Here is a 53,095-nt window from a genome sequence, read left to right as displayed (position 1 = left end):
TCCGCGAAGGCGGCCGTACCGTCGGCGCCGGCGTCGTGTCGAAGATCATCGAGTAATCGGTGATCCCGAGACACGCCTGGTTGCTCCAGGAGATTTTCCCCCGGAAAATCTGCCAAGTGCAACAAGGGCGACAAACAGAAACGGCCGCTCCCCCGGAGCGGCCTTTTTCATGTCCACAAACGATCCGATAACCGAGACTATTCGACGAATAATCTCGAACCAAGCCGAGGGCCAAGGCAGCGAACGACCAGCGGTCTGCTTCATATGTGGGAAAAATCGGGAGAATAGTGGTAGCGTGAGGCGGACTTGAACCGCCGACCCCAGCATTATGAGTGCTGTGCTCTAACCAACTGAGCTATCACGCCGCAACCACGCGCGGTGACTACCTAAGGCCCGCGGCGGTGTCAAACGGATTCCGGCCCTTTGTCGCCGTTTTTTTGCGGCCTCAAACGGGGGAGGGGGCGCTGCCCCTATCGCCGCGCGGGGCGACTCCCCTGGAGCGCTTCGGGCGGAATGAAAAGGGGCTCAAGCCTCTTTGTGGATCTCGACGCTGTGGGGATAGGGGATCGAGATGCCGCCGGCATCGAAGGCTTCCTTGACCCGGCGCGTCAGTTCGAATTTCAGCTCCCAGTAGTCCTCGGCCCGACACCATATCCGCGCGGTCAGATCGACCGAACTGTCGCCCAGATTGGTGACCCGAACCCAGGGGGCGGGATCGGCCAGAACACGGTTGTCTGCCCGGGCGGTTCTTTCGACAATCTCCATCGCTTTTCCCGCATCGTCGCCATAGTCGATGCCGAAGACCAGATCGACGCGGCGGGTGTCGTGGGCGGAGTAGTTAGTGATGATGCTGCCCCAGGCCTGACCGTTGGGTACGATGATCTGCACATTGTCCGGTGTCACCAACTCGGTGGTGAAGAGGTTGAGATCACGCACGGTTCCCGAGGTTCCGCCGATATCGACGAATTGACCGAGCTTGTAGGGCCGGAACACCACCAGCATTACCCCCGCTGCCAGGTCGCTGAGTGTGCCTTGAAGTGCCAGACCGATGGCGAGCGAGGCGGCGCCCAATACGGCGACGATGCTGGTTGCCTCGATCCCGAAGATGCCCAGAACGGCGACCAGAACCATGGCGAGGATCGCCCATCTCACGAGGCTGGCAGTGAAGTTGCCGAGTGTCGGGTCGATTTGCGGGGTCGCGTTGATGCGCCGGCGGACCAGGCCGGCGATCATACCGGCAACGGTCCAACCCAGGATCAGCACAACCAGCGCCTTGCCGGCGCTGACGATGAGCGGCCAGATGACCTCGGCCTGGTTCAGATAGTCCTGCATGGTCTTGTTAGCTCCTGTTGATGCGGGTTGCCTTGAATGAATGAACCGCCCCTGGCATTCCGGAGCGGTCGAAACGACAAGCGGGTTGCTCAGCGTTTCAGCGAGTCGCGGATTTCCAGCAGCACGTCGAGTTCCGACGGGCCTGCGGGCGCGGCCGGCTCGGCGGCGGCCTCTTCCCTTGCGGCGGACTCCTTGGCGCGATTAACCGCCTTTACCAGCATGAACACCACCCAGGCGATGATCAGGAAGTTGAACACCGCCATGATGAAGGCCCCATAGGCAAAGACAGAAGCGCCGGCCTCGCGGGCGGCGGCCAGCGAGTCAAATGTGGTGCCATCGCCGCCCAGAACGACGAAATTGTTGGTAAAGTCGACGCCACCGGTAAACAGGCCGACGATGGGATTGATCAGGTCGTCGACCAGCGATTTAACGATCGCGGTAAAGGCTGCGCCGATAATGATCCCCACCGCCATGTCCATCACGTTTCCCTTGGCAATGAAGGTCTTGAACTCTTTTAGCATGGTCAGTTCCGTGTCTGAGTTTGTGCCGTTGTTGTGTTGCCAGGCTTCGTGGCCGGCCCGGCATAGGGTCAGAAATAACAGGGTGCGGTGTATCCGCACGGGGAAAAATAACGCGGAAATACGTGTTTTTGCAGCAATATGTGCGTGACCCGGCTTTCAGACGCCGGTTTAGGCCTGTTCGCTGCTACACAGCCAGTTGGACAGGGGCGCACAATGCGACCTCTTCTTTCGCCCGGCAGGGAGCATAGGTTGTGTCCGACACCGCAACCGGAGACACGCCATGTTCGATCTTGCCGAATTCCCGATCAGCCGCCGCTGGCCCGCCGCAAACCCCGATATCCTGCAACTCTATTCCTTTCCCACACCAAATGGGGTCAAGGTTTCGATCCTGCTCGAGGAACTGGGCCTGCCTTATGAGGCACATACCGTGACGCTGTCGGACGCGGATGTAAAAAGCCCCGAGTTCCTGTCTCTGAACCCCAACAACAAGATCCCGGCGATCATCGACCCGGACGGGCCGGATGGGCAGCCGCTGGCGTTGTTCGAAAGCGGGGCGATCCTGCTGTATCTGGCGGAGAAGTCCGGGCGCTTCATCGGGGAGACCGCCGCTGACAAGGCGCGCGTCGTTCAGTGGCTGATGTTCCAGATGGGCGGGGTCGGTCCGATGTTCGGGCAGCTTGGGTTTTTCTACAAATTCGCCGGGGCCGAGATCGAGGATCCGCGCCCGCGTGATCGCTATATCGCCGAGGCGCGGCGGATTCTGGCGGTGCTGGACGGGCAGCTGGCGACCCGGGACTGGATCGCGGGCGACTACTCGATCGCCGATATCGCCATTGCACCCTGGCTGCGTGGGCTCGATTATTACGGCGCGCGCGAGGTTCTGGGCTGGGACGGGTTCCCGAATGTTGTCGCCTATCTTGACCGGTTCCTGGCCCGGCCTGCGGTGCAGCGCGGGCTGACGATCCCGGCGCGGGCCTGATCTTCAGCCGGGCAAGGCCCCGGTCAGCACATAGCGCAGGAGGGAGACCACCTGCGCCGGCTCCTCAGCCACCGCAAGGGCAGCGGCGTGCACCTCTTTCAGGGCGTGCTGATGTTCGGGCAGGCTGAGGACGATGATCGACTTGCCCAGTGCCGCGGCATAGCCCGCGTCGAAGGCGGCGTTCCACTGCTTGTACTTGTCGCCAAAGCGGACCACGACAACATCCGCATCGGATATGCCCTTGCGGGTGCGGATCGCGTTCACCATGGCGCCCTTGTGGTCGTGCCAGTACTTGTCAGGTTCGGCGCCCAGGATCGCCACGCCACAATCGTCGCTGGCGGCATGGTCGGTGACCGGGCCCGAGAAACTCACATCCAAACCCTGTGCTCCGGTCACGATCTGTTCGCGCCAGTCGGTGTGAATCTCTCCGGACAGATAGACGTTCAGGGTCATGCCGCTCTCCTTGCCTTGTTCCGGGTGGAGCCTAAGGCGCGGGAGGGCGGGGAGCAACCCGACGCTTCAGCGACGGCGGGCAACGAGGAAGCGGCGCGGGTCCTTGGCGGGAAAGCTCTCTTGCTCGACCAGGTCAAAGCCCGCGCGGGTGATGGCGCGTTCCAGTTGCGCCTCTGTCGAAAAGGTAACCGGGGGTGCCTTGCCCAGCAGTTGCATCACCGGCAGGGCCAGGCGGATCAGGGTGAGCTTCAGGCTGTTGCGGCTCTTGCTCAAGCAGAAAGTCTTGGAGATGAACAGCCCGCCAGGTTTTAGTCGGTCATGGATCGCGGCCAGGCTGGCATCGAGATCATCGACCAGATGCAGCAGGTTGAAGGCCAGTACCGCATCGAACGTCCCTTCGGGCGGGGTCTCGGCCCGGGCTTCTACAAACTCGACGTTCTCCACCCCCTGTTCCGCCGCCTTGCGCCGCCCCACGGCCAGCATTGCAGGCGCTATGTCGGTGGCGACGATCCCAGCCACCTTCGGCGCCAGCCGCAAGGCGGTGGTGCCGGTGCCGCAGCCCAGTTCCAGAACCCGGTCGCCGGGCTTCAGGTGGGCGGCGGTGCGTTCGAGTGTATAGTCATAGGATGCCATGTCCGCGATCGGGGTGCGGGCGTATTTCTCGGCGATCCGGTTCCAGAATGTGACGCTGTCAACCATGGGTGTCTCCTTTTGGCGGCAGAATAGATATGCGCAGAGCCATTAGTAATTGCCGAAATTCGCAGTTTGCTTATACAGAAATGCATGAACGATCTGACCAGGCTGGACTGGAACCACATCCGCGCGTTTCTGAAAACCGCCGAGGCGGGATCGCTGTCGGCGGCAGCGCGGCGATTGAACCTGACACAGCCGACGCTCAGCCGCCAGGTCGCGGCGCTGGAGCAGGATCTGGGCGTCTTGCTGTTCGAGCGGATCGGGCGGGCGCTGGTGCTGACCGAGGCGGGGGCCGACCTGCTGGAGCATACGCGCGCCATGGGGGCGGCGGCGGAGCGGGTGGCGCTGGCAGCTTCGGGCCAGGCGCAATCCATCGAGGGGCGCGTCCGGATCACCGCCAGCGACGTGATGTCGGCCTATGTGCTGCCCGAGGCGCTGCGCCGCATCCGCGCGCAGGCGCCCCGGCTGGAGATCGAGGTGATTGCCGCCAACGATATCCGCGACCTGATGCGGCGCGAGGCGGATATCGCGATCCGCCATGTGCGCCCCGAACAGCCCGATCTGATCGCCCGATTGGTGCGCGAAGCGACGGCGCATTTCTACGCAGCCTCCGCCTATCTCGACCGGCGCGGGCGTCCGGTGACCAAGGCTGATCTGGCGACGCATGACTTCATCGCCTTTGGCGATGTCACCGAGATGCTCGGCCATCTGACACCGCTGGGATTGCCGTTGACCCGCGCCAACTTTCGCCTCGGCTCGCAAAGCGGGGTGGTGGCCTGGGATTACGTGCGGCAGGGGTTCGGTATCGCGCCGATGGGCGATGATGTGGCCGCGTTGACCGAAGGTGTGGAGCGGTTATTGCCAGAGATGGAGCCGCTGCTGTTCCCGGTCTGGCTGACTGCGCATCGCGAGGTGCATACCAGCCGGCGCATCCGTCTGGTGTTCGACATATTGGCCGATTTCCTGGCCGCTTGAAATGCAAAAGGGCACGCCGGGAGGCGCGCCCTTGTACCGTGTGACGAGAGCCGGATCAGCCGCGCAGGGTGCCGCCGGTGGCCTTGGCGACCTTTTCGACGATCCTGGCGCTGACGGCCTCGATATCCTTTTCCTTGAGCGTGGTCTCGGTCGGTTGCAGGCGCACGGTGATGGCGAGCGATTTCTTGCCCTCGCCCAGCGAACCGCCGATGAACTCGTCAAAGACGCGCACATCTTCGATCAGCGCCTTGTCGGCCCCGGCGGCGGCATTGACCAGTGTCAGCGCCTCGACCCCCGCATCGACCACAAAGGCGAAATCGCGTTCGACCGCTTGCAGGTCGCGCAGCGCCAGCGCCTCGCGCGTGGTGCCCGATTTGCGGGGCAGCGGCACCTCTTCGGGCCAGAGCACAAAGGCCACCGCCGGCCCTTTGACATCCATTGCCTGGAGCACGCGGGGATGCAGCTCGCCAAAGATACCCAGCACCTTTTTCGGGCCAAGGCAGATGCGGCCATGGCGGCCCGGATGCCACCAGCCCTCGGCCCCGCGCAGGATCTGCACCTTGGCGGGCGCGCCCATGGCGGCCAGCACCGCTTCGGCATCGGCCTTGGCGTCATAGACATCGACCGGGCGGGAGGCGCCATGCACGTCCTTGGGTCCGGTACGGCCGACCAAGAGGCCCGCGATCTGCGCCCGTTGCTCGCCCGGCTCGCCGCCGTGGAACACCGGCCCTGCCTCGAACAGGGCCAGATCGGCAAAGCCGCGTGCCTGGTTGCGGGCGGCAGCCGCCAGCAGACCCGGCAGCAGGTCGGGGCGCATATGGCTCATTTCCGACGAGATCGGGTTTTCCAGCATGGTGGCGTCGGTGCCACCGCCGAACAGGGCCGCGGCGGCCTGGTCGATGAAGGTGTAGCTGACGCATTCGTTGTAACCCAGCGAGGCCGCCGTGCGGCGGGCCATCGACAGGCGGCGCTGTTGCGGGGTCATCACCGGTTTCGGCACGCCAGAGGTCAGACGTGGCAGGGGTTTGCCCACCAGCTTGGTCAGCGAGGCGATGCGGGCCACTTCCTCGACCAGATCGGCCTCGCCCTGCACATCGGGGCGCCAGCTGGGCACATGCGCCATGTTGCCTTCGAGCCGGAAGCCGAGGCGCGTCAGCGTCTGGCGCTGCTCGCTTTCGGGGATGTCCATGCCGACCAGCGACCGCACGCGTTCGGCGTCCAGCTTATAAGCGCGGGAATGGTCGGGAACCGCGCCCGCGATCACCACGTTCGAGGCCTCGCCGCCGCAGATATCGAGGATCATCTGGGTCGCGTGTTCCAGCCCTTCGAGCGTGTATTCCGGATCGACCCCGCGCTCGAAACGATAGCGTGCGTCCGAGTTGATTTTCAGCGCGCGGCCCGCAAGTGCGATCTGCACATTGTCCCAATAGGCGCTTTCGAGGAAGACATTCACCGTCTCTTCGGTGCAGCCGGTGGCCTCGCCGCCCATGATACCGGCGATGCTCTCGGGGCCTTCGTCGTCCGAGATCACCATCATACCGGGCTGGAAGGTGTATTCCTTCTCGTCCAGCGCCTTGAGCGTTTCGCCCCCTGCCGCGCGGTGGATGCGCAGGTTGCCCTTGACCTTGTCGGCGTCAAAGACGTGCAACGGGCGGTTGTGGTCATAGGTCATGTAGTTGGTGATATCCACCAGCGCCGAGATCGGGCGCAGGCCGATGGCGCGCAGCTGGTCCTGCAACCATTGCGGGCTGGGGCCATTGCGCACGTCGCGGATCAGGCGGCCGGTGAACAGCGGGCAGCCATCGCGCGTATCCTCGTCGATGGTCACCTTGATCGGGCAGTCGAAATCGCCCGGCACCGGCGCATAGGCGCGGGTTTTCAGCGTTCCGATACCGCGCGCGGCCAGGTCGCGGGCGATCCCCGCCACGCCCAGCGCATCGGGACGGTTGGGGGTGATCGCGATCTCGATCACCGGATCGACCTTGGCCGGGTCGTTCTCGGCCAGCCAGTCGATGAACAGCTCGCCCACCTCGCCCGAGGGCAGTTCGATGATGCCGTCATGTTCCTCGGACAGTTCCAGCTCGCGTTCGGAACACATCATGCCGTGGCTTTCGACGCCCCGGATGTTGCCGACCGACAGGGTCACGTCGATACCCGGCACATAATCGCCCGGTTTTGCCAAAACCACGGTGATGCCTTTGCGCGCATTGGGGGCGCCACAGACGATCTGTTTCTCGCCCTCGTCGGTTTCCACCACGCAGACGCGCAGGCGGTCGGCATCGGGGTGTTGGCTGGCTGATTTGACATGGGCCAGAGTGAACCCGGCCAGACGCGCGGCGGGGTTCTCGATGCCTTCGACTTCGAGCCCTAGATCGGTCAGCGCCTCGGCGATCTCGTCCACGCTGGCGGTGGTGTCGAGGTGGTCCTTCAGCCAGGAGAGGGTGAATTTCATGTCGTCGTCCTGTCCTTGATGCGGGTCAGCCCGTCGCCGGTTCCGGTACGCTGCTGCCAAGGTTCGTTTTGGTCAGACCGGCTTTAGCGGATTAGGTCAGGATGGAAAAGAGTGGACCGCATATGTGCGGGCTGTCAGCTTGCGTTGCGCAGCCGTTCCAGCACCCGCAACGAGGCATAGCCGTCAGGCGCCAGGCCCTGATCCAGCTGATAGTCGCGCACCGCGTTGATGGTCAACGGTCCGATCTTGCCGTCGATCTTTTGCGTATCGAACCCGGCGGCGGTCAGGCGCTCTTGCAACTCGATCCGCTCGTCCAGGGTCAGCGCCCGGTCAGCGCGCGGCCAGTTGCCCCGGATCGGCCCTCCACCCGCGATGCGGTCGGCCAGATGGCCGACCCCGATCACATAGGCATCGGCGGTGTTATAGGTCTCGATCACCGCGAAATTGTCAAAGATCATGAAGGCCGCGCCGCTGTGTCCGGCGGGCAGCAATATGCTGGCGGGGCCATGGTCGGGCACTGCATGGCCCTGAACGTCGCGCACGCCCAGAGCGGCCCAGTCCGACGGCAACCGCGTCAACTCGCGCCGGGCGCTGGTCAGGTCGAACCCCTTGGGCAGCTGCACCTCGACCCCCCAGGGCTGGCCGGTCACCCAGCCATTGGCCTTGAGATAGGCGGCGGTCGAGGCCAGCGCGTCGCTGGGGTCGTCGGACCAGATGTCGCGGCGCCCGTCGCCGGTGAAATCCACCGCGTGCTCCTGATACGAGGTCGGCATGAACTGGGTATGGCCCATGGCGCCCGCCCAGCTGCCGCGCAGGTCGCGCAGCCGTGCGTCGCCGCTGTCAAGGATGCGAAGGGCGGCGATCAGCTGGTCTTCGAAGAACGCGGCGCGGCGGGTGTCAAAGGCCAGCGAAGCCAGCGAACGCAGGGTGCTGTCGCCCCCACGCACCGCGCCATAGGCACTTTCCAGCCCCCAGATGGCGGCGACCACATGGCGGTCGACGCCCCATTGCGCCTCGACCCGGGTCAGCAGGTCGGCGTGGCGCGCGACGGCCTTGCGGCCATTGGCGATGCGGGCCTCGGACACGGCGGTGTCGAGATAGTCCCAGATCGTCTTGGTGAATTCCGCCTGGTTGCGGTCACGCCGGACCACTTCGGCGTCATAGCTGAGGCCGGGCAGGGCGGCATCCAGCGTGGCCGGGGTGATGCCGAGGGTCAGCGCACGGTTCCGAAACCCGGCCAACCAGGTTTGAAACTGCGCTTCGAGATCCTGAGAGGCAGGCGTGAGTGTAAACGGCCGCAATACCGGACGCAGCGATTGCGCCACCGCGGGAATCAGCGTGGCGGGGGTCTCTGCCAGAACGCTGCCGCCCAGGCAAATCGCCAGACATGTCAGATACCGGATCATGGGTCGCGCCCTGTTTTGCTGCTCGGCCCCAGAGTAGCGCGAAAGCGGCGGTGGACAAAGCACTCACACCTGTTGCGCGCGGATCTGTGCCAGCGCATCGCGCAGCATCGGCACCCGGCGCGGGCGAAAGCTCTGCCCGGTAACCACCAGATCGCGCATCCGATCAAGCCGGAACACCCGCACATCCATCCGCAACAGGCACCAGGCGATCAGCACGCTGGAACGATCCATATAGACGATGGACAGCGGATAGACAGTCCGCGAGGTGGCCGCGCCATGCATGTCGGTATAGTCGAAACTGACCGCCATTTCGTCCCAGGCGGCGGCGCGCAGCTGGGCCACCGGGATTGTTGGCGGCTGGGGGCGGTCAAACCGGGTCGCGGTCAGCACCGCATGGGACAGGCGGTGCGACTGGCGCGGCGGCAGGCGGCCCTGAAGCTTGCGCAGCGCGGCGCTGGCGGCCTGGCTCAGTGCCGGGTCGCCGATCAGTTCCGCCTCGCGCAGACCCAGAACCAGCGCCTCCAACTCGTCATCGGTAAAGCCGAGCGGGGGCAGGGTGGCGTCTTCGATCAGGGTAAAGCCAAACCCTGCCTCGCCGTCGATCACGGCGCCAAGACCGCGCAGCGCGTCGATGTCGCGATGAATGGTGCGCGGCGAGACACCCAGATCCTGCGCCAGCGCCGTCGAGGTATGCGGCGCGGGGCCCGAGCGCAGGGCCTGCATCAGTTGGAACAATCTTGCAGTTTTCGACATGGTGCAGGGTAACCCGGGCCTGATGACAGGAATTGACATCATGCTGCCCTATCCAGTCGGCAGTTGAAACCAAGGACCGGACAGATGCTGACCCTGATGATGTTTCCCAAGGCCTTCGGGCTTTATTCTGCCAGCCCGTTCTGCGTGAAAGCGGCCTATCTAATGCAGTTGGCCGGACAGCCTTGGCGGCGGCAGGACCTGAACGATCCGCGCCAGATGCCCCACCGCAAACTGCCGGTCCTGCGGACCCCGGAACGTCTGGTGCCCGACAGTGAGGGTATCCGGGCCTGGCTCGAGGCGCAGGGCGCGGATTTCGACCGGGGCCTCTCAGATGCGCAACGCGCCCATGCCTGCGCGCTGGTCCACATGGCCGAAGATCACCTCTATCCCTTTCTGGTTCTGGACCGTTGGGAGAATGATGCAGTCTGGCTCGTCATACGCGAAACGTTCTTTGCCGATATCCCGCGCCTGTTGCGCAAGCCGGTCACCAAACGGATCCGGGCGCAGGTGCTGCGCGGGCTCGACTTTCAGGGCGCCGCCCGGTTCTCTGATGTCGAAAGGCGGGATCGGGTCGAGCGGAGCTTGGAGGCGCTGACCGCGCTCTTGTGGCAGAAACCTTATCTGTTTGGCGAGTATCCGACCACCGCAGACCTGTCGGTGGCGCCGATGCTGGCCGCGATGCGGGCAACACCCGTTGCCACGCCTTTGCAGCGTCGCATTGCCGAGGATCGTATTCTGTCCGAGTATATCGACAGGATGGACGAGACCCTGCTCCTGACATGACCGACCCAATGGATTCAACGGTTGTTTCGGTTTGCGGCCTGTCCGACCGTACAGCGCGGGTCTGGTCAACCTGCGCGCGCTGGCTGGCCATCTGTTGCGCCGACCCCGGATCACTGCTCGAAACGAACGGCGCGCCCCATGCCTGGAGGAACATGAGGCGCGCACTGGGTGCGACAACCGAGGGAGGTCCGGTTTATCGCGAATGACCCACGCGCCCATCAAACCGCAGGGGCGCGCGGATCTGAGTTTAGTTGACCGACTTTGCCTCGATCCGTTCGGGCATGTCGGCAGGTTGCGCCGACGCGATCTCGATCCGACGCGGTTTCAGCGCCTCGGGAATCTCGCGTTTCAGGTCGATATGCAGCATGCCGTTTTCGTGGCTGGCGCCAGTGACGCGCACGTGATCGGCCAGCGTAAAGCGGCGCTCGAACGCGCGGGTGGCGATGCCGCGATGCAGATAGGTCCGCTCGGCCTCGTCTGCAGCCTTGCGGGCGGAAACCACCAGGGCATTTTCCTTGACCTCGACCGACAGGTCGCTATCGGCGAAACCGGCCACGGCGATCGAGATGCGATAGGCGTCTGCGGCGGTTTTCTCGATGTTATATGGCGGATAGCTGGGCTGCCCCACGTCGCTGGACATGACCCTGTCCATCAGATCCGCGATCTGGTCGAAACCGATGCTGGCGCGGTGCAGCGGGGCGAAATCGAAACTGCGCATATGTCGTAATCCTCTTTTTCGAGCGATTGATGTCAAAGCCCTCCGTCACGGACGGGCGGTTGCAGGCCCGGACCCCGCATTGCGGCGGCCCGGTCAAACTGAAATGGGAAAGCGCAGAACTGTTTTCAAGAGCCGCCGGGGCGCAGGAACTTGGCCCCCAAGGCACCCGACGACAGGCCGCCGCCCACTTGCAGACGGCGGATGTTCGCTGTTGGCGCCGGAGCATTGGCGCGCAGCTTCTGTTTCAGGGCGGCGACGGTATCGGCCAGCTCCATGCCATAGCCGATAGAGCGGCCCTCGATCACGGCACCGGCGGAAACCAGCGACAGCACCCGGCCCCGGCTGCCTTCGCGCGCAAGGATGGCGGCGCCGGACGAGCCAAAGGTCACGTCGCAATCAAAGGCGATGAGGCCCTGTTGTCGCCAGAGCATCTGGCAGGCGCGCTGGCGCGATATCGCCTCGGCCCGACCACGCCCGTAGGACGAGACGCTGATTTCGCTGCCGGTCACGTCGCCCGAATGGAGGGCGAAGGGGTCAGCCAGCGCGGTCGGCACCGGATTGTCCAGCCGCATCAGCGCCACATCGACCCGTATACGCTCGGCCGAGACAGCGCCCGCGGGCTGGAACTCGGAAGGTGTCACGATCTGCACGACGCGGCGGTCGGCCACCGAGGTGCCATCGCGGAACCCGGCGCGAAAGGTGATCTCGCCCGCGCGGTAATGCGCGCCGGTGCGCCCGTCAAAGGCGCAATGGGCGGCGGTCAGAACCAGATCGGGGGCGATCAGGGTACCGGTGCAAAAGCCCTGTTCGGCTATATCAAGGCGTCCGACCGCCTCCCACCCGAACAGGTCGTCGCGGTCGGTCAGGCGGCGGAGCCCGGAATTCTGTGCCAGGGCAGGCAGGGCCAGCAGGGCCGAGAGTGCAAGGGCGCACAGTGCCTTCATGGTTTGACAAACTTGGCGCCCGATGCGCTGCCCCGATTGCTGACGGACAGGCGGTTGACGCGCGGTACCGTCGGATTGGCAGCCCGTTTGCGACTGTCCAGCTCTCCCATCAGATAGGTCAGGGTGTCATCGAGCGAGGTGCCAAGCGCCACGCGCGCGCCATCGACCTCGGCCTTGGCCGAAACCACCGAGACGATGCGCGGCGTGCTGTCCGACACGCTGAAGACCGGCGAGCCAGAGGCGCCGAAATCCACATCGCAGGTCATGACCAGCACGCCCTGCTGCCGGGCCATGACGGCGCAGGCCCTTTGCAGCGAGGGTGCCTCGGCCCGGTCATGGGCATAGGAGACCACCTGAACCGCATCGCCCCGCATCGGGTGGCTGCCGGTCTCAAACGGGATGACGGTGGTGTTGCGGATCGGCTGGCTCAGCTTCAAGAGCGCCAGGTCGTTGCGTACCCGGTCGGCGGTGACCGTCCCCTCGTAGAGATAGTCGGGGTGATGAACCGCCCGCGCAACCCGGCGATAGGCCGAGGCGCGCCCGCGCCGCCAACCTGCCAGGAACTCGATCCGGGCCGGGTCGATCCGCTGTCCGGTGGTTTTGTCGTAAAGACAATGGGCGGCGGTCAGCACCAGATCGGGTGCGATCAGGGCACCGGTACAGAACCCGGTCCCGTCGATATCCAGCCGCCCGACTGCAAGCCAGCTGCGCCCGGCATCGGTGGTCTCTAGGCTGGTCAGCCCGCTGTCCTGCGCGCCCGCGATGGTCGCCGCGGTGGCAAGAACGAATGCCAGTATGGATTTGCGCACGCGGTCCTCCGCACCTGTTGTCGGGGACAGAGGTAGGGGGCGCATTGGGCGAAAATGGGGCGCGGTCGGGGCTTCTTGGCGAACCTATGCCATGCAGCGGCTTGCGCCAAAGCGGCAGGCTTGGCAGGGTCGCGTCAGTTGTCGCGCGGCTGACGCACCGACATAACGAGGGTTCCGAATTGTCTCTGCATCTATCGGTCGAGCAATGACATTATCTGCTACACGGTCGTGGCTGGTGCTGGCAGGGCTCGCGCTGGGCGTGACGGTGACCAATGGGTTTGCCCGTTTTGCCTATGGTCTGTTGCTGCCGGCGATGAAATCGGAAATGCAGTGGAACTATGCGCAGGCGGGCTGGCTGAATACGGCCAATGCGTTGGGCTATATCGCGGGTGCGGCGCTGACCATGGCGACGATCCGGAGCATGGGCCCGGTGCGCCTGTTCATCACTGGGCTGATTGCCACAACGCTGGCGCTGCTGGCTACCGGAGCGAATGCCGAGCTGTGGTGGCAGACCTCATGGCGCTTTCTGGCCGGGTTCTTTGGCGCGATGTCCTTTTCCACCGCCGGAACGCTGACGGCCGGGTTGTTTCGCGACGATCCGCGGCGCAATGCGCTGGCCATTGCGATCCTGTTCGGGTCGGGCGGGGGCTTGGGCATCGTGCTGGCCGGCGCCGCGCTGCCGCTGTTTCTGGAGGCCTATGGCCCGGCGGCCTGGCCTATCGCCTGGTACCTGATCGGTGGGGCCAGCCTGACCTTCCTGCCGCTGGCCCTGTGGGCGGCGGTGCAACAACGCGCACCTGTCCAGTCGCAGGCCGGGCATGCCCCCTTACCGCTGCGCCGGATGTTGCCGGAACTGGCGGGTTATGCCGGGTTCGGTCTGGGCTACATCGTCTATCTGACCTTTCTGTCCGCTTGGATGACCGAGCAGGCGGCCAGCGCGCCCTTCATTGCGCTGGTCTGGGTGATCCTGGGGCTATGCATCTCGGTCTCGCCGCTGGTGTGGCGGCCGGTGCTGGCACGCCATGCCTCGGGCTTGCCGCTGGCGATGATCCTGACCGGCATCGCCGTCGGCTCGGCGCTACCGGTGGTGTTGCCCAATGGCCCGGCCCTGCTGGTCTCGGCGGTGGTCTTTGGCTTGTCGGTCTTCATGGCACCGGGCGCGGTGACCAATTTCGCGCGCCAGAACCTGCCGCCGGAAAGCTGGGGCCGGGCGATCAGCCTGTTCACGGTGGTGTTTGCAGTGGCCCAGACCTTGGGCCCCTATGGCGCGGGACTGGTCGGCGATCTGGTCGGCGATATCGGCATCAGCCTGCTGGTCGCCGCCGGCCTGTTGCTGGCCGGGGCGGCGATTGCGTCGCGGCAGCGGCCGCTCTAACGCAGGATCGGCACCTCTGGTGCGCGTTTGCCCGGTGCCGTCATCGCCGGAGGCTGCGGCCCGCCCGTGGCCCAATCCAAGAGTTCGACCGTGTGCATGATCGGCAGTTCGGTTCCCGACCCGATCTGCATCAAACAGCCGATATTGCCCGCCGCGATCAGGTCGGGTTTCTTGGCCTCAAGCGTGCGGATCTTGCGCGCCTTTAGCTTGCCCGAGATCTCGGGTTGCATCAGGTTATAGGTCCCGGCCGAGCCGCAGCAGAGATGACTGTCGGCGGGTTCCACCACCGTAAAGCCCGCGCGTTTCAGCAGGTCCTTGGGATAGGTCTTGATCTTTTGCCCATGTTGCAGCGAGCAGGCGGCGTGATAGGCCACCGTCAGCCCCTTGTCGGCGCCTTCGGGCAGGTCGAGCTGCATCAACAGCTCGCTTATGTCCATGGCGATGGCCGACACGCGGGCGGCCTCGGCCGCCAGCGGTTCGTTGCGGAACATGTGGCCGTAATCCTTGACCGTGGTGCCGCAGCCGCTGGTATTGATCACGATGGCATCGAGCCCTGCGCCATCCATCTCGCGCACCCAGGCGCGGATGTTCTTGGCCGCTGTAGCGTGACTCTCGCTCGTGCGCCCCATGTGATGGGTCAGCGCGCCGCAGCAGCCCGCGCCTTCGGCCACCACGACCTCGCAGCCCAGGCGTGTCAGCAGGCGGATGGTGGCATCGTTGATATCGGTATTCAGCGCCTTTTGCGCGCAGCCGGTCATCAGGGCGACCCGCTTCTTGCGCGTGCCAGCCGGGGCAAAGCTCTGCGGATCGTCGTTGCGGCTGACGGGTGGGATATGTTTCGGCGCCATGTCGAGCATCGCGCGCAGCCGCGCATCGGGCATCAGCCCACGGAACGGACGGCCGATCTTGGCCCCCAGCAGCGCCAGCCGGAACCGCGTGGGATAGGGCAGGATGCGCGCCAGAATCCAGCGCAGCGCCCGGTCGCTGAACGGGCGGCGATATTTCTGCTCGATATATTCGCGCGCCTGATCGACCAGATGCATGTAATGCACGCCCGAGGGGCAGGTGGTCATGCAGGCCAGACAGCTGAGGCAACGGTCGATGTGTTTGACCGTCTTTGCATCGGGCACCCGACTGTTTTCCAGCATGTCCTTGATCAGGTAGATGCGCCCGCGCGGGCTGTCGAGCTCGTCGCCCAGCACTTGGTAGGTCGGGCAGGTGGCGGTGCAGAACCCGCAATGCACGCAGGAACGCAGGATCTCGTTGGCGCGCTGGATGCCGGGATCGGCCAGCTGTTCGGCGGTGAAATTCGTCTGCATCGCTTACCCCATCAGTCCCGGATTGAAGAGCCCTTTCGGATCGAACCGCTGCCGCAACCCGCGCGACAGGGCGGCGAGCGGTGCCGGTTCAGGCTGGAACATGGCGTGCTGCGTCCGATCCCCCCGGATCAGGGTCGCATGGCCCGCAAATTCGCCCAGCCGCGCGCGCAGGTCGGTGCCTGTGGGCATCAGCGCCCAGATCAACCCGCCACCCCAGTCGAACAGCAGCGCCTCGGCCTTGCAGCGCGCGGCCAGCTCTGGCGCGTCGCCCGGTTTCACCGAGATCCGCCAGACATCGCCTTCGCGCCCGTGAAATGGCGCCACATCGCGAATGCCGGGCCAGGGATCGTCCTCCACCTGCGCCACCGTTCCGAATGGCGCAAACAGCCGGATCAGCGCCTCTGCCCGATAGGCGACGGAGGCCTCGAACCCCTCGATCCGAACCAGCGCCTGGCCTGAGGCCGGATCATAGGCCGCGCCGGTCACCTCATAGGGCGAGCCCAGACCCGCCGACAGCGCGCGCACCGCGGTTGCCGCATCGGGCACGGAAATCGTCAGCGTGGTTTGCGTCTCGGCCTTTGGCAGCACCTTCAGAGAGACCTCGCTCAGCACCCCCAAAGTGCCCCAGGACCCGGCCATCAGCTTGACCAGATCATAGCCGGTAACATTCTTCATCACCCGGCCGCCATTGCTGATCACTTGACCCAGGCCATCGACATAGCGCACGCCCAGCAGGAAATCGCGCGCTGCGCCCGTCTGTATCCGGCGGGGGCCCGAGATATTGCCAGCCACCACGCCACCGATGGTGGGCGTGCCCTCGGTCCCCATCAACCCGCGATGATCCATCGGCTCAAAGGCCAGCCGTTGCCCCTCAGCCGCCAGTGCAGCCTCAATCTCGGCCACCGGCGTTCCGGCTTTGGCGACCAACGTCAGCGCGCCGGGCTCATAGAGCGTGATGCCGCTCAGCCCCGAGATATCCAACTCGGCCTCCGGCCCCGGCACGCCCCGCGTCCCGCCGCCCCGTATCCGAACCGGTGCAGTCAGCCCGGCCACGATCTGGGCCAGTTCGGCCTCTGTCTGGGGTCTCATCTCTTCACTTTGCTCCAAATACTCCGGGGGGAATTGGCCGCAGGCCAAGGGGGGCAGCGCCCCCGCTACTCTGCCGCCACCTGTACCGCGCGGCGGCTTTCCGAGACCGACAGCGGAAACACCTTGGCGGGGTTCAGCAGCCACTGCGGGTCGAACACGTCCTTGACCGCCATCTGCGCCTCAAGATCGACGGCTGCGTATTGGTGCAGCATCAGGTCGCGCTTCTCGATCCCTACCCCGTGCTCGCCGGTCAGGCAGCCGCCCGCATCGACGCAGAGTTTCAGGATGTCGGCGCCAAAGGCCTCGCATTTTTCCAGGTCACCGGGCTTGTTGGCATCGAACAGGATCAGCGGGTGCATATTGCCATCGCCGGCGTGGAACACGTTGCCCACCTTCAACCCATACTCTTGGCTCAGCTCGCCAATCCGGCGCAGAACCATCGGCAGGGCGGAGACAGGGATGGTGCCGTCGAGGCACATGTAATCGTTGATCTGCCCCATGGCGCCAAAGGCCGATTTACGGCCCAGCCAGATCTTGGCACTCTCCTCGGCTGACTGGCTTTCGCGCAGTTCCAGCGGGTCGTGCCTGCGGGCGATTTCCAGGATGCGGGTCAATTGGTCGTCGATTTCTGCCTCGGACCCCTCGACCTCAACAATCAATAGCGCCTCGCATTGCGGATAACCCGCCTTGGCAAAGGCTTCGCAGGCCTCGATACAGAGCCGGTCCATGAACTCGATCGCCACCGGCAGAACGCCCGCCTTGATGATGTCGCTGACGCAGGCGCCGGCGACCTCGTTGCTGTCGAACGCCATCAGCACCGGACGCGCGCCCTCGGGCTTGCGCAGGATGCGCAGTGTGGCTTCGGTGACTACGCCCAATTGCCCCTCGCTGCCGCAGATGACGCCCAGCAGGTCCAGCCCGCCCGCATCCAGATGCGCTCCGCCGATCTCGACCACGGTGCCGTCCATCAGCACCATGGTGACACCCAGCAGGTTGTTGGTGGTCACACCGTATTTCAGACAATGCGCCCCGCCCGAGTTCATCGCGATATTGCCCGCGATGGCGCAGGCCAGCTGCGACGAGGGGTCGGGGGCGTAAAAGAAATCCTCGGCCTCGACCGCGCCGGTGACGCTCAGGTTGGTACGACCCGATTGCACCCGGATGATGCGGTTGTCATAGTCGGTCTCCAAAACCTCGTTCATCCGAGCGACGCCCAGGATCACGCTGTCGGCGGTGGGCAAAGCGCCCCCGGCCAGCGAGGTGCCCGAACCGCGCGGGACCACCGGCACGCCCTCTTCATGGCAGATGCGCAGCACGTCCGAGACTTCCTGTGTCGAGGCGGGCAGGACGGCCAGCAGCGGCGGGCAGCGATAGGCGGTCAGCGCGTCGCATTCATAGGCGCGGGTCTCGGACAGGTCGTCGATCACCGCGTCGGCGGGCAAGACCTGCCGTAGTCGCTGCACAAGGCGCGGCTTCTTGGCCAGAACGGTTGGATTCGGGGCGGGCATATCCATCGGGAAACCTCCATCTGGTAAATTAATATTACCAATTTTGCGATCTGGCAAGGCAAAGCGGTAAGACGTACTGTCGCGCCCATGACCTGGATCGACCGTGCCCTTGCTTTTGCCCCGATGGATTACCTTGCCGTTGCCGTCTTGCTGGCGGGGTGGTTATGGATCGGCTGGCGTATCGAGAACCCGGCACCGGGCAAGCCTTCGGTCTCGGCCTTGATGGCAGATTTCCGGCGCGACTGGATGCGCCAGATGGTGACCCGTCAACCGCGCGTCTTCGATGCGCAGCTGATCTCGATCATGCGGCAGGGCACATCCTTCTTTGCCTCGACGGCGGTGATCGCGGTGGGCGGTGGGTTGGCGCTGATCGGCAATACCGACCGGTTGTCGGACATTGCGCAGGATCTGGCGCTGACCAGCGCGCCCGCGCTGGTGTGGGAGGTCAAGATCCTGATCGTGCTGCTGTTCCTGTCCAATGCCTTCCTGAAATTCGTCTGGGCCAATCGGCTGTTCGGGTACTGCGCGGTGCTGATGGCCGCGGTTCCGAACGAGCCCGAGGACGCGCGCTGTCTGCCGCGCGCGGCCCAGGCGGCCGAGATCTGCATCACCGCTGCGCGCAGCTTCAACAAGGGGCTGCGCTCGACCTATTTCGCGCTCGCTTCGGTGGCCTGGTTGGTCGGGCCACTGGCGCTGATCGGGGCAGGGGGGCTGACGTTTGCGGTGCTCTACCGACGCGAATTCGCCTCCCACTCGCGGACGGTTCTGCTGTCCCTACCCGCCGAAGGCGGGCTGGACACGGCATCGTGAGCGCGCGACCCGCGCGCGCAGGTTAAGCTGTTGGCATGCGATTTCTGATTCCGTTCCTTCTGATGACGGCTCCGGCTCTCGCCGATCCACCTGCGATCGAGAAAGTCACCGTGCATCGAAGCGGCGATGGCTGGCGATTCGATGTCACCCTGCGCCACCCCGATACCGGGTGGGACCACTATGCCGATGGCTGGCGGGTGCTGGACATGCAGGGGCGGGAACTTGGGATGCGTACCTTGTTCCATCCGCATGAGACAGAACAGCCCTTTACCCGCTCGCTGGGTGGGGTCGCCATCCCAGAGGGAACGACGCAAGTACAGATCGAGGCGCGTTGCAACGTGGATGGCTGGGCGTCGCAGCGGCTGGTGGTCGACCTGCCTTGACCTGAAATGCCGCCGCGGAAATGCAAAGGGGCCGGTTGCCCGGCCCCTCGTGTTGCTTTGAGAATCGAGTGTCGTCTCAGCCCGGAGACATGCCGCGCAGCTTTTCGGAACGCCGCCGCAGCAGTTCGACCACGGTCAGCAGCGCAATCGAGATCACGACGAGGATCGTGGCCACCGACAGGATTGCCGGGCTGATCTGTTCGCGGATACCGTTCCACATCTGGCGCGGGATGGTCTGTTCGTCCAGACCGCCGACAAAGAGCACCACCACAACCTCGTCAAACGAGGTGACAAAGGCAAAGAGCGCGCCCGAGATCACACCGGGCAAGATCAGCGGCATCTGCACCTTGAAGAAGGTGGTGACGGGATCAGCGCCCATATTCGCCGCGGCCCGGGTCAGCGAATGGTCGAACCCCACCAGCGTTGCCGTCACGGTGATGATCACGAAGGGGATGCCAAGCGTCGCATGGGCGAGGATGATGCCCAGATAGGGTATGCCCCAGTCCTGAATGCCGATCGACGAGTAGAAGAAGAACAGACCCGTCGCGGTGATGATGATCGGCACGATCATCGGCGAGATCAGGATCGCCATGACCGCGCGCCGTCCCGGCATCTCGGGCCGGGACAGACCCAGCGCAGCGATGGTGCCCAGCGTGGTGGCCAGGATGGTCGAGAAGAAACCGATGATGATCGAGTTCTTGGTGGCCTGGATCCACTGTGCGTTCGCCCATGCGTCAGCCCACCATGAACTGTCGCGCGGTGCCTCGGGCTCCAGCATGCCAAAGGTCAGCAGCAGATCATACCAGCGGGTCGAAAACCCCTCGGCGTCAAGGGACAGCATCTTGTCGGTAAAGGTGAAATAGGGCTCGGCGTTGAAGCTGAGCGGAATGATCACCAGGATCGGCGCGATCAGGAACAGAAAGATCAGTGCGCAGATCACGAGATAGGCATAGTGCCAGACCCGTTCCAGGGGCGATGCGTGTTTGGGAAGTGCCATGTCCGATTACCCCAGTTTCAGATTGTCGATGCCGATCAGGCGATCGTACAGCCAGTAGAGAAGCAGGACGCCTGCCAGCAGCAGCGCGGCCAAGGCGGCGGCGAGCGACCAGTTCAGCGATTTCTGCATGTGGAAAGCGATCAGGTTCGAGATCAGCTGACCATCCGCACCACCGACCAGTGCGGGCGTGATGTAATACCCGACCGCCAGGATGAAGACGAGCAGCGCCCCGGCGCCGATCCCCGGCACGGTCTGCGGAAAGTAGATGCGGCGGAACGCGGTCCAGCTGGTGGCGCCCAGCGAGCGCGCGGCGCGCACATAGGACGGGTTGATCATCCGCATCACCGAATAAAGCGGCAGAACCATGAAGGGCAGCAGGATATGCGTCATCGAGATCACGGTGCCTGCCCGGTTATACATCAGCTGCAAGCGGCCATCGTCGCCAAGGATGCCGAGGCCGACCAGCGTGTCGTTCAGTACACCCTGACTTTGCAGCAGCACCATCCAACTGGTGGTCCGCACCAGCAGCGAGGTCCAGAAGGGCAGCAGAACCAGGATCATCAGCAGGTTGGAATGGCGCAGCGGAAGCGTCGCCAGCAGATGTGCGATCGGATAAGCCAATATGAAGGTCAGGAAAGTGATCAGCAGCGACAAGCTAAGCGTGCGGGTGAACAGCTTGACATAGACCTGCCGGTTTTCCGGCACCATCGTCACTGAGCCACTTGCATCGCGTTCGCGGTCGATGGCGGCAAGGTAGAAGTTCGTCGTGTACGAGGACGAGGCCCCGCGCATCGCCTGCCAAAGTTCGGGATTACCCCAATCCTTGTCCAGCTCAAGAATCGCTTCCTTGTAGGGCGGTTCCAGCTTTTTGGCGCTACGGGCGGCCTTGGTGAACATCGAACGCGAGCCCGACAGTTCATAATTGATCCGGGTTCCGGCCTGACCGGGTGCTTTCAGATCGCGCAGCGTCACCAGATCGGCGGCCAGCGCGGCAAAGGCGGCCTCGTCGGGCTCGGTGCCCGGTGGGTTGGCCTCGAACCAGGTGGCAAGGTTGGTCATGATCGGGGTGCGGTCGCCCGAAGTCACGTCCTCGTGCCAGGTGAACCCTTCGTTATAGACCGAGCGATAGAGCATCTGTCCGATCGGGAACACGAAGGTGATCAGGATGAAGGCCAGAAGCGGCAGAACAAGAAGAAAGGCGCGGCGCCGCGCACGGGCCTGCGCCCTGAGCAGCGCGCCCTTGAGCGGTTTGCCGTCCGCAGTGGTCAGCGGCTGAGCGATATCGGTCATCGGGGCTTCGTCCTGGGAAACTTGTGTGGGAAAGAGCCGCCCCGGAAAGGGGCGGCCCGGTAGTGTCAGATCAGTTCGCCAGCCAGGCGTTGAACCGCTCGTTCAGCTCGGCGTCCTTGTCGACCCAGAACTCGAAGTTGTTGACCAGCGCGTTCTTCAGGGCTGCTTCTGAGGTCGGCATGTGCGGTGCCATCTCGGTCTTGCCGTCCTGGTAGAGGCCGACCAGCGCGCCCGAGGACTTACGTGCCGGGCCATAGCTGATCCACTTGGCCTGATCCGCCAGCGCCTGGGTGCTGGTCGAGAAGGCGATGAACTGCATGGCGGCGTCCTTGTTCGGTGCGCCTTTGGGGACCACGAACAGGTCGAAGTCGAGGATCTGGCCGTCCCACATGATCTCGAAGGGCTGGCCTTCGGCCACGGCGGCGTTGAAGATACGGCCGTTATAGGCGGTCGACATCACGACTTCGCCGTCTGCCAGCAGCTGCGGCGGCTGTGCACCAGCTTCCCACCAGACGATGTCGTCCTTGATCCGATCCAGAACCGCGAATGCTCGATCAACGCCTTCATCGGTTTCCAGCATCTCATAGACCTCGCCAGCGGGAACGCCGTCACCCATCAGCGCCATTTCCAGCGTGGCCTTGGCGGATTTGCGCAGGCCGCGCTTGCCGGGGATCTTGTCGGTGTTGAAGAAATCGGCGATCGAGCTGGGGGCCATCGACACGTTTGCGGTGTTGTAGGCAACCGAGGTCGACCAGACGATGTTCGCGACGGCACAATCCTGCAGCGCGCCATCGATGAAGTCGTCGGTCGCGGCGGTGCCATCGGGGGCCGCGGACAGGATCGACGGGTCGATCTCTTCCAGCAGACCTTCGTCGCACAGGCGCACGGCGTCCGAGAATTCGACGTCAGCGACGTCAACCGACACGTTGCCGGCCTCGACCTGGGCCTTGATCGGGGTTGCCGGGTTGTCGGCGTCGACCGAGTTCACCTTGATGCCGGTCGCGGCAGTGAAGGGCTTGTGATAGGCTTCTACCTGGCTCTTGGTATAGGCGCCGCCCCAGGACATCACGGTGACTTCCTGCGCGGAGACGGCAAAGGCTGCCGAGGTCAGCGCGGTTGCCAGCAAAGCTGTCTTAAGTTTCATGGATTGCTCCCTTGTTGACCCGTTTGGTTTTTTTCACGGGACCGGCCGCGACGGGCGCTGCGGCCAGGTCCGATTGCATCCGCCCCGGTTCACGAGGCGAGCGTTTCCGGCGCTGGATCAGGCGTCCAGCGCGCGGCAATCTTCGGGCAGCCAGCCGATTTCGATCTGGGCGCCGGGTTCCAGTCGCACCTGATCGGGCGCGTTCCGTGTCTTGATGATGAATTCATCGTTGCCGGCAACGCGGACACGGGTGCGGAAGATGTCACCCATGTAGATGAATTCCATCACCTCGGCCTTGAGCGTGTGCGCACCTGCTTTCAGGCGGCTCTTGTTGAATTCGACACGCTCGGGGCGGATCGACACACGGGTACGCTCGCCCGGGCGGCTGACATTGACCGGTTTGCAGTCGATCAACTCGCCGTCGTCGAGACGGACCACCGCGATACCGTTGCGGATCTCCTGCACCTCGCCTTCCAGAGTGTTGTTCTCACCGATGAACTGGGCGACGAAGCTGTTGGCGGGCTGCTCATAAAGCTCGTCGGGCGGCGCCAACTGCTGGATTACACCGTCGTTGAACACCGCGACGCGGTCGGACATGGTCAGCGCCTCGGTCTGATCGTGGGTCACATAGACCACGGTGATTCCCAGATCATGGGCAAGGCGGGTGATTTCGAACTGCATCTTTTCGCGCAACTGCTTGTCCAGCGCGCCCAACGGTTCGTCCATCAACACCAGTTCCGGTTCGAAGACCAGTGCACGGGCCAAGGCGACGCGCTGCTGCTGGCCGCCCGAAAGCTGTGCCGGACGACGGCCGCCAAAAGCGCCCATCTCGACCATGTCGAGTGCGCGCTTGATCTTGGCCTCGCGGTCGGATTTGCCGATGTTGCGCACTTCCAGCGGAAACGAAAGGTTTTCGGCAATCGTCATATGCGGGAACAGGGCATAGTTCTGAAACACCATGCCGATGCCGCGCTTGTGCGGTGGGATATTGTTGATCGGACGCCCATCCAGCTTGATTTCGCCATGTGTGGCGGTTTCGAACCCGGCCAACATCATCAGGCAGGTTGTCTTGCCGGAACCCGACGGGCCGAGCATCGTCAGAAACTCTCCCTTGGGCATGGTCAGATTGAGATCTTTTACGACAAGCGTTTCGCCGTCATAGCTCTTCTGGACGCGTTCGAATTCAACGAACGCATCGTTGCTGGTGCGTGTGGTCAATGCCAGCTCCCCGTACACTTACACTGCGATCTTGGCCGCTATTGCCCTGAGGTTAAGCGCGCACTGGGGGGAGTTGCAACCGATTTGCGACAGTTTAGCGACGGATGCGACGCATTGCTAAGCTGTGACCGCTAATGCTGTCGGAATAAGCAAAGCCGGCCCCATCGGGACCGGCTTGAGATTCTGTACCGATTGTCCGCCGATCAGGAGGCGGATTTCATCAGGCCCTGTTTCTCGATTTCAGCCTGCGCCTCGTCGAGCGATCTACGGATGCGCACGAACATCTCGTCGATCTCGGCCGGCGTGATCACCAGCGGCGGCGAGATGATCATCCGGTCGCCCACGTGGCGCATGATCAGGTTGTTGCGGAAGCACCGTTCGCGGCAGATATAGCCGATGGTGCCGGGTTCCGACGCGAACTTGGCGCGGCTGGCCTTGTCCGGGGTCAGCGCGATCGAGGCCATCATGCCGACGATCTTGGCTTCGCCCACCAGCGGATGGTCGGTCAGCGCTTCCCATTTTTCCTTGAGATAGGGCGCGGCCACGTTGCGGACGTGGTCGATGATGTTCTCTTCTTCAAGGATGCGCAGGTTCTCAAGCGCGACGGCGGCGGCGACCGGGTGACCGGAATAGGTGTAGCCGTGGTTGAACTCGTCCTTGCCGATCACATGGGCGACCTCGTCGCAGACGATCGAACCGCCGATCGGCGCATAGCCCGAGCTGAGGCCCTTGGCGATGGTCATGATATGGGGGCGGATGCCCATGGTCTGGGTTCCGAACCAGTTGCCGGTTCGGCCAAAGCCGCAGATCACCTCGTCCGCGATCAGCAGGATATCGTATTTGTCGCAGATGCGCTGAATTTCGGGCCAGTAGCTGTCGGGGGCGACAATAACGCCGCCAGCCCCTTGAACCGGCTCGGCGATAAAGGCCGCGACGCGGTCCTCACCCAGTTCCTGAATGGCTTCTTCCAACTCGCGGGCGCGGGCCAGGCCGAATTCCTCGGGGTCCATGTCGCCGCCTTCGGCCCACCAGTTGGGCTGATTGATATGGTGAACACCTGGAATCATGCCGCTTTGCGCATGCATGCCAGCCATGCCGCCCAGTGCCGACGACCCCACGGTCGAGCCGTGATAGGCATTCTTGCGGCTGATGATGACGTTCTTTTCGGGCTTGCCCTTGTTCTGCCAATAAGTGCGGACCATGCGAATATTGGTGTCGTTGGCCTCGGACCCGCCACCGGCAAAGAACACATGGTTCAGGTCACCGGGCGCCAACTCGGCCAGTTTCTGCGCCAGCGCGATGGCCGGCACATGGGTGGTCTTGAAGAAGGTGTTGTAATAGGGCAGCTCGCGCATCTGGCGGGCCGCGACCTCGGCCAGTTCGTCACGGCCATAGCCGATATTGACGCACCACAGCCCGGCCATCGCATCGAGGATCTCTTCGCCCTCGCTGTCGTTCAGCCAGACGCCGCGGGCGCGGGTGATGACACGGGTGCCTTCTTCGCCCAGCGCGTTGTTTGCCGAGAACGGATGCAGGTGATGGGCCGCATCCAGCGCCTGCAACTCGGCGGTGGGCATGTGATTTGTGATGGTCGCCATCGGGTGAGTCTCCTGCAAAAACGGTCTTGATGGCAGAATATGATCAAATTTGATCGTGTCAAATCGAATCGTGATCTCAGGCGTTTTCCGCCAGTACTCCGGCCATCTGTTCCATGCCCTGTTCGACGTCCTGTTCCATAGCAAGAGCGACCCCGTCGACATCGCCTGCGCGCAAGGCATCGAGCATTTCCTTGTGCCGGTCCGGAAGGTTCTGGGTGCCGAACCGACCGCAGACCACCCTGAGCGAGGGGCCGAATCGCAGCCATAGCCGTTCTGCCATTTCGGTGAGGATCGGCGCGTCCGCCACCTGATAGAGCAGAGCGTGAAAATCATAGTTCGAGCGCAGATATCCGCCCACATCGCCACTCTCGATCGCCTGATCCAGTGCAGAATCCAACTCCACCAGCCGAGCAACGGCTTCGGGTGTCATCCTCTCGGCCGCGCGGCGGGCGAGTTCGGCCTCGATTGATTTTCTTACGAAAATAACCTGCTGCAAATCGTTCTGGGTCAGCACCGGTACGCTTACCCGCCGGTTGCCCTGAAATGACAGCGCGCCTTCGGACATCAGGCGGCGGATCGCCTCGCGTACCGGAGTCATCCCGACACCCAGCGAATCAGTCAGCCCCTGGATGGTCACGGCCTGCCCGGGAGCCAGCTCTCCGAACAGGATTCGGGCCCGCAACATCTGATAAACCTGTTCGTGAACAGGCTGTTTTCCTTCACTCGGAGTGGGCCCGGATGCAGCTTTTTTGATCATATTCAAAGGAGTTGCCCCTATTTCGTCATGACGACTTGTCAGACCTGCGACTAGGTGAAAACATAAACACTGTTGCCGCAGAAGGCAAAACTTGATCAAATCTACCGAGGTGGGAAAATACCCGCCACCTTGCAGGGAGACATTCAATGACATTCAAATCGCTGACACTCACGGCGGTGGTTGCGCTGGCAAGCTCGACGGCCTTTGCGGACGAAGTGCGCGTCTACAACTGGTCGGACTATATCGACGAGGAGTTGCTGGCCAAATTCGAGGCCGAGACCGGCATCACGCTGATCTATGACGTGTTCGACAGCAACGAGGTGCTGGAGACCAAGATGCTCGCCGGCGGGTCCGGCTATGACGTGGTGGTGCCGACCGGAACTTTCCTGCAACGTCAGATTCAGGCAGGCGCCTTCCAGAAGCTGGACATGTCCAAGCTGCCCAACCACGCAAACATGTGGGACCAGATCGAATCCCGTACCGCGCAATACGATCCGGGCAACGAGTATTCGATCAACTACATGTGGGGCACCACCGGCCTGGGTGTGAACGTCGGCAAGGTCAAGGAAGTGCTGGGCGAAGACGCGCCGATGAACAGCATGGATCTGGTGTTCAAGCCCGAGAACATGGAAAAGCTGGCCGCCTGCGGCGTGCATTTCCTGGATGCACCGACCGAGATCATCCCGGCGACACTGAAATATCTGGGTGAGAACCCCGACAGCCACGACGCCGATGTGATCGCCAAGACCGAACCGGTGCTGATGGCGGTGCGCCCCTACATCCAGAAGTTCCACAGCTCGGAATATATCAACGCGCTGGCCAATGGCGACATCTGCGTGGCGATCGGCTGGTCGGGCGATATCCTTCAGGCGCGTGACCGCGCGGCCGAGGCCGACAATGGCGTCGAGATCGAGTATCACGCCTTCAAGCAGGGCTCTCTTATGTGGTTCGACCAGATGGCCATTCCGGTCGACGCACCGAACCCGGATGCGGCGCATGTGTTCCTGAACTTCATCATGGACGCCCAGAACATGGCCGCTGCGTCGAACTATGTCTATTACGCCAATGGCAACAAGGCGAGCCAGGAGTTCCTGGTCGAGGACGTGATCGGCGACACCGCGATCTATCCCGACGCGGAAACCATGGACAATCTCTATACCACCACGCCTTATCCGGCGAAAATCCAGCGGACGGTCACCCGTCTGTGGACCAAGGTCAAATCGGGCACCTGATCCGGTCCGGACCTTATCAGGGGCGGGCCTGACGGCCTGCCCCAATCTCAACCCCATTTAGCCGAATACGGGGGCCAGCCTTGCAATCATCGACCTTCGCGCCTTGGGAAGACCCCGATGCGAAACCGCTGATCCGTTTCAAGAACGTGACCAAGCGGTTTGGCGAATTCACCGCCATCGACAACCTGACGCTGGATATTTTCGAGCGCGAGTTCTTTGCCCTGCTTGGCCCGTCCGGCTGTGGCAAGACCACGATGATGCGCATGCTGGCCGGATTTGAAACCGCCACCGAGGGCGTCATCGAACTGGCGGGACAGGACATTGCGCCGGTTCCGCCGAACAAGCGTGCGGTGAACATGATGTTTCAGTCCTATGCCTTGTTCCCGCATCTCAGCGTCTGGGACAACATAGCCTTTGGCCTGCGTCGCGACAGCAAGTCCAAGGACGAGATCAAGGCCCGCGTCGAAGAGATGCTGCGTCTGGTCCGGCTGGAGAAATTCGCCCATCGCAAACCGCACCAGATCTCGGGCGGTCAACGGCAGCGGGTGGCACTGGCCCGATCGCTGGCCAAGGCACCGAAACTGTTGCTGTTGGACGAGCCGCTGGGCGCGCTGGACAAGAAACTGCGCCAGGATACCCAGTTCGAACTGATGGATATCCAGGAGAAGACGGGCACCACATTCGTGATCGTGACCCACGATCAGGAAGAGGCAATGACCGTGGCCAGCCGTGTCGCAGTCATGGATCAGGGCCAGCTGATGCAGGTCGCCACGCCTGACCGCATCTATGAAACCCCCAATTCCGTCTATGTGGCCGACTTCATCGGCGACGTGAACATCATCGAGGGCCGCGCCACGCCCGAGGGCGAAGACGGCTATCACATCGACTGGGCCGAGGGGCAGCCGGCGCTGACCGCGAAATCCTCTGCCAAGTTCGACAAGGGGCAGAAATGCCATCTGGCCATCCGCCCCGAAAAAGTGGCGATCAGCGCCGAACGCCCCGCCGATGCCGCCAATGCGGTGCAGGGAAGGGTGCATGACATTGCCTATCTGGGCAATCTGTCCACCTATTACGTCGAACTTGCGGACGGTTCGATCATCAAGGCGCAGACCTCGAACACGCGCCGCATCTCGCGCCGCAGCTTTACCTGGGAAGACACCGTCTGGCTGTCATGGACAGCCACGGCGGGTGTGCTGCTGGCAAACTGATGCGCCGGTTCCTGCTGATCGCCATTCCCTATGCCTGGCTGCTGGTGCTGTTCCTGGTGCCCTTCGCCATCGTGCTGAAAATCTCGCTGTCGGATGCGGCCATCGCCCGGCCGCCCTATTTCCCGCAATTCGACTGGGCCGAAGGCATCATGGCCTTTGTCCGGGAACTGGATTTCGAGAATTTCATCTTTCTGACCGAAGATGACCTGTATTGGAAAGCCTATCTGAGCAGTCTCAAGATCGCGCTGACAGCGACGGTACTGACATTGGTGGCGGGCTATCCCATTGCCTATGCCATGGCGCGCGCGCCCGAGGAATGGCGCCCGACCCTGATGATGCTGGTGATCCTGCCGTTCTGGACCTCGTTCCTGATCCGCGTCTATGCGTGGATGGGTATCCTGTCGAACGAAGGGTATCTGAACCAGATCCTGCTCTGGACCGGGATCATCTCAGAGCCGCTGACCATCCTGAACACCAATACGGCGGTCTATATCGGTATCGTCTATACCTATCTGCCCTTCATGATCCTGCCGATCTATTCGGCGCTTGACCGGCTGGACGGGTCGCTGATCGAGGCCGCCGAGGATCTGGGCTGTTCGCGGGCGCAGGCCTTTTGGCTGGTTACCATCCCGCTGTCCCGGCCTGGTATCATCGCGGGCTGTTTTCTGGTCTTCATTCCGGTTTTGGGCGAATTCGTGATCCCCTCGCTGTTGGGCGGGTCCGGCACGCTTATGATCGGCAAGGTTCTGTGGGAAGAGTTCTTCTCGAACCGCGACTGGCCGGTTGCCTCGGCGGTGGCCGTGGTGCTGCTCTTGATCCTCGTGGTGCCCATCGTGCTGTTCCAGCGTAACCAGCAGAAACAGGCGGAGGCCGAGAAATGAGCAGGATGAGCTGGTTCAACACCGTGTCGCTGACACTGGGATTTGCGTTTCTCTATATCCCGATGCTGATCCTGATCGTCTACAGCTTCAACGAGAGCAAGCTGGTGACGGTCTGGGCCGGGTTCTCGACCAAATGGTATGGCGAGCTGTTCCAGAATGATGCGTTCCTGAACGCGGCCTGGGTCACACTCAAGGTTGCCGTGATGTCCTCGACCCTGGCCACCATCCTGGGCACGATGGCGGCGCTGGTGCTGGTACGGGCAGGACGGTTCATGGGCCGTACCCTGTTTTCGGGCATGATCTATGCTCCGCTGGTGATGCCCGAGGTGATCACCGGCCTGTCGCTCTTGCTGCTCTTCATCGGGATCGGTCTGGATCGCGGCGTGATGACCATCGTATTGGCGCATACGACCTTTGCCATGTGTTATGTCTCGGTGGTGGTGTCCTCGCGGCTGGTTACTTTCGACCGTTCGCTGGAAGAGGCGGCGCTGGATTTGGGCTGTTCCCCGGCCGAGGCCTTTCGGTTGGTTACCCTGCCCATCATCGCGCCTGCGGTGATCTCGGGCTGGCTTTTGGCCTTTACCCTGTCGCTGGACGATCTGGTGATCGCCTCCTTTACCTCGGGTCCTGCGGCGACCACCCTGCCGATCAAGATCTTCTCGGCGGTGCGTCTTGGGGTCAGCCCCGAGATCAACGCGCTTAGCACGATCATGATTGGCATCGTCACCGTTGGCGTGATCAGCGCCTCGTTGATCTCGAAACAGGCGTTGGTGCGCCAGAAACGGGATGAACAGGCGGCGGCCCGCGGCTGATGCGTCGGATCTTTTCCGAGTATGCCTATGGTGACGGGCCGCGCGCGGGCTGCTGGTGGGACGAGACCATCGCCGCGCCGGACTGGCCCGTTGCGGCGGGCGACATTCGAGCGGACGTCGCGATTATCGGCGGTGGTTTCACCGGCATGTCGGCCGCGTTGCACCTTGCCGAAAGCGGGGTATCGGTTGCGGTGTTCGAGGCCAAGGCCCCCGGTTGGGGTGCTTCGGGCCGCAATGGCGGGTTCTGCTGTCTGGGCGGTTCCAAGCTGAGCGATGCCCAGAAACGCAGACGTTATGGCGCCGAGGGCGCGCACGCGTTCGATGACGCCGAGAGAGAGGCGGTTGCTCTTGTCGCCAGCCTGATCGAACGGCACCTGATCAGTGCTGACACCCATTCGCATGGCGAAACACAATTGGCGCATAACGCCCGCGCCATGGACGCGCTGCGCCGTCAGGCAGACGCGGAGCATGGTCGTGTGCACGAGAAACACGAGCTGGCGACCGAAGGTCTGAACGGAGAGTTCCTTGGCGGGCTGACCAGCGATGTCGGTTTTGCCTTGAATCCGCGCAAATACCTGTTCGGCCTGGCCGCTGCTGCTGCGGCGTCGGGTGCGCGCCTGTTCCAAAACAGCCCTGTCAACCGGATCGAGCAGGGCGCGCGGGGCCATATCCTGCATACGCCAAAGGCCCGGATCAAGGCAGAGACCGTACTGATCTGCACAAACGGCTATTCCAGCGAGGACATGCCGCCCTGGCTCGCTGGCCGTTACATGCCCGCGCAGTCGAGCGTCATGGTCACCCGCCCCCTGTCCGAAGCAGAACTGCAAGCGCAGGGTTGGACCTCGGACCAGATGGCCTATGACACGCGCAACCTGCTCCACTATTTTCGCCTGATGCCGGACCGGAGGTTTCTGTTCGGTATGCGTGGTGGGCTGCTTTCCTCTCCCCGTGCCGAGGCCAGTATCCACGCCCGGTTGCGTCGGCATTTCAATGCGATGTTCCCGGCATGGACGGGGGTCGAGGCAACCAACTTGTGGTCCGGGATGGTCTGTCTGACCCGGGGGTTGATGCCCTATGTCGGCCCGGTGCCGGGGACGCCGGGCCTGTTTGCCGGGCTTGCCTATCACGGTAACGGGGTGGCGATGGGAACCTATTCTGGGCGCGCATTGGCGCGGCTGGCGCTGGGCTCGGACCCTGGTTTGCCGCACGCGATGAAAACACCCTTGGCGCGTTTTCCCCTTGGCCGGTTCCGCCGTGCGATCATGCCGCCGGTCTATCTGGCGCTTGGGCTGGGCGATCTTTGATCGCTCAGCAGGCTGCCAGTGCCGCGCTCTCAAGCTCAAAGGCCGGGGCATAATCGGGCGCCCCATTCCGGGTCCGCCAAAGGCAATAGGCCGCCATGCGCCAGTGAAACCACGGCTTCAGCGACAGGTAACGCGCCACCGTGCCGGTGTCTTCATAGGCGCCAAGAAACTGCTGCTCCTCTGCTGCTGTCAGAGGAGCGCCCCGATAGACCTGCTGCATGGCCGGCGACAGGAACATCGCCAGATCCTCGGCCGGGTCGCCGATGGCAGGGCATTGCCAGTCGATCAGGATCGCCTGGTTGCCGGAAACCAACAGGTTTCCAGCAACCGGGTCGCCATGGATCAGACAGGTAGGCCCCGGATCGATCGTCGCTGCCTGCGGCCGCGCTTTCTGGAGCAATTCGCGGTCGGCGTGAGTGCAGCGCGCCAGAATGGCCTCGGCATGCGCACCTATGGCGGCGCTGCCGTTGCAGCCCACTGGCGCCGGGATGTCGAGCGCCCGCCGGTGCAGATTAGCCAGAATTCGGGCAGCGACCGTCGGGTCAGATTGCCATGGGTCGCCTGGGGCATGGTCGTAGACGACCCATGCCTCTTGCGCCAGCGTGCCCGAAGCCCGCAGTTGCGGAGCCAGCCCGGTGCCCTGCAGCTGGTTCAGGCAGAGCGCCTCAAGCTGTGCATCGTTGCCGAACAGAGGGTTATCGAAATCCCTGCGATAGAGCTTCACCACCAGATCGTCGGCCGGGCCAAGCAACCGCCAGACCCTGTTGGTGCGCCCGCCATAAAGCGTTTCGAACCGGTCACCATTCTGCAACAGGCCACGTTCGCGCAGCTGCGCGACAAGACCCGGGGGCGGGATATGCTCTGTCTGTTCCAACTCGGCCTCAGGTTCTTGGCGCGGGCAGTCCCGCCCGCCTTGGCAACCCGGGGCGACGAGCGGATCAGCCGTTCGCGCGCACGCCGGTTACCATATTGGCCAAAATCGCCTGACCGCCCTCAAGGATCAAGATCACTTCGCCATTCTCGATCTGGGCTTCGGTCACCGGGTGATAAACGGAGGCGGCCTCGTCCAGCAGCAATTCGTCTGACTTGTAGCTTTGGATCGCAATACTATAAAGACCGTGGGCTCGTTGCGACCCGTCGCTTTCCAACCCGGACCAGGTAACAGGCTCTGCGGAAACCGGTATCTCGTAGCGGTCTATGATTTCGCCCTGTGCGTCGCGCACAACCAGGTAGGCTTTGTCGGCAGCAGCGAGTGGAGCGGGCGATACGGTAACGGGAGAACCACTGAAGTGTGCCGGGGCAATTGCGCGGGCGTCTTTGCCGATCCAGTTTGACAATTCCGCCATATTGGTGGCACCCATCTTCTCCACCAAGGCGGCTAGGGTGTCGTTGGTTTTTGTCTGTTGTTCGACCATCGAGAATTGCGCCAGCTGAGCGGCGTATTCTGAAGAATCAAGAGGTTCGAGCGGGTTCTGGTATTTTGCTTGGGTTGTAAGCATTCGAATGAATGTGTTGAAATCAGAACTAAGAACGCGCGAATCCTGGGCGTTGGAGGGCGACGATTTCTGTTGAGTTGCCGCCGTGACAGGGTTTACCGCTGTGACCATGGTTCAAAGCCTTATGTCCAAGCCGCTGGTAGCGATACGTAGTCTGTTGTCAGGTTCGATTGATGGGAGTGATTCGGGCGTATGCATCTTCGGTTCCCCGCCGTTTGATCTTTGCTCGGTATCGTCGCCTGTTTCGCTTTGCGACCCACCGAAACTGAAGGAGACATCGGCGAATCCCATATCGCGGAAATCCGCGGATAACTCGTCGATATGGCGCCGCATTAGGTCGAGCGTTTCGGGCCTGTCCGCAAAGATCGTCAGTGTCAGAATGTCACCGCGGGTTTTTAGAGTCATCTGCACGCGTCCCAGCTCTTCGGGATCAAGCGCGATTTCGACGCTGCCCGCATCGGGTCGGTTGGCGACCGCAGCAGCTAGTTGCCCACCAATATTTCGCACCGCCTCTGCGGTGATTGCTGTCGTGTGAACTAAGGATTGAGTGCCGGAAGCGGCGGGCGTGGCAAATGACATGTCCAAGAGTCGCTCGCCCCCACGCTCCATCAACAAGTCGGCGCTGATCGGAAACCGGGCCGTGGATAAGTTCGTAAACGGTTGGAGGGGAGTTGATGCGAACTCTTGAGCTTTGGCGGCGCTCACCGCGACCCGTTGTTTTATCATGGCCCGATCGGCTCGAGGCAGGTCAGTTTCCGGAACGGTACTTTCCAGTGCGCCAGTTACCCGCACCTTTTCCTGTGTAGGGCGCTGGGTTGCTTCTTCGCCCCCTTTCATGTTGGCCGAGATCTCGATGGCCGAAGCGATCCGCTCTTTGTCAACCGATTTGGCCGTATGGTCGTTCGCGGCGGAAACCGTTTCCGAGTCGCTTGTTGCCGAATGTAATACGCGCGGTTGTGAAAGCAGTCCGTCCCTGGACAAGGCGGAATACGGAGATATCCGAAGCTGCTTTTCTACTTGGATGGGTTTTGCCGGAGGCTCCCAGATCAGGCGGGTGGACCCGGCTGTCTCGACCTCTCCGACTTTGAAGGAAGGTGTTCCAACCCGATTCAGGTATTGTTGTTGCCTCGTACTCTGGGTTGGGCGGTTGGTTTCGATAGTAGGCGAAGTAAAGGATGAGAGCCTGAAATCTGATAGCTTCTGTCGGTCATCCGTGCGTTGGACGGCTGCACTCAGTCGCGCCGAATTGATGGTCAGGCCATTTTCGCCAGAGCGCGTCTCTCTGAGAGCGCTGCCAATTTGTTGCGCTTCATCCGGACCATCCGACAAGACGGGCTTGTCGCCAGCGGTACCTATCTCATCCTGGGTGGTGATTTCCTGAACGCCGGATTCTCGAATAGGCGAGTCTTTTGGCTGTTGATCAAATCGGTTCGTTCCGATCTGCGCGGTTGCCTCTTCAATCTCGTCAGCTTGTTCGACAGCCAAAGCTTCGTCATCTGTCGGCGTGGGTTCGTTTTCTTCCAACGGGACGCGCCCCTGCTTTGCTGTTGAGCCGGTCCATGCATGAAACACGTCACCAAAATCGGAGCGAGTGCTGCCGGTGTGCTGGCCAGGAGCAAGGGTTTCTATGCGCGAATTTGTTGTCTGGCCGGCAAGCGGCAGGTTGTTGGGGCTGGTCAGTCCGGTCATGCGAATTTCTTTCGTTGTGAGACCAAGCATTGTCGCAAACCGGTTACGGTTTTTTTAACCGCTTATCTGTCTGATCGGAAAAGTTCGAAACAATTTCTAGGCGATCAATGGACGTATCTCAGACATATCTGGCCACTACTCTATCGGGCGAAAGGCAAACGGCAGACAGCGCTTTGCAAAGAGTCGCGGTTGAACTGGAAGCGACTTTTCTTGCTGAAATGCTGAAATCTGCGGGTCTTGGTAAGGCTCGCAGCGCCTTTGGTGGCGGTGCCGGCGAAGAACAGTTCAATTCATTTTTGGTTCGTCAACAGGCGGATCAGCTGGCCCGATCCGGTGGAATTGGATTGGCCGAATCACTCTTCAACGCATTGAAGGACTCCCGAGATGGACAATACTGATCTTGATGATCTGCTCTCGTCGCTTGATGAACTGCTGGAGATGGAGCGCGCCGCGCTGGTGCGGGGCGAACTGGAACAACTCGGGCGGATGACCGACGAAAAGGAAAGACTGGTTCAGCGTATCAACGCGACTCCCGATCTTCTACATGAGCAGCTTAGGCCGCTGCACCAGAAAGTGACCCGCAACCAGGTCTTGTTGAACAGCGCGCTTGAGGGGATTCGGGCAGTGTCCAACCGTATGTCCGAACTTCGCAAGGTGCGACAGGGGCTCGAAACCTATGACCGTGATGGTCACAAGCATCGGTACGCAGCATTCGGAAAGACTCAGCTAGAGAAACGGGCATGAAAGAACAGTTGAGTCAAATTTGTGGAATGCAGCGGGCCCGCTTTAGCAAACCGTTAGGAGATCGGGGGCAAATCTAGCGTCGCACCTCGGAATGAGTGTGGCGCGAGACCGGTTCTCGGACTTTCGCATTCGTCAGAAAGACGTTTCCGAACGCCTGAAGGGGCGGATGCAAACCCGGGCCAAAGGCCCACAAGATCAAAGGATGATGTTATGTCCAGCATTCTGACGAACAATGGCGCAATGGTGGCGCTGCAGACCCTCAAGTCGGTGAATATGAACCTGGGTCAGACCCAAAACGCCATTTCGACCGGTAAGAACGTGGCCACCGCAAAGGACAACTCGGCCATCTGGGCCATTTCGAAAGTGATGGAATCGGATGTGAAGGGTTTCAAGGCGATCAAAGACAGCCTTAGCCTGGGTGAATCGACTGTTGCAGTTGCCCGAAACGCGGCCGAGACCGTGACCGATCTGCTGACCCAGATGAAAGGCAAGATCGTTGCCGCACAGGAGGACAACGTTGATCGCAACAAGATCAACGCCGACGTCACCGCGCTGAAAGACCAGATTTCGGCAGTTGTGGGCGCCGCCCAGTTCAACGGGCTGAACCTGGTTGATGGAAGTGCCGCTTCGGCTTCGATTTTGTCGTCGCTCGATCGTGACAACGCGGGTAACGTGACCGCCTCGTCGATCACGGTTACCGGGCAGAACCTGTCGACCGGCGGCTATACTGCCAAGGCCGTGTTCGATGCGACCAACACTGACGGTGTGTCGGCGGATGGCCAGGACAGCTTCGGCTTCTCGCTGGATGCGAATGGTGGCACCGACGATAACGGCCAGATCGAGTTCGAGCCGCAGGGCACAGCCGCTTATGCGGCCGGTGACAGCTTCACCATTCGTCTTGGCGATACAGAGGTGAGCTACACTGTCACTGCCGAAGACATCGCGTCGACTTCCCAAGCGGATGTGATCGCGGTCGGCATGAAGGCGGCGATCGAGGCCTCGGGCGCCAATGTGACCGTCGACTACAACGCGGCAAACTCGGGTCGGCTGGTGATCACCAACGGTGGTACCGACAGTCTGCACGTGTCGGGCCAGTTCTCCAACGCCAACTCTGGCGGTTTGGGTGCGCTGGCGGCAATTGACGTGTCGAACTCCGCTGGTGCAGCCGCCGCTCTGGGCTCGATCGAAACTCTGATCGACACATCGATTGATGCCGCGGCAGCCTTTGGCTCGGTTCAGGGACGGATCGAAACCCAGAAGACCTTCATCTCGAACCTCACCGACTCGCTGAAGTCGGGCATCGGTTCGATGGTGGATGCGGATATGGAAGAGACCTCGGCCCGCCTGCAAGCGCTGCAAGTGCAGCAGCAGCTGGCGGTTCAGTCGCTGTCCATCGCCAACCAAGCGCCGCAGTCGATCCTGTCGCTGTTCCGCTAAGCAGTATGGCCGGGGCGTTCGCGCCCCGGTCCCTCCTGCCGACATTTCCCAACAGTAAGGACATCACGTGAACGCGCTTCTTCAGGCACGACAGGCCTATTCGGCCGCTTCGGCTCCGACCAGGACGCCACGGAACATGGAATACGAAGTCCTGTCCCGGATCACTCACCGCATGCACAGCGCCGCCAAGCGGGGGCGCGCGGGGTTCGGGGAACTGGTCGAGGCGTTGCACGAAAACAACCGGTTGTGGGGGGTCCTGGCGACCAATGTGGCTGAGGCTGACAACGCTCTGCCACCCGATCTGCGAGCCCGGCTGTTCTATCTGGCCGAGTTCACTCAGGTGCATACCAGCAAGGTGTTGCGACGCGAGGCTTCCCCGCGCCCCTTGCTTGAAATCAACACGGCCGTCCTGCGCGGTCTGCGTCAAGGGAGCGCAACGGAATGAGCGGTTTGGTCCTGAAACTGGCACCCAAAGAACGAGTTCTGATCAATGGCGCGGTGATCGAGAATGGTGACCGCCGCGGCAGGCTGTCGATCATGACCCCCGATGCCAATATCCTGCGTCTGCGCGATGCGATTCATCCCGAAGAAGCAACGACTCCGGTGCGTCGGGTCTGCTATGCCGCACAACTGGTTTTGTCCGGCGACAGCGACCCCGAGCAGGCCAGAATGTCGCTGTTGCGCCGGATCGAGGAACTCAGCCAAGTTTTCACCGATCCCGACAGCCGCAAGGCGCTGGCGCAAGCGACCGAGGCACTGGTCGCGGATCATCCCTATAAATGCCTCAAGGCGCTGCGTACTCTTCTTCCTCGCGAGGAGCGCATTCTGGCGCTGCGACCGCAATGAGTTACCAGCCGGTTCTGATATCGGGCGGCATTGCCGGCTGGCGGTTCCTGCAGCGCACCTATGACGCTCAGGCGCAAAGCTTCTCCAATTCCGCTGTTCGCAATCGCGAAAGCTCTTATTTCATGGAGAAGATCGGCCAGGTGAAAAACGCCAAGGACCTGGTGTCGGACCGGCGGCTTTTGCAGGTGGCTTTGGGGGCGTTCGGCCTCGAGAATGATCTGAACAATACTTACTTTGTACGCAAAATCCTCGAAGACGGGACAACCGCGTCCGATGCTCTGGCCAACAAGCTTTCGGACAAACGCTATCGCGAGTTCTCCAAGGCGTTCGGACTGGGGCCGGGTGAGGTGCGGACAACCGGTCTGGTCACCTTCATGGAGGATATCGTCGCCAAGAACGAGGCGGCAGGGTTCGAACAGGCGATCGGCGAACAGGACGAAACCATGCGGATCGCTCTCTATGCGCAGCACGAGTTGAAGGCCCTTGCCGAAGACCGTTCAAGCGACAATGCCAAATGGTTCAGCCTGATGGGAGTACCGCCGCTGCGCAAGATGATGGAAACCGCGCTGGGCCTGCCGTCGGGCCTTGGGCGTATCGACATCGACCAACAACTGGAGATATTCGAAGACAAATTGCAGGCGCTGACCGGCTCGTCCAAAGTGTCTCAGTTCACCGATCCGGAAATGCTGGACAAGGTGACCATTGCCTATCTGGCGCGATCACAGATCAACAGCCAATCGCTGGCAGCGTCAGCGGCCCAGAATGCGTTGACGCTGTTGGGTAATCTGCGGTGATCGATGGGGCGGTCAACTCTCGGGCTGTTGCACCCGAAACATTGTCCGGTCGATCTCGACCGCATAGCAGGTCACGGGGTGCGAGACATTGTGCAACGCGACTTCACCCAGCGGCAGGCAATTGCCGCAGGCGCTTTCAACCTCTTCCGAGACGACAATTCTGTGTCCGGTGGCCTTGCCATAGTCGCCCAGCCGCGCCGCGATATTCGCAGCCTGACCGATCACGGTAAAATCGAGACGTTCCTTTGATCCGACATTGCCATAGGTGACCCGACCATAGGCCAGCCCGATGGCGCAATCCAGCGCCACGTCCCCCTCGGGTGTTTCGGCCAGCTTCGTAACGATCTCGGTTGCCGAGGTCATGGCCTGACGATGGGCGGTCTGGGCATCGGCACCGGCAGGAAATACCGCAAGCACCGCGTCGCCGATGAACTTCAGGACCTCGCCCTCATTGGCATGCACGATTTCGGACACCGTCTCGAAGAACCGGTTCAACGTGCCGATATAGCTGGCGCGCCCCAACTCCTCTTCTAGCCGGGTCGACCCGCGCAGATCGCAGAACATGATCGCGGCGTCGATCTCGTCGCCGTCTCCACGGCGGATTTCGCCACCAAGAACCCGCGCACCGCTGCGCTTGCCGACATAGGTCTCCAGCAGTGACTGCGCATTCTCGCGCTGCATGAACACCTCGTAATAGCGGCCGATTACTGCGGAGCATTCAAAGATGAGGCCAAGATTGGCGGTGGTGAACCCGTCCGGGTGATCGCAGCTCATGGTCAAGACGTTGATGCGCCCATCGGAAAACGGCATCGGCATGGCGACATAGTCGGTGGCGCCCTGCGCGCGCAACTCCTGCATGATCGGGAATTCTGTATCGGTCGGCCCGTCTGTCAACCGCTGACGGATGCCGCCCAGGCCGTTTGACACATGCCGCAGCGGGCTGTTGTTGAAAGCCGGATGATCGTGGATTTCATAGGTCGGCGCATAGGTCGAGATCTCGGCCTTCCCCTTTTCCCAGATGTAATGTTTGCCTGCGATCAGCGGATGCAGCGACCAGGCCAGAACGCTCAGCCGCGAGACCGCGATCCCGTGATCCAGCATCTTTTCGGCCAGCGCGCGGGTGAATTCCTCGGCCGTACGGAACGAAGCCGCACCGCGCATCAGCCAGTCGACAAGCGGGCCGCTGACATGGCCATCCGCCCCCTCGTTCAGGCTGTTGTCGCCCAGTTCGATCCGCGTATGGGCCTGCGGCATGAACCCGACATAACCGCGTATGCCGGCGCTCTCGGGCAAAGGCGTGTCGTAGGACCAGACCGCATTGGCCACCTTCTCCTCGCCGACATACATGTCGCGGTAACTGGCCGTTCCCTTGAACGGGCAAAAGGTCTGAAGCTCGGTCGGCTCTCCCAGCGGCACCAGCACGTCGTCGCGCGGGATGTAGATTGCCGGCGCCAGGCGGGTCTCGTACATCACCAATGCGCGGGTCGTTGCCGCCAGCAGCACATCGTTGCGATACACCTCGACCTTTCCGTCGAGCGGTTCGATACTGATGTCATAGCTCTGGGCCCGTGGGGTGGCATGGACGTTCATCGACAACCTCCTTTTTGCCCGTCAGGTCATAGGATGGGGGCAGGGGGGGTGAATGCCAAGGGCACGAAACTGAAATTATCGGTGAGGCAGCTGATGCGATCTCTTCTGATGACAGCTCTTGTCATTGCCCCAATTGCACCGCTCGAGGCGCAGCACAGCCGGATACCCCAGCCGACGCGCGATCAATGCATCTGTATCGCCGTCTGTCAGGCGACCAACCGTCCGGCCTGGGTCTCGGGGCCGCCGCCGACATGCCCGCATATCCGGGATGAGTTGATTATCGACAATCGCGCCACCTGCGCCTGCCCGGCCTGGCCGCCCGCGCAATCGCAGTCGCGACCCGCGCCGGGACGCGAGTCGCCCAATCACTGATGCATCAGACCATCTGGATCACGCTTTTCTCGATTGCCAGCATATAACCGCGTTTGGCGATGTTCTTGACCAGCAGGGCGCTGATCATCTGGTTGCCCAGCGTGTCGCGCAGCCGCTTGATCCGGGTGGCCCCAGCGGCCTCGTCACAATCGGCGGCAGCCCGGCCCGAGATCACGGATTCGATCTGCGACCCCGATAGCACCTCGTCATCCATCCGCGCCTCGGCCAGCACGGCGAGGGTCTCGATGGCGGCGGGGGTCAGCTGGAACTCCATGTTGTTGAGGTAGACGGTGTTCTCCTCGCGGCTGATCAGCAGCGAGGTCACCTGAATGCCGGTGCGCTCGATCTGGGCCATGCGACGGTTGAGCAGCACCAGCATCGCCAGAAAGGCCAGTGCTGCGATCATCATGGCACTGGCAAAGACCAGCAGCACGAAAATTACCATGCGATAGCTCGACAGGGTGTCGGCAAAGGCGGTGCCCGATTGGGCCAGGATTTCCAGCAGCCGGATCTCGGCCTGGGTGGTCAGATCGTTTTCGATGAAAACCCGCTCGACCCGCGCGTTGAACGCGTTGGCGTCGGGCAGGGTCAGCAGCAGAAAGGTGGCCGCCGTCGCCAGGATGACGACAATGGCGGCGATGCCGAACCCGATCAGCCGGGTACCTGACCGGCGTGCCTCAGAAACGGAGAAAATAGGGTCCGGCATCGGCCTTCCTCTGGTCCAGTCCCTCGGGTCCAAAGACCGAAAGCACGTTGAGCAGGGTCCATCCGGCAGCTTGCAGGCGGGCGGCGACCTCGGGTGTGGCCTGTCCGGCGGAACAGCCGGAGACCTGCATGACACCGTAATGCAGCCGCAACGGCTGTTCCTGCTTGGCCTTGTAATCGGCATAGCATTCGGCGGCGCCGGCGCTGGCGGGGGCCGCGATCAGGGCCAGAAGGGCCAGGATTTGGGAGAACTGTTTCATGGCCATTATCCTGCGCCCTGAAGCGAGGATATTCAATAACCGCAGGGCGATAGCGGGGCTGATATCGGATAACAGAGGGGCGATATTGCTTGTCCGGACGGGGCGGGCGCAGGTTTGGCACATCACCACCGCCCGTGACGATGCGGGCCAGAGAACAGACAACCGAAAGGATCCCTCTCATGCACCGCAAGTTCATCGCTCTTGTCCTGTCCACCGCCATCGCCGTCACCGGTGTCTCTGTCAGCCAGGCTCGTGCCGCCGATGCGCATGACATTCTGGGTGGTCTGGCGGCCATCGCCATCCTGGGTGCCGCCGTTCATCACTATGACAAGAAGAAGGATCGCCGCCGCCAGCAAGAGCACGCCACCCGCAACCAACACAACCCGTATCCGACGCATGACCCGCATCGCCGCGCCAAGCCGCTGCCGACCGATGTGGCACGTTATAATCTGCCGTCGCGCTGCTTGCGCGAGGCGGATGGCTATCGCGGTCATGGTCCGGTGCTGGGTGCACGTTGCCTGACGCGGCATTATGGCCATGCCAACAGCCTGCCGCAGCAGTGCAAGGTGTCCTATTGGAATGGCGAGCGGACCCGCAACGCTTACGAGCCCAACTGCCTGCGCCAGTTCGGCTATCGCGTCGCCTATTCCAACTGAGGTCGAGCAGGAGGCCCGTAAGGGGCCGTGGGGCAGGGGGCATGGCTCCCTGCCTTTTTGCTTGTCCCGAGACGAGAATTCAGGTCAACCAAGGGGCATGACACAGCCTGATTACCAGCTCGAAGCGGCCCTGACAGAGCAGGGCCGCATTCGTATCGCCGGCGTTGACGAGGTCGGGCGCGGCCCATTGGCCGGCCCGGTGGTTGCAGCAGCGGTGGTGCTGGACCCTGCGGCCATTCCCGCGGGGCTAAACGATTCCAAGAAACTGACGGCCGCCCGGCGCGAGCGGTTGTACGATATCCTGCATGCCAGTGCCCAGGTGAGCATCGCCGAAGCCAGTGTCGAGGAGATCGACGCCCTCAACATCCTGCGCGCCTCGCATCTGGCTATGGAGCGTGCTGTGGCCGCTCTGGACCCCGCACCCGATTTCCTGCTGATCGACGGCAACCTGATTCCCGCCGGTCTCAGCATCTCGTCGCAGGCGGTGATCAAAGGCGACGGGCGGTCGGTGTCGATTGCGGCGGCCTCGATTGTGGCAAAAACATGGCGCGATCGGCTGATGGTGGATTTGGCGCAACAGCATCCCGGCTATGGTTGGGAACGCAACGCCGGATACCCGACAAAAGAGCATCGTGCCGCTTTGCAAGATCTTGGTGCAACCCCACACCATAGGCGTTCTTTCAAGACAGTGCACAAGATATTGTATCAAGAGTAAATCGTAACTCGCTGATTCAAAAAAGAAATTGACCGCGAATCCGGTTTGACTCATCCTGTCATCAACCAAATGAGCGCAAAAAGCGCCGTGGAACTTGAGGCAGACTATGACGACGACCAAGACAAAGGGCGCAACAGCGCTCCCTTTAAACACGATTATAGCCGGCGACTGCATCGACGTGATGAACGCGATGCCAGAGGCGTCGGTGGATCTGATCTTTGCCGATCCGCCATATAACCTGCAACTCAAGGGCCAGCTGCATCGTCCCGACAACAGCCAAGTGGACGCGGTCGATGACCACTGGGACCAGTTTTCCAGCTTTGCCGCCTATGACCAGTTCACGCGCGACTGGTTGAAGGCCGCCCGGAGACTGTTGAAACCCAATGGCGCGATCTGGGTGATCGGGTCCTATCACAACATCTTCCGGGTCGGCTCGGCGCTTCAGGATGCGGGGTACTGGATCCTAAACGACGTGGTCTGGCGCAAATCGAACCCGATGCCGAATTTCCGTGGCAAGCGGTTCACCAATGCCCATGAGACGATGATCTGGGCGTCCAAGGCCGAAGGCGCCAAGTACACGTTCAACTATGAGGCGCTCAAGGCGCTGAACGAAGGTGTGCAGATGCGCAGCGACTGGGTCATGCCGATCTGCACCGGGCATGAGCGGCTCAAGGACGAAAACGGCGACAAGGCGCATCCCACGCAAAAGCCCGAGGCGCTGCTGCACCGGGTTCTGGTCAGCTCGACCAATCCGGGTGACGTGGTGCTGGACCCGTTCTTTGGCACCGGCACCACCGGTGCAGTGGCCAAGATGCTGGGCCGCGAGTTCATCGGCATCGAGCGTGAGGAAGCCTATCGCAAGGTCGCCGAAAAACGTATTGCCAAGGTGCGCAAGTTCGACCGCGAGGCGCTGGAAGTCAGCGCCAGCAAACGGGCCGAGCCCCGCATTCCCTTTGGTCAGTTGGTTGAGCGCGGCATGCTGCGTCCGGGCGAAGAGCTTTACAGCATGAACCAGCGGCACAAGGCCAAGGTGCGCGCCGATGGCACGCTGATCGGCCAGAATATCAAGGGTTCCATCCACCAGGTGGGCGCGCATCTGGAAAATGCGCCGTCGTGCAATGGCTGGACCTACTGGTGCTTCAAGCGTGACGGCAAGACGGTGCCGATCGATGTTCTGCGCCAGCAAATCCGGGCGGAACTGGAAAACTGACCTCGTAAGATCCCAAGAATACCGCCGGTGCCTGTGGCCTGACACATGGCACTACACCTTGCCCCGCCGCATGTCGGCGGGGTTTTTTCTTTGTCGCACCCGGTACCCGCCCCGGCCTATTGTGACTATCTGATAGGGCAGGAACGAAGGAAACGACCCATGACCGACAGCACAGCAGCGCCTCCGCGCCGTGAGCGGTTCTTTTTTACCCAGCCCGACGAGTTCGATTTCGACAACCGGTTTACTCAGGCGGCGCTGAGCAAGCACAAGCGCGAAGGGCTGGAACTGGCGGTGCGCGCGCGCTGGGTCGCGATGGCAGTGATCTCGGTGCTGCTCATCTTTGTGAACCCGCATTGGGACGTGATCTATTACCACGGCATTCTGGCGCTGCTCGCTGTCAATGGCTGGTTCATCCGGCGGGCGGGGCGTGTCGGGCAATCGCGGCTGGAGCTCTTGCTGATCCTCGCCGATCTGCTGATCATGACGTTGGGCATGGTGATACCCAACCCGCTGTCCGACGACGTGCGACCGCTGGCGATGCAGTACCGGTTCGACAATTTCCAGTACTTCTTTGTCATCCTGGCGGCGGGGACGCTGGCCTATTCCTGGCGTACGGTGATTACAATCGGCACATGGACCGCGATCCTGTGGACGCTTGGCTGGGTTGTCGCCCGGTGGCAGTCCGAACCTATTGCCGAGCTAAGCGCCCGCGCGCAGGCGGCATTCGCGGGTTTCCCCGACGTGGCCGAAGTGATGGAGCCCAACAGCTTCATGGTTCAACTCCGCGTGCAAGAGGTGGTGGTGTTCCTGATCGTTGCGGTCACGCTCGGGGTGACTGTGCGGCGTTTCAACCGGCTCTTGACCACCAATGCCGGGCTGGAACGCGAACGCGCCAACCTGTCGCGCTATTTCTCGCCCAATGTGGTCGATGCGCTCAGCCAGAATGACGAGCCGCTGAAACAGGTGCGGCAACAGGATATCGCCGTTTTGTTCATCGACATAATCGGCTTTACCCGTTTTGCCGCAGGGCGCGACCCCTATGAGGTGATCGAGGTGCTGCGTGGTTTTCACGCCCGGATGGAGGGTGAAGTGTTCCGCCATAACGGCACACTCGACAAATACCTGGGGGACGGGCTGATGGCGACATTCGGCACCCCGGTGGCCGGCGAGACCGATGGCAGCAACGCGCTGGCCTGCGCCCGCGCCATGGCCAAGGTGATCGGTGATTGGAACCGCGAGCGCCGCCGCCAGGGCGAGCCCGAGATCCGGGCCGGGATCGGTGTGCATTACGGCCCTGCGGTTCTGGGTGATATCGGTGCCAATCGGCTGGAATTCGCTGTGATCGGAAACACGGTGAACGTTGCCGCCAAGCTGGAAGCCCAGTCGCGGGTCTATGACGCCGGCATTGTGATCAGCGACGATCTGCGCCGCCAGGTGGAGGCAGAGGGTGGGGCGATCCTGATGGATGGGTTCGACGAACGCCGGGGCGAGATGATCCCGGGCATGGCGGATCCGATGGCGGTCTGGGTTCTGTAACAGAACTCAACGCGGGGTCGGGTTCAGCGCCTTGTTATAGGGCTTCCAGTCGGTGATCTCGGGGTAATACCGGTGCCGCCAAGCCCGCACGCGCGGGTTCATCACTCGCCGCCAGAGCGGTGGGATCATCGCGGCCACCGTCATCACCGGATAGCCATAGGGCAGCTGCGGCGCATCCGCCTCGGTATGGTTTTGCAACAGGGGAAACCGCCGGTCGGGCTTGTAGTGATGGTCCGAATGGCGTTGCAGGTTGATCAGCAGCCAGTTCGAGGCCTTTTGCGCCGCGTTCCAGGAATGCCGCGGCATCACATGTTCGTATTTGCCGTCGCCCAGGTATTTGCGGGTCAGGCCGTAATGCTCGACATAGTTCACCAGTTCCAACTGCCAGATCGCGGTGCCTGCCTGAACCAGGAACAGGCCGATCCCGGCCCAACCGCCCAGCAGCCCGGCCAGCGCCAGCATCAACCCCTGCAAGGCCCAATAGCGCCAGAACGGATTGGCTGGATCGGTCCAGCGCCGGTCCTTGCGGGCCAGCATCTCGCGTTCGGCGCGAAAGGCCGAGCGCAGGCATTGCACCAGGACGCGCGGATAGAAGCGATGGAACCCTTCGTTGTAACGCGCGGTGACAGGGTCGCGCGGGGTGCCCACATGGCGGTGATGCACCAGAAGGTGCTCGGACCGGAAATGCGAGTAAAGCACCATGGCCAGCAGGATATCGCCCAGCCAGCGCTCGAACCGGTTCTTCTGATGCATCAATTCGTGGGAATAGTTGATGCCGATGGTCCCGGTAATCACCCCGACCCCAAAGAACAGCGCGATCTTTTCACCGGTCGACAGGTGATCGGCGCGGGTGGCGTACCAGATCAGCCCGTAAAGCGTGACGAATTGCAGCGGCACCCAAAGCTTGGGCAGCAGGATGTACCAGCCCAACGCCTCGTCACCGGTCTGGGGGTCGGCGTTTTCCTCGTTGAGGCCCGTTACCTGATCGTAAACCGCAAACGCCCACCAGGTCGAAAGCGGGACCGCCAACAGCCACCATCCGCCCTGGCTGGCCACGATCCAGACCAGCGGGATCAGAAGGAAGGACAGCCAGAACGGCATAGCGCTTTGCCAACGGGCCAGGGTTTCCGTGGGGATCATTGCAGGCTCCACATCCGAATGCCTGAAACATAACCGTTTTTTCGGGGTCTGCCCATGACGCTATTGGCCGCGCCAGAGGTCGAAGGCCTTGCGCATCACCGTGGGCAGGTCTGATGGGCGAAAGGCGTGTTTGTCGATGATGACCAGCCCCTCGGGCGCGGTGTCGACCTCCAGCGGCGCCGTATGAATGCGCAGGATCAGGTGGAAATGGGTAAAGGTGTGGCGCACCTCTGCGGGCAGTTCGCGCCATTGGGCCTCGAAGGGGGGAGAGGGTTCGGGGGCCTCGGACCAGTCCGAACCGGGCCAACCCAACATACCCCCCAACAGGCCCTTGTCCGGGCGACGCTCCATCAGCCAGCCACCGTCGGAATGCTGCGCCAGATAGACATGCCCATGGCGGATCGGCTTGGGCTTTTTGGGGCTTTTGCGGGGCAGGTCGGCGACGGTGCCGCGCTGGCGGGCCAGGCAGGGGGGGCGCAGCGGACAGATTCCGCAGGCGGGCGAGCGCGGGGTGCAGATCGTCGCGCCCAGATCCATCATCGCCTGGGCGTGATCGCCGGGCCGCTTGGCCGGGGTTATCGCGGCGGCGTGCTCCTTCAGCACCGGCTTCACGCCCGGAAGCGGCTCTTGCACGTCGTGTAGCCGCGCCATCACCCGTTCCACATTGCCGTCCAGCACCGTCTCGGCCCGGTCAAAGGCGATGGCGGCGATGGCGGCGGCGGTATAGGGGCCGATGCCGGGCAGGGCGATCAACCCCTCGTAGCTGTCGGGGAACTGGCCGCCGTGCTCCTCACTTACCGCGCGCGCACATTTCAGCAGGTTGCGGGCGCGGGCGTAATAGCCAAGGCCCGCCCATTCTCCCATTACCGCCTCGTCCGGTGCGGCGGCCAGCGCCGCAACCGTTGGCCAGCGGGTGGTGAAGCGGTGGAAATAGTCGCGCACTGCCGCCACGGTGGTCTGTTGCAGCATCACTTCTGACAGCCAGACGCGATAGGGGTCGGGGCGCGTGCCTGCCGCGCGCGCCGCTGGCCCCACCCGCCACGGCATTTCGCGCGCGTGGCGGTCGTACCAGTCGAGCAGCGCACCGCTCACGTCAAAGTGTTGGAGGTCGCGCACGAAAATTCCCTTGCTTCTATCGGTTTCACTGGTGCCGCTGTGCGTGGGCTTTAGAATAGCGGCAACAGAGTCGGATTCCAGATGGCAAGCAGACGTTCCTCGACCCGTGGCTTCAAGCGCACCGCCAGCGTGCTGGGCGATCAGATTCGCCGCGCTGGCGAAACGCGCGGCTTTGCCGTGGGCCGGGTGCTGACCCACTGGGCCGAGATCGTCGGACAGGATCTGGCCGCCATCGCCCGCCCGGTCAACATCGGCTATGGCAAGGGTGGCTTTGGCGCGACGCTGACGGTGCTGACCACCGGGGCCCAGGCGCCGATGCTGGAAATGCAGAAGGAACAGCTGCGCGAACGGGTGAACGCCGCCTATGGCTATAACGCCATCAGCCGGGTCCGCATCACCCAGACCGCGCCCGTCGGCTTTGCCGAAGGTCAGGCCACATTCGATCACCGCCCCAAGACCGCCACCAGCGTCCCGCGCCCCGAAATCGTGGCCGAAGCGGCGCGGGTGGCCGATGGCGCCAAAGATGAAGATTTGCGCGCGGCCCTTGAAAGGTTGGCGCAGAACGTTTTATCGAGACAGAAATCTTGAGAAAGGGCAGAAAGATGAACCGTTTGGGAACCCTGGTGTTTGCCGGTGTGGCTGTCGTGGCGGGGGCCTACTGGCTGACCCTGCCGTCACAGGGCAACCTGCCCGCCAACCCGTTTATCGGCGGCGCCGAGGCGCAGCAGGCCGAAATCGACACCTCGACCATTGTCGAGATGGTGCAAGGGGCCGAGGACGCGCCGGTCGAAATCATCGAATATGCCTCGTATACCTGCCCGCATTGCGCGGCGTTTCACCAGGGCCCCTACAAGCAGCTCAAGGCCGATTTCATCGACACCGGCAAGGTGCGCTTTGTCTATCGCGAGGTGTATTTCGACCGTTACGGTCTTTGGGCCTCGATGGTGGCACGCTGTGCGGGTCCCGAGAAGTTCTTTGGCATTTCCGACCTGATCTACAAGGGGCAAGCCGAATGGTCGCGCGCCGGTGGCCCGGCCGAGATCGCCGAGGAGCTGCGCAAGATCGGTCGCCTGGCCGGGATCGAGAATGACAAGCTGGAGGCGTGTCTGGGCGATGCCACCATGGCACAGACGCTGGTGGCCTGGTATCAGGAGCACGCGACCCGGGACGAGATCAACTCGACCCCCAGCTTCATGATCAATGGCAAGAAGGTCGAGAACCAGGCTTATGAAGGGTTCAAGGCCCTGATCGAGGCCGAACTGGGTAGCTGACCTCAGGGCGGGGGCGGCGCGGCGGCCAGCAGGATACCGCGCAATCTGTCCTCGTCCGTGACCTCCAGCCGCACCGGCAGGGTGATGACCTTGGACCGGAATACGGGTGGCAGCCGCACGGCATCCTTCTCGGTCGTCACCATCTGGGCGCCCAAAAGCCGCGCTTCGTTTTCCAGCCGGGTCATCAGGGCCGGTGTCAGCGGCTGGTGATCGTCCAGCGCCTCGGCCCGGCGCAGATCGGCACCTTCGGCCCGAAGCGTGCGAAAGAACTTGGCCGGGTTGCCGATCCCGGCAAAGGCCAGCACCGGGGTCGCGGTCCAGTCCATCCCGGTGCGCAGCGGCTTCAGCTCGGCAGTGATCAATGGCACGGTCAGCGCGGCGCCCCAGGTGTCGCGAAACTGGTCCTGTGCCTGCGCATCTCCCAGGGCCAGAACAAGGTCGGCACGGGCAAGACCTGTTGCCACCGGTTCCCGCAATGGGCCGGCGGGAATGCAGCGCCCGTTGCCAAACCCCTGGGCCGCATCCACAACGACGATCGAAAGATCCTTGGCCACTGCGGGATTCTGGAACCCGTCATCCAGGATGATCACGCTGGCCCCCGCCGCTGCCGCCGCGCGGGCGCCTGCGGCGCGGTCCTTGGCCACCCAGACCTCGGCAAAGGCAGCCAGCAGCAAGGGCTCGTCACCCACCTGCTCGGCGCGGTGGCGGCGTGGATCGACCTGCACCGGGCCTTCGAGCGTGCCGCCATAGCCACGCGTGACCACATGCGGTTCGTGCCCGGCATCGCGCAGCCGCTCGGCCACCCAGATCGCGCTGGGGGTCTTGCCGGTGCCGCCCGCGTTCAGGTTGCCGATGCAGATCACCGGTACTGGCACCTTGATCGGATCACCGCCCGCCAGTCGCCGTGCGGTGGCGCGGGCATAGAGCGCGCCCAGCGGCGCCAGCAGCCGCGACTGCCAGCCCGGATGTGCCGGATCGTTCTGCCAGAATTCAGGTGCTCGCATGAACCGCCTTTCGCCGGTCCAGCCGGTCCTGCACCATGTCGATCAATTCGTCGGTCAGATGGGCGGTTTCCGTGGCAACCTGCCAGCCCGCAAGGGCCATGCGGGCCGCCGCGTCCGGGGCCAGCAGGTCGACGACCTCGCGCCCCAGCGCCTCGGCATCGCGCACCGAGCGCGCGGCGCCGGCAGAGGCCAGCCGTATATATGTCTCCATGTGAGCACGCACATTCGGACCGTAAAGCAGCGCCGAACCCAGCGCCACCGCGGTCAGCGGATCGCGCCCACCAGTGCCGAATTCCAGAGAGCTGCCCATGAAGGTCAGCGGTGAAATCCGGTACCAAAGGCCCAGATCCTCGGCATGGGCGCTGATCACAACCTGAGTTGAATCCTCGATCCGGTCGCCCGCATCCCAGTCGGCGCAACGCAAATCCATCGCCTCGAGCCGTGTGCGCAGCGGTCCAGCCTCGCTCGGGTCGACTACATGCACGATTAGCAAGAGCCGGTGCAACAGCCGTAGCGCGTGGCGATGCGCGGTCAAAACCGAGATGAACTCTTTGGGCTGGGTCCAGGCCGACAGCCAGACCGGCCTGCCACCCAGGGTTGCGTTGGTCTCGACCAGTTCCTCTTCGGGCCAAGGCGTGGGGTTTGCGCTGATTTGCAGCGGGCTCGATGCGCGGACCTTGGTTGGCGAGATGCCGGCCCGTCGCACATAGCGCGCGGTTGCCTCGCCATCGGTCAGGATCATGTCGAAACAATCCAACATGGTGCGTGTCAGATCTGGCAGCCAGCGGTGGCGGCGGGCCTGTAGCTCGCGTTCAGAGACGTCGATCAGCAGCATCGGAATGCCGGCGCTGTCTGTCTCGTCGATCAGGTTGGGTTTCAGTGCGCCACCCGACCACAGGCACAGATCCGGACGCCAGTGATCCAGAAACCGGCGCGCCGGGGCGGGGTGATCCTCGGGCAGGACCGAGATATGACCACGGGGCGCGGTCCAGTCATCGATCCGCATATCCGCCGGGATTGTGAACAGCAGGCTTAGCTCGGGGCGCAGGGCGACCAGCCGCTGCGACAGATCGCAAAGCGCGGGGAACCGGCTGCGGTTGTTCACATGTATCCAGACCAGTTCGCCCTCGGGGCGATCCGGCATGTCCCGGCCCGGGGGGGTCACACCCCGCCAATTGAGCACGCGATAGGCCGCAAGGCTGAGAGACCGTGCCATGGCTTAGTCCTGCCCTCGTGGCGCAATGCCTTCAGGGGCGCCGGATCGCCGGTCGGTCTGGGCAGTGGATGCCATGCGGCGCTCCTGACGGAGAGGGGTTGAAATCGGCGGCACCCTACGGGTTTGGCGGCCCGGGTCAAGTCATCGGGCGCCAAGGACCGCCGCGGTCAATGCGCCGTAATGCCCGTACCGGCGGGATCGAGGGCGCCGAACAGGCCGCGATGCACGATATCCCCACCGGCGATGACCCCGTCCAGCCGGGGTTTGGGATTGTTGAAGCGCAAGGCCGCACCGCTCCGGTCGGTGCAAAGCCCGCCCGCCTCGCGCAGGATCAACTCGCCAGCCGCGATATCCCATTCCCAGCTGGGTCGCAGGGTCAGCATCCCGTCGAATCTCCCCTGCGCCACCAGCGCCAGACGATAGGCAAGCGAAGGACGATAGTCGCGGTGGAACTCAGGCGCCTGTCCCCCGGTCCAGTGTTCGGGGCGCAGATTTGGTCGCGCGGCCAGAATATGCGCCTGCGCCAGGTCGGTGGGCGCCGAGACCCGGATCGGTTCGCCGTTCAGAAAGGCACCACCGCCCGCCGCGGCGGTGAACAGCAGGTCACGCTGTGGCAGATAGACGGCGGCGGCGGTAACAACGCCCCGATCCGCCACCGCCAGCGCATGCGCCCAGGTGCGCGACCCTTCGGCAAAGCTGCGGGTGCCGTCGATCGGGTCGATGATGAAAACACGGTCGTGATCCAGCCGAGCGGCGGTATCCTCGGTCTCTTCGCTGAGCCAGCCATAGCCGGGGCGGGCAGCGGGCAGCATCTGGGCCAGCATCGCGTTCACCGCCAGATCGGCCTCGGTCACCGGGCCGGCGCCATCGGGCTTGTCCCAGCTCTGGGCATCGCGGCCTGAGTAGCGGGTGGCGATGCGCCCGGCCTCGTGTGCGGCGCGGATCAACAGGTCGAGGTCAGTTTCCGGCAAGCGTCATCCCCTCGATCAGGATCGACGGTACCACCCGCGACAGCCAGGGGCGGGCATCGTTTGCCGGGATCATCCGCAGCAACATGTCGCGCAGATTGCCCGCGATGGTGCATTCGTTGACCGGATAGGCGATCTGGCCGTTTTCGATCCAGAAGCCCGAGGCCCCTCGCGAATAGTCGCCCGTGTTGGGGTTGATCGTCGACCCGATCAGCGAGGTCACCAGCAGCCCTGTCCCCATATCGCGCATCAGATCGTCACGCGACGCCGTGCCGGGGGTCAGCGTCAGGTTCCAGTTGCTGGGCGAGGGCGGGCCCGATACGCCGCGCGTGGCATTGCCGGTCGAGGCCAACCCCAGCTTGCGGGCGCTGGCCAGATCCAGCGTCCAGCCTGTCAGCACTCCGTCTTGCACGATGGCGCGCGCCCGTGTGGGCAATCCTTCGGCATCGAAAGGGCGCGAACCCGAGATACGCGGGCGATGCGGATCCTCGACCAGGGACAAGGTGGCAGGCAGGATCTGTTCGCCCAGATGGTCCTTGAGCCAGGATGAGCCGCGCGCGACCGAGGCGCCATTGGCCGCTGCCAGC

At 62.9% G+C, this 53,095-nt stretch carries 55 protein-coding genes and 1 tRNA gene (1 of these 56 running past the window's edge); 24 read left to right on the top strand and 32 right to left on the bottom strand.

The window, feature by feature from the left end; genetic code table 11:
* Positions 1-288 precede the first annotated feature (288 nt).
* The 3 genes from MB818_RS07870 to mscL form a co-directional block, all read right to left on the bottom strand.
* Positions 289-365: transfer RNA gene (locus tag MB818_RS07870), tRNA-Met, on the bottom strand.
* 160 nt (positions 366-525) lie between these two features.
* Positions 526-1,332 (bottom strand): mechanosensitive ion channel family protein, encoded by an 807-nt coding sequence (locus MB818_RS07865; protein ID WP_238904692.1) that lies wholly within the window; start codon positions 1,330-1,332, stop codon positions 526-528.
* 89 nt (positions 1,333-1,421) lie between these two features.
* On the bottom strand, positions 1,422-1,853 hold the full coding sequence (gene mscL / locus MB818_RS07860; protein ID WP_234144661.1) for a large conductance mechanosensitive channel protein MscL: 432 nt from the start codon (positions 1,851-1,853) through the stop codon (positions 1,422-1,424).
* A 280-nt stretch (positions 1,854-2,133) separates the two neighbouring features.
* Here mscL and MB818_RS07855 point away from each other — a divergent pair, with 280 nt between their 5' ends.
* On the top strand, positions 2,134-2,832 hold the full coding sequence (locus tag MB818_RS07855) for a glutathione S-transferase N-terminal domain-containing protein (protein WP_234144473.1): 699 nt from the start codon (positions 2,134-2,136) through the stop codon (positions 2,830-2,832).
* 3 nt (positions 2,833-2,835) lie between these two features.
* On the opposite strand, the gene MB818_RS07850 is transcribed toward MB818_RS07855, so the two are convergent.
* On the bottom strand, positions 2,836-3,285 hold the full coding sequence (locus MB818_RS07850; protein ID WP_238904690.1) for a YtoQ family protein: 450 nt from the start codon (positions 3,283-3,285) through the stop codon (positions 2,836-2,838).
* A gap of 66 nt (positions 3,286-3,351) precedes the next feature.
* Positions 3,352-3,984 carry a class I SAM-dependent methyltransferase gene (locus tag MB818_RS07845; RefSeq protein WP_234163188.1) on the bottom strand — a complete coding sequence of 211 codons (633 nt, stop codon included), beginning with the start codon at positions 3,982-3,984 and terminating at the stop codon, positions 3,352-3,354.
* Between the two features lie 84 nt (positions 3,985-4,068).
* On the opposite strand from MB818_RS07845, the gene MB818_RS07840 reads away from it, so the two are divergent.
* Positions 4,069-4,953 (top strand): LysR family transcriptional regulator, encoded by an 885-nt coding sequence (locus tag MB818_RS07840; protein ID WP_234138174.1) that lies wholly within the window; start codon positions 4,069-4,071, stop codon positions 4,951-4,953.
* A gap of 55 nt (positions 4,954-5,008) precedes the next feature.
* Here MB818_RS07840 and pheT read toward each other — a convergent pair whose 3' ends face one another.
* The 3 genes from pheT to MB818_RS07825 form a co-directional block, all read right to left on the bottom strand.
* Positions 5,009-7,405: a phenylalanine--tRNA ligase subunit beta gene (gene pheT / locus MB818_RS07835; RefSeq protein WP_238904687.1), complete on the bottom strand. Its 2,397-nt coding sequence runs from the start codon at positions 7,403-7,405 to the stop codon at positions 5,009-5,011.
* 134 nt (positions 7,406-7,539) lie between these two features.
* Complete coding sequence (locus tag MB818_RS07830; RefSeq protein ID WP_238904685.1) at positions 7,540-8,811, bottom strand: lytic murein transglycosylase; 1,272 nt, start codon at positions 8,809-8,811, stop codon at positions 7,540-7,542.
* A gap of 63 nt (positions 8,812-8,874) precedes the next feature.
* Positions 8,875-9,564, bottom strand: a complete 690-nt coding sequence (locus tag MB818_RS07825) for a helix-turn-helix transcriptional regulator (protein ID WP_234138186.1) — start codon at positions 9,562-9,564, stop codon at positions 8,875-8,877.
* 84 nt (positions 9,565-9,648) lie between these two features.
* Between MB818_RS07825 and MB818_RS07820 the strand changes: the two genes are divergently transcribed.
* Positions 9,649-10,347 (top strand): glutathione S-transferase family protein, encoded by a 699-nt coding sequence (locus MB818_RS07820; RefSeq protein ID WP_238904683.1) that lies wholly within the window; start codon positions 9,649-9,651, stop codon positions 10,345-10,347.
* Positions 10,348-10,594: 247 nt separating this feature from the next.
* Here MB818_RS07820 and MB818_RS07815 read toward each other — a convergent pair whose 3' ends face one another.
* From MB818_RS07815 to MB818_RS07805, 3 genes are all read right to left on the bottom strand, one after another.
* Positions 10,595-11,065 (bottom strand): Hsp20 family protein, encoded by a 471-nt coding sequence (locus tag MB818_RS07815; RefSeq protein WP_234144465.1) that lies wholly within the window; start codon positions 11,063-11,065, stop codon positions 10,595-10,597.
* Positions 11,066-11,190: 125 nt separating this feature from the next.
* Entirely contained in the window at positions 11,191-12,009 is an 819-nt protein-coding gene (locus MB818_RS07810) for a trypsin-like serine peptidase (protein WP_234163185.1), read from the bottom strand.
* Entirely contained in the window at positions 12,006-12,818 is an 813-nt protein-coding gene (locus MB818_RS07805) for a trypsin-like serine peptidase (RefSeq protein WP_234163184.1), read from the bottom strand. Before MB818_RS07805 ends, MB818_RS07810 begins: the two co-directional genes overlap by 4 nt.
* 205 nt (positions 12,819-13,023) lie before the next feature.
* Here MB818_RS07805 and MB818_RS07800 point away from each other — a divergent pair, with 205 nt between their 5' ends.
* Positions 13,024-14,193: a YbfB/YjiJ family MFS transporter gene (locus MB818_RS07800; protein WP_234138213.1), complete on the top strand. Its 1,170-nt coding sequence runs from the start codon at positions 13,024-13,026 to the stop codon at positions 14,191-14,193.
* Here the strand turns inward: MB818_RS07800 and glcF are convergent.
* The 3 genes from glcF to MB818_RS07785 all read right to left on the bottom strand — a co-directional run bounded on the left by glcF (position 14,190) and on the right by MB818_RS07785 (position 18,115).
* Complete coding sequence (glcF, locus tag MB818_RS07795) at positions 14,190-15,512, bottom strand: glycolate oxidase subunit GlcF (RefSeq protein ID WP_238904682.1); 1,323 nt, start codon at positions 15,510-15,512, stop codon at positions 14,190-14,192. The two genes, MB818_RS07800 and glcF, sit on opposite strands and share 4 nt — an antisense overlap.
* Before the next feature lie 3 nt (positions 15,513-15,515).
* A complete protein-coding gene (locus tag MB818_RS07790; RefSeq protein ID WP_234138225.1) occupies positions 15,516-16,601 on the bottom strand; it encodes an FAD-binding protein in 1,086 nt (361 codons plus the stop codon).
* 65 nt (positions 16,602-16,666) lie between these two features.
* Positions 16,667-18,115, bottom strand: coding sequence for an FAD-linked oxidase C-terminal domain-containing protein (locus MB818_RS07785; protein ID WP_234138228.1), 1,449 nt, complete (start codon positions 18,113-18,115; stop codon positions 16,667-16,669).
* A gap of 81 nt (positions 18,116-18,196) precedes the next feature.
* Here MB818_RS07785 and MB818_RS07780 point away from each other — a divergent pair, with 81 nt between their 5' ends.
* Positions 18,197-18,919 carry a DUF599 domain-containing protein gene (locus MB818_RS07780; protein WP_238904679.1) on the top strand — a complete coding sequence of 241 codons (723 nt, stop codon included), beginning with the start codon at positions 18,197-18,199 and terminating at the stop codon, positions 18,917-18,919.
* A gap of 35 nt (positions 18,920-18,954) precedes the next feature.
* A complete protein-coding gene (locus MB818_RS07775) occupies positions 18,955-19,302 on the top strand; it encodes a hypothetical protein (RefSeq protein WP_234163179.1) in 348 nt (115 codons plus the stop codon).
* A 76-nt stretch (positions 19,303-19,378) separates the two neighbouring features.
* Here MB818_RS07775 and MB818_RS07770 read toward each other — a convergent pair whose 3' ends face one another.
* The 6 genes from MB818_RS07770 to MB818_RS07745 form a co-directional block, all read right to left on the bottom strand.
* Entirely contained in the window at positions 19,379-20,299 is a 921-nt protein-coding gene (locus MB818_RS07770) for an ABC transporter permease (protein ID WP_234144456.1), read from the bottom strand.
* 6 nt (positions 20,300-20,305) lie between these two features.
* Positions 20,306-21,589, bottom strand: coding sequence for an ABC transporter permease (locus MB818_RS07765; protein WP_234144455.1), 1,284 nt, complete (start codon positions 21,587-21,589; stop codon positions 20,306-20,308).
* A gap of 70 nt (positions 21,590-21,659) precedes the next feature.
* Complete coding sequence (locus MB818_RS07760; RefSeq protein ID WP_238904676.1) at positions 21,660-22,733, bottom strand: ABC transporter substrate-binding protein; 1,074 nt, start codon at positions 22,731-22,733, stop codon at positions 21,660-21,662.
* A gap of 117 nt (positions 22,734-22,850) precedes the next feature.
* Entirely contained in the window at positions 22,851-23,951 is a 1,101-nt protein-coding gene (locus tag MB818_RS07755; RefSeq protein ID WP_238904674.1) for an ABC transporter ATP-binding protein, read from the bottom strand.
* 203 nt (positions 23,952-24,154) lie between these two features.
* Complete coding sequence (locus MB818_RS07750; RefSeq protein ID WP_238904673.1) at positions 24,155-25,549, bottom strand: aspartate aminotransferase family protein; 1,395 nt, start codon at positions 25,547-25,549, stop codon at positions 24,155-24,157.
* Positions 25,550-25,625: 76 nt separating this feature from the next.
* Positions 25,626-26,306, bottom strand: a complete 681-nt coding sequence (locus MB818_RS07745; protein WP_238904695.1) for a GntR family transcriptional regulator — start codon at positions 26,304-26,306, stop codon at positions 25,626-25,628.
* A gap of 146 nt (positions 26,307-26,452) precedes the next feature.
* Between MB818_RS07745 and MB818_RS07740 the strand changes: the two genes are divergently transcribed.
* The 5 genes from MB818_RS07740 (at position 26,453) to MB818_RS07720 (ending at position 31,743) form a co-directional block, all read left to right on the top strand.
* Entirely contained in the window at positions 26,453-27,538 is a 1,086-nt protein-coding gene (locus MB818_RS07740; RefSeq protein ID WP_234138252.1) for a polyamine ABC transporter substrate-binding protein, read from the top strand.
* 80 nt (positions 27,539-27,618) lie between these two features.
* Positions 27,619-28,746 (top strand): ABC transporter ATP-binding protein, encoded by a 1,128-nt coding sequence (locus MB818_RS07735; protein WP_234138253.1) that lies wholly within the window; start codon positions 27,619-27,621, stop codon positions 28,744-28,746.
* A complete protein-coding gene (locus MB818_RS07730) occupies positions 28,746-29,627 on the top strand; it encodes an ABC transporter permease subunit (protein WP_234138255.1) in 882 nt (293 codons plus the stop codon). Before MB818_RS07735 ends, MB818_RS07730 begins: the two co-directional genes overlap by 1 nt.
* Complete coding sequence (locus MB818_RS07725) at positions 29,624-30,439, top strand: ABC transporter permease subunit (RefSeq protein WP_234138257.1); 816 nt, start codon at positions 29,624-29,626, stop codon at positions 30,437-30,439. Before MB818_RS07730 ends, MB818_RS07725 begins: the two co-directional genes overlap by 4 nt.
* On the top strand, positions 30,439-31,743 hold the full coding sequence (locus MB818_RS07720; RefSeq protein WP_234138260.1) for an NAD(P)/FAD-dependent oxidoreductase: 1,305 nt from the start codon (positions 30,439-30,441) through the stop codon (positions 31,741-31,743). Before MB818_RS07725 ends, MB818_RS07720 begins: the two co-directional genes overlap by 1 nt.
* A gap of 4 nt (positions 31,744-31,747) precedes the next feature.
* Here MB818_RS07720 and MB818_RS07715 read toward each other — a convergent pair whose 3' ends face one another.
* The 3 genes from MB818_RS07715 to MB818_RS07705 form a co-directional block, all read right to left on the bottom strand.
* Positions 31,748-32,617 carry a phosphotransferase gene (locus tag MB818_RS07715; RefSeq protein ID WP_234138263.1) on the bottom strand — a complete coding sequence of 290 codons (870 nt, stop codon included), beginning with the start codon at positions 32,615-32,617 and terminating at the stop codon, positions 31,748-31,750.
* A 64-nt stretch (positions 32,618-32,681) separates the two neighbouring features.
* Positions 32,682-33,350 (bottom strand): flagellar hook capping FlgD N-terminal domain-containing protein, encoded by a 669-nt coding sequence (locus MB818_RS07710; RefSeq protein ID WP_234138266.1) that lies wholly within the window; start codon positions 33,348-33,350, stop codon positions 32,682-32,684.
* Positions 33,351-33,353: 3 nt separating this feature from the next.
* Complete coding sequence (locus MB818_RS07705; protein WP_238904670.1) at positions 33,354-34,928, bottom strand: flagellar hook-length control protein FliK; 1,575 nt, start codon at positions 34,926-34,928, stop codon at positions 33,354-33,356.
* A 107-nt stretch (positions 34,929-35,035) separates the two neighbouring features.
* Here MB818_RS07705 and MB818_RS07700 point away from each other — a divergent pair, with 107 nt between their 5' ends.
* The 6 genes from MB818_RS07700 to MB818_RS07675 all read left to right on the top strand — a co-directional run bounded on the left by MB818_RS07700 (position 35,036) and on the right by MB818_RS07675 (position 38,749).
* A complete protein-coding gene (locus tag MB818_RS07700; RefSeq protein ID WP_238904669.1) occupies positions 35,036-35,326 on the top strand; it encodes a rod-binding protein in 291 nt (96 codons plus the stop codon).
* Positions 35,313-35,672 carry a flagellar biosynthesis protein FlgN gene (locus tag MB818_RS07695; protein WP_234216436.1) on the top strand — a complete coding sequence of 120 codons (360 nt, stop codon included), beginning with the start codon at positions 35,313-35,315 and terminating at the stop codon, positions 35,670-35,672. The genes MB818_RS07700 and MB818_RS07695 overlap by 14 nt, the downstream gene beginning before the upstream one ends.
* A gap of 210 nt (positions 35,673-35,882) precedes the next feature.
* Complete coding sequence (locus MB818_RS07690) at positions 35,883-37,109, top strand: flagellin N-terminal helical domain-containing protein (RefSeq protein WP_234138290.1); 1,227 nt, start codon at positions 35,883-35,885, stop codon at positions 37,107-37,109.
* 67 nt (positions 37,110-37,176) lie between these two features.
* A complete protein-coding gene (flaF, locus tag MB818_RS07685) occupies positions 37,177-37,554 on the top strand; it encodes a flagellar biosynthesis regulator FlaF (protein ID WP_234138295.1) in 378 nt (125 codons plus the stop codon).
* Positions 37,551-37,955, top strand: a complete 405-nt coding sequence (gene flbT, locus MB818_RS07680; protein WP_234138298.1) for a flagellar biosynthesis repressor FlbT — start codon at positions 37,551-37,553, stop codon at positions 37,953-37,955. Before flaF ends, flbT begins: the two co-directional genes overlap by 4 nt.
* Positions 37,952-38,749, top strand: coding sequence for a DUF1217 domain-containing protein (locus MB818_RS07675; protein ID WP_238904668.1), 798 nt, complete (start codon positions 37,952-37,954; stop codon positions 38,747-38,749). Before flbT ends, MB818_RS07675 begins: the two co-directional genes overlap by 4 nt.
* A 12-nt stretch (positions 38,750-38,761) precedes the next feature.
* On the opposite strand, the gene MB818_RS07670 is transcribed toward MB818_RS07675, so the two are convergent.
* A complete protein-coding gene (locus MB818_RS07670) occupies positions 38,762-40,339 on the bottom strand; it encodes a DUF427 domain-containing protein (RefSeq protein WP_238904666.1) in 1,578 nt (525 codons plus the stop codon).
* A 93-nt stretch (positions 40,340-40,432) separates the two neighbouring features.
* On the opposite strand from MB818_RS07670, the gene MB818_RS07665 reads away from it, so the two are divergent.
* Positions 40,433-40,711 carry a hypothetical protein gene (locus tag MB818_RS07665; RefSeq protein WP_234163176.1) on the top strand — a complete coding sequence of 93 codons (279 nt, stop codon included), beginning with the start codon at positions 40,433-40,435 and terminating at the stop codon, positions 40,709-40,711.
* Positions 40,712-40,715: 4 nt separating this feature from the next.
* Here MB818_RS07665 and MB818_RS07660 read toward each other — a convergent pair whose 3' ends face one another.
* Positions 40,716-41,417, bottom strand: coding sequence for a winged helix-turn-helix domain-containing protein (locus tag MB818_RS07660; protein WP_234138326.1), 702 nt, complete (start codon positions 41,415-41,417; stop codon positions 40,716-40,718).
* Positions 41,389-41,676: a hypothetical protein gene (locus tag MB818_RS07655; RefSeq protein ID WP_234138334.1), complete on the bottom strand. Its 288-nt coding sequence runs from the start codon at positions 41,674-41,676 to the stop codon at positions 41,389-41,391. Before MB818_RS07655 ends, MB818_RS07660 begins: the two co-directional genes overlap by 29 nt.
* A 179-nt stretch (positions 41,677-41,855) precedes the next feature.
* On the opposite strand from MB818_RS07655, the gene MB818_RS07650 reads away from it, so the two are divergent.
* The 4 genes from MB818_RS07650 (at position 41,856) to MB818_RS07635 (ending at position 45,793) form a co-directional block, all read left to right on the top strand.
* Positions 41,856-42,332 (top strand): hypothetical protein, encoded by a 477-nt coding sequence (locus MB818_RS07650; RefSeq protein ID WP_234138337.1) that lies wholly within the window; start codon positions 41,856-41,858, stop codon positions 42,330-42,332.
* A 97-nt stretch (positions 42,333-42,429) separates the two neighbouring features.
* On the top strand, positions 42,430-43,047 hold the full coding sequence (rnhB, locus tag MB818_RS07645) for a ribonuclease HII (protein ID WP_238904664.1): 618 nt from the start codon (positions 42,430-42,432) through the stop codon (positions 43,045-43,047).
* Positions 43,048-43,153: 106 nt separating this feature from the next.
* Positions 43,154-44,257, top strand: coding sequence for a site-specific DNA-methyltransferase (locus tag MB818_RS07640; protein ID WP_234138342.1), 1,104 nt, complete (start codon positions 43,154-43,156; stop codon positions 44,255-44,257).
* A 159-nt stretch (positions 44,258-44,416) separates the two neighbouring features.
* Entirely contained in the window at positions 44,417-45,793 is a 1,377-nt protein-coding gene (locus tag MB818_RS07635; protein ID WP_234138353.1) for an adenylate/guanylate cyclase domain-containing protein, read from the top strand.
* A gap of 6 nt (positions 45,794-45,799) precedes the next feature.
* On the opposite strand, the gene MB818_RS07630 is transcribed toward MB818_RS07635, so the two are convergent.
* Both MB818_RS07630 and mutY read right to left on the bottom strand, forming a co-directional pair.
* Positions 45,800-46,933: an alkane 1-monooxygenase gene (locus MB818_RS07630; RefSeq protein ID WP_234138356.1), complete on the bottom strand. Its 1,134-nt coding sequence runs from the start codon at positions 46,931-46,933 to the stop codon at positions 45,800-45,802.
* Between the two features lie 60 nt (positions 46,934-46,993).
* The gene (gene mutY / locus MB818_RS07625; protein ID WP_238904662.1) at positions 46,994-48,049 is read right to left on the bottom strand and encodes an A/G-specific adenine glycosylase; all 1,056 of its coding nucleotides are present in this window, start codon (positions 48,047-48,049) and stop codon (positions 46,994-46,996) included.
* An 81-nt stretch (positions 48,050-48,130) separates the two neighbouring features.
* Here mutY and MB818_RS07620 point away from each other — a divergent pair, with 81 nt between their 5' ends.
* Together MB818_RS07620 and MB818_RS07615 are read left to right on the top strand one after the other, a co-directional pair.
* Complete coding sequence (locus MB818_RS07620; RefSeq protein WP_234182583.1) at positions 48,131-48,637, top strand: DUF721 domain-containing protein; 507 nt, start codon at positions 48,131-48,133, stop codon at positions 48,635-48,637.
* 14 nt (positions 48,638-48,651) lie between these two features.
* Complete coding sequence (locus MB818_RS07615) at positions 48,652-49,320, top strand: DsbA family protein (RefSeq protein WP_234138364.1); 669 nt, start codon at positions 48,652-48,654, stop codon at positions 49,318-49,320.
* A gap of 2 nt (positions 49,321-49,322) precedes the next feature.
* On the opposite strand, the gene lpxK is transcribed toward MB818_RS07615, so the two are convergent.
* The 4 genes from lpxK to MB818_RS07595 all read right to left on the bottom strand — a co-directional run.
* On the bottom strand, positions 49,323-50,324 hold the full coding sequence (lpxK, locus tag MB818_RS07610; protein WP_238904659.1) for a tetraacyldisaccharide 4'-kinase: 1,002 nt from the start codon (positions 50,322-50,324) through the stop codon (positions 49,323-49,325).
* Complete coding sequence (locus MB818_RS07605) at positions 50,311-51,540, bottom strand: 3-deoxy-D-manno-octulosonic acid transferase (protein ID WP_234176833.1); 1,230 nt, start codon at positions 51,538-51,540, stop codon at positions 50,311-50,313. Before MB818_RS07605 ends, lpxK begins: the two co-directional genes overlap by 14 nt.
* A gap of 167 nt (positions 51,541-51,707) precedes the next feature.
* Entirely contained in the window at positions 51,708-52,511 is an 804-nt protein-coding gene (locus tag MB818_RS07600) for an inositol monophosphatase family protein (RefSeq protein ID WP_234216427.1), read from the bottom strand.
* Positions 52,498-53,095 carry the end of a TldD/PmbA family protein gene (locus MB818_RS07595; protein ID WP_234163171.1) on the bottom strand. Its footprint extends 749 nt past the window's final position, so only the last 598 of its 1,347 coding nucleotides appear in the window; its start codon lies beyond the right edge, outside the window; it ends in the stop codon at positions 52,498-52,500. Before MB818_RS07595 ends, MB818_RS07600 begins: the two co-directional genes overlap by 14 nt.

The sequence above is a fragment of the Ruegeria alba genome, from assembly GCF_022321465.1.
Lineage (GTDB): Bacteria > Pseudomonadota > Alphaproteobacteria > Rhodobacterales > Rhodobacteraceae > Ruegeria_B > Ruegeria_B alba.
This window is presented reverse-complemented; position numbering and strand designations above follow the sequence as displayed.

Bases quoted from the DNA above. Each gene is read 5' to 3' on its own strand.
- MB818_RS07865 (WP_238904692.1), bottom strand. From the start codon at position 1,332: ATGCAGGACTATCTGAACCAGGCCGAGGTCATCTGGCCGCTCATCGTC.
- mscL (WP_234144661.1), bottom strand. From the start codon at position 1,853: ATGCTAAAAGAGTTCAAGACCTTCATTGCCAAGGGAAACGTGATGGAC.
- MB818_RS07855 (WP_234144473.1), top strand. From the start codon at position 2,134: ATGTTCGATCTTGCCGAATTCCCGATCAGCCGCCGCTGGCCCGCCGCA.
- MB818_RS07850 (WP_238904690.1), bottom strand. From the start codon at position 3,285: ATGACCCTGAACGTCTATCTGTCCGGAGAGATTCACACCGACTGGCGC.
- MB818_RS07845 (WP_234163188.1), bottom strand. From the start codon at position 3,984: ATGGTTGACAGCGTCACATTCTGGAACCGGATCGCCGAGAAATACGCC.
- MB818_RS07840 (WP_234138174.1), top strand. From the start codon at position 4,069: ATGAACGATCTGACCAGGCTGGACTGGAACCACATCCGCGCGTTTCTG.
- pheT (WP_238904687.1), bottom strand. From the start codon at position 7,405: ATGAAATTCACCCTCTCCTGGCTGAAGGACCACCTCGACACCACCGCC.
- MB818_RS07830 (WP_238904685.1), bottom strand. From the start codon at position 8,811: ATGATCCGGTATCTGACATGTCTGGCGATTTGCCTGGGCGGCAGCGTT.
- MB818_RS07825 (WP_234138186.1), bottom strand. From the start codon at position 9,564: ATGTCGAAAACTGCAAGATTGTTCCAACTGATGCAGGCCCTGCGCTCG.
- MB818_RS07820 (WP_238904683.1), top strand. From the start codon at position 9,649: ATGCTGACCCTGATGATGTTTCCCAAGGCCTTCGGGCTTTATTCTGCC.
- MB818_RS07815 (WP_234144465.1), bottom strand. From the start codon at position 11,065: ATGCGCAGTTTCGATTTCGCCCCGCTGCACCGCGCCAGCATCGGTTTC.
- MB818_RS07810 (WP_234163185.1), bottom strand. From the start codon at position 12,009: ATGAAGGCACTGTGCGCCCTTGCACTCTCGGCCCTGCTGGCCCTGCCT.
- MB818_RS07800 (WP_234138213.1), top strand. From the start codon at position 13,024: ATGACATTATCTGCTACACGGTCGTGGCTGGTGCTGGCAGGGCTCGCG.
- glcF (WP_238904682.1), bottom strand. From the start codon at position 15,512: ATGCAGACGAATTTCACCGCCGAACAGCTGGCCGATCCCGGCATCCAG.
- MB818_RS07790 (WP_234138225.1), bottom strand. From the start codon at position 16,601: ATGAGACCCCAGACAGAGGCCGAACTGGCCCAGATCGTGGCCGGGCTG.
- MB818_RS07785 (WP_234138228.1), bottom strand. From the start codon at position 18,115: ATGGATATGCCCGCCCCGAATCCAACCGTTCTGGCCAAGAAGCCGCGC.
- MB818_RS07780 (WP_238904679.1), top strand. From the start codon at position 18,197: ATGACCTGGATCGACCGTGCCCTTGCTTTTGCCCCGATGGATTACCTT.
- MB818_RS07775 (WP_234163179.1), top strand. From the start codon at position 18,955: ATGCGATTTCTGATTCCGTTCCTTCTGATGACGGCTCCGGCTCTCGCC.
- MB818_RS07770 (WP_234144456.1), bottom strand. From the start codon at position 20,299: ATGGCACTTCCCAAACACGCATCGCCCCTGGAACGGGTCTGGCACTAT.
- MB818_RS07765 (WP_234144455.1), bottom strand. From the start codon at position 21,589: ATGACCGATATCGCTCAGCCGCTGACCACTGCGGACGGCAAACCGCTC.
- MB818_RS07760 (WP_238904676.1), bottom strand. From the start codon at position 22,733: ATGAAACTTAAGACAGCTTTGCTGGCAACCGCGCTGACCTCGGCAGCC.
- MB818_RS07750 (WP_238904673.1), bottom strand. From the start codon at position 25,549: ATGGCGACCATCACAAATCACATGCCCACCGCCGAGTTGCAGGCGCTG.
- MB818_RS07745 (WP_238904695.1), bottom strand. From the start codon at position 26,306: ATGATCAAAAAAGCTGCATCCGGGCCCACTCCGAGTGAAGGAAAACAG.
- MB818_RS07740 (WP_234138252.1), top strand. From the start codon at position 26,453: ATGACATTCAAATCGCTGACACTCACGGCGGTGGTTGCGCTGGCAAGC.
- MB818_RS07730 (WP_234138255.1), top strand. From the start codon at position 28,746: ATGCGCCGGTTCCTGCTGATCGCCATTCCCTATGCCTGGCTGCTGGTG.
- MB818_RS07725 (WP_234138257.1), top strand. From the start codon at position 29,624: ATGAGCAGGATGAGCTGGTTCAACACCGTGTCGCTGACACTGGGATTT.
- MB818_RS07720 (WP_234138260.1), top strand. From the start codon at position 30,439: ATGCGTCGGATCTTTTCCGAGTATGCCTATGGTGACGGGCCGCGCGCG.
- MB818_RS07710 (WP_234138266.1), bottom strand. From the start codon at position 33,350: ATGGTCACAGCGGTAAACCCTGTCACGGCGGCAACTCAACAGAAATCG.
- MB818_RS07705 (WP_238904670.1), bottom strand. From the start codon at position 34,928: ATGACCGGACTGACCAGCCCCAACAACCTGCCGCTTGCCGGCCAGACA.
- MB818_RS07700 (WP_238904669.1), top strand. From the start codon at position 35,036: ATGGACGTATCTCAGACATATCTGGCCACTACTCTATCGGGCGAAAGG.
- MB818_RS07695 (WP_234216436.1), top strand. From the start codon at position 35,313: ATGGACAATACTGATCTTGATGATCTGCTCTCGTCGCTTGATGAACTG.
- MB818_RS07690 (WP_234138290.1), top strand. From the start codon at position 35,883: ATGTCCAGCATTCTGACGAACAATGGCGCAATGGTGGCGCTGCAGACC.
- flbT (WP_234138298.1), top strand. From the start codon at position 37,551: ATGAGCGGTTTGGTCCTGAAACTGGCACCCAAAGAACGAGTTCTGATC.
- MB818_RS07675 (WP_238904668.1), top strand. From the start codon at position 37,952: ATGAGTTACCAGCCGGTTCTGATATCGGGCGGCATTGCCGGCTGGCGG.
- MB818_RS07670 (WP_238904666.1), bottom strand. From the start codon at position 40,339: ATGAACGTCCATGCCACCCCACGGGCCCAGAGCTATGACATCAGTATC.
- MB818_RS07665 (WP_234163176.1), top strand. From the start codon at position 40,433: ATGCGATCTCTTCTGATGACAGCTCTTGTCATTGCCCCAATTGCACCG.
- MB818_RS07660 (WP_234138326.1), bottom strand. From the start codon at position 41,417: ATGCCGGACCCTATTTTCTCCGTTTCTGAGGCACGCCGGTCAGGTACC.
- MB818_RS07655 (WP_234138334.1), bottom strand. From the start codon at position 41,676: ATGAAACAGTTCTCCCAAATCCTGGCCCTTCTGGCCCTGATCGCGGCC.
- MB818_RS07650 (WP_234138337.1), top strand. From the start codon at position 41,856: ATGCACCGCAAGTTCATCGCTCTTGTCCTGTCCACCGCCATCGCCGTC.
- rnhB (WP_238904664.1), top strand. From the start codon at position 42,430: ATGACACAGCCTGATTACCAGCTCGAAGCGGCCCTGACAGAGCAGGGC.
- MB818_RS07640 (WP_234138342.1), top strand. From the start codon at position 43,154: ATGACGACGACCAAGACAAAGGGCGCAACAGCGCTCCCTTTAAACACG.
- MB818_RS07635 (WP_234138353.1), top strand. From the start codon at position 44,417: ATGACCGACAGCACAGCAGCGCCTCCGCGCCGTGAGCGGTTCTTTTTT.
- MB818_RS07630 (WP_234138356.1), bottom strand. From the start codon at position 46,933: ATGATCCCCACGGAAACCCTGGCCCGTTGGCAAAGCGCTATGCCGTTC.
- MB818_RS07620 (WP_234182583.1), top strand. From the start codon at position 48,131: ATGGCAAGCAGACGTTCCTCGACCCGTGGCTTCAAGCGCACCGCCAGC.
- MB818_RS07615 (WP_234138364.1), top strand. From the start codon at position 48,652: ATGAACCGTTTGGGAACCCTGGTGTTTGCCGGTGTGGCTGTCGTGGCG.
- lpxK (WP_238904659.1), bottom strand. From the start codon at position 50,324: ATGCGAGCACCTGAATTCTGGCAGAACGATCCGGCACATCCGGGCTGG.
- MB818_RS07605 (WP_234176833.1), bottom strand. From the start codon at position 51,540: ATGGCACGGTCTCTCAGCCTTGCGGCCTATCGCGTGCTCAATTGGCGG.